48 protein-coding genes and 1 tRNA gene (1 of these 49 only partly in view) are annotated in these 56,736 nt (G+C 71.6%); 24 read left to right on the top strand and 25 right to left on the bottom strand.

The features are described from left to right. From rpsN to QQA02_RS07295, 4 genes are all read left to right on the top strand, one after another. A protein-coding gene (gene rpsN, locus QQA02_RS07310) for a 30S ribosomal protein S14 (RefSeq protein ID WP_075663478.1) crosses the window boundary here: on the top strand, positions 1–222 show its 3' portion. Its footprint begins 84 nt before the window's first position; only the last 222 of its 306 coding nucleotides appear in the window; the start codon falls outside the window, past its left edge; its stop codon occupies positions 220–222. Between the two features lie 19 nt (positions 223–241). After that, positions 242–490 (top strand): 30S ribosomal protein S18, encoded by a 249-nt coding sequence (rpsR, locus tag QQA02_RS07305; protein ID WP_284774923.1) that lies wholly within the window; start codon positions 242–244, stop codon positions 488–490. 183 nt (positions 491–673) lie between these two features. Next, positions 674–1,627 carry a putative nucleotidyltransferase substrate binding domain-containing protein gene (locus QQA02_RS07300; protein WP_284863884.1) on the top strand — a complete coding sequence of 318 codons (954 nt, stop codon included), beginning with the start codon at positions 674–676 and terminating at the stop codon, positions 1,625–1,627. 62 nt (positions 1,628–1,689) lie between these two features. Further along, complete coding sequence (locus QQA02_RS07295) at positions 1,690–2,361, top strand: TetR/AcrR family transcriptional regulator (RefSeq protein ID WP_284863882.1); 672 nt, start codon at positions 1,690–1,692, stop codon at positions 2,359–2,361. 17 nt (positions 2,362–2,378) lie between these two features. Here the strand turns inward: QQA02_RS07295 and purH are convergent, their stop codons facing one another. Genes purH through QQA02_RS07280 form a run of 3 tightly spaced genes read right to left on the bottom strand, consistent with a single transcriptional unit; the run spans position 2,379 to position 6,419 of the window. Then, positions 2,379–3,956 carry a bifunctional phosphoribosylaminoimidazolecarboxamide formyltransferase/IMP cyclohydrolase gene (gene purH / locus QQA02_RS07290; RefSeq protein WP_284774926.1) on the bottom strand — a complete coding sequence of 526 codons (1,578 nt, stop codon included), beginning with the start codon at positions 3,954–3,956 and terminating at the stop codon, positions 2,379–2,381. 53 nt (positions 3,957–4,009) lie between these two features. After that, positions 4,010–4,588, bottom strand: coding sequence for a phosphoribosylglycinamide formyltransferase (gene purN / locus QQA02_RS07285; RefSeq protein WP_284863880.1), 579 nt, complete (start codon positions 4,586–4,588; stop codon positions 4,010–4,012). A 52-nt stretch (positions 4,589–4,640) separates the two neighbouring features. After that, the gene (locus QQA02_RS07280; RefSeq protein ID WP_284863878.1) at positions 4,641–6,419 is read right to left on the bottom strand and encodes a cell division protein PerM; all 1,779 of its coding nucleotides are present in this window, start codon (positions 6,417–6,419) and stop codon (positions 4,641–4,643) included. Positions 6,420–6,771: 352 nt separating this feature from the next. On the opposite strand from QQA02_RS07280, the gene QQA02_RS07275 reads away from it, so the two are divergent. Continuing rightward, positions 6,772–7,479 (top strand): M23 family metallopeptidase, encoded by a 708-nt coding sequence (locus QQA02_RS07275; RefSeq protein WP_284863876.1) that lies wholly within the window; start codon positions 6,772–6,774, stop codon positions 7,477–7,479. A 104-nt stretch (positions 7,480–7,583) separates the two neighbouring features. On the opposite strand, the gene pcrA is transcribed toward QQA02_RS07275, so the two are convergent. Continuing rightward, entirely contained in the window at positions 7,584–10,124 is a 2,541-nt protein-coding gene (gene pcrA, locus QQA02_RS07270) for a DNA helicase PcrA (protein WP_284863875.1), read from the bottom strand. A 77-nt stretch (positions 10,125–10,201) separates the two neighbouring features. On the opposite strand from pcrA, the gene QQA02_RS07265 reads away from it, so the two are divergent. Next, complete coding sequence (locus QQA02_RS07265; protein WP_284863873.1) at positions 10,202–10,501, top strand: chorismate mutase; 300 nt, start codon at positions 10,202–10,204, stop codon at positions 10,499–10,501. Between the two features lie 60 nt (positions 10,502–10,561). Here QQA02_RS07265 and QQA02_RS07260 read toward each other — a convergent pair whose 3' ends face one another. Next, positions 10,562–12,085: an NAD-dependent succinate-semialdehyde dehydrogenase gene (locus QQA02_RS07260; RefSeq protein ID WP_284863871.1), complete on the bottom strand. Its 1,524-nt coding sequence runs from the start codon at positions 12,083–12,085 to the stop codon at positions 10,562–10,564. Positions 12,086–12,267: 182 nt separating this feature from the next. Between QQA02_RS07260 and pgi the strand changes: the two genes are divergently transcribed. Then, complete coding sequence (pgi, locus tag QQA02_RS07255) at positions 12,268–13,911, top strand: glucose-6-phosphate isomerase (protein ID WP_284863869.1); 1,644 nt, start codon at positions 12,268–12,270, stop codon at positions 13,909–13,911. Between the two features lie 146 nt (positions 13,912–14,057). Continuing rightward, the gene (locus QQA02_RS07250; RefSeq protein ID WP_284863867.1) at positions 14,058–15,545 is read left to right on the top strand and encodes a glutamate-cysteine ligase family protein; all 1,488 of its coding nucleotides are present in this window, start codon (positions 14,058–14,060) and stop codon (positions 15,543–15,545) included. 43 nt (positions 15,546–15,588) lie between these two features. Here the strand turns inward: QQA02_RS07250 and QQA02_RS07245 are convergent, their stop codons facing one another. The 3 genes from QQA02_RS07245 to QQA02_RS07235 form a co-directional block, all read right to left on the bottom strand. Beyond that, entirely contained in the window at positions 15,589–16,002 is a 414-nt protein-coding gene (locus QQA02_RS07245) for a YccF domain-containing protein (RefSeq protein ID WP_284774942.1), read from the bottom strand. After that, positions 15,999–16,907, bottom strand: a complete 909-nt coding sequence (locus tag QQA02_RS07240) for a DNA-formamidopyrimidine glycosylase family protein (RefSeq protein WP_284863865.1) — start codon at positions 16,905–16,907, stop codon at positions 15,999–16,001. Before QQA02_RS07240 ends, QQA02_RS07245 begins: the two co-directional genes overlap by 4 nt. Before the next feature lie 350 nt (positions 16,908–17,257). Next, positions 17,258–22,333 carry an ATP-dependent helicase gene (locus tag QQA02_RS07235; protein ID WP_284863863.1) on the bottom strand — a complete coding sequence of 1,692 codons (5,076 nt, stop codon included), beginning with the start codon at positions 22,331–22,333 and terminating at the stop codon, positions 17,258–17,260. A gap of 34 nt (positions 22,334–22,367) precedes the next feature. Here QQA02_RS07235 and QQA02_RS07230 point away from each other — a divergent pair, with 34 nt between their 5' ends. From QQA02_RS07230 to QQA02_RS07210, 5 genes are all read left to right on the top strand, one after another. Next, on the top strand, positions 22,368–23,129 hold the full coding sequence (locus QQA02_RS07230) for a 3'(2'),5'-bisphosphate nucleotidase CysQ (RefSeq protein WP_284774946.1): 762 nt from the start codon (positions 22,368–22,370) through the stop codon (positions 23,127–23,129). A 53-nt stretch (positions 23,130–23,182) separates the two neighbouring features. Beyond that, on the top strand, positions 23,183–23,992 hold the full coding sequence (locus QQA02_RS07225) for a thymidylate synthase (protein ID WP_284863861.1): 810 nt from the start codon (positions 23,183–23,185) through the stop codon (positions 23,990–23,992). Further along, positions 23,992–24,582, top strand: a complete 591-nt coding sequence (locus tag QQA02_RS07220) for a dihydrofolate reductase (RefSeq protein WP_284863860.1) — start codon at positions 23,992–23,994, stop codon at positions 24,580–24,582. The genes QQA02_RS07225 and QQA02_RS07220 overlap by 1 nt, the downstream gene beginning before the upstream one ends. Positions 24,583–24,685: 103 nt before the next feature. Then, positions 24,686–24,758: transfer RNA gene (locus tag QQA02_RS07215), tRNA-Arg, on the top strand. Between the two features lie 232 nt (positions 24,759–24,990). Next, positions 24,991–26,016 carry a DUF1906 domain-containing protein gene (locus QQA02_RS07210; protein WP_284863858.1) on the top strand — a complete coding sequence of 342 codons (1,026 nt, stop codon included), beginning with the start codon at positions 24,991–24,993 and terminating at the stop codon, positions 26,014–26,016. 33 nt (positions 26,017–26,049) lie between these two features. Here QQA02_RS07210 and QQA02_RS07205 read toward each other — a convergent pair whose 3' ends face one another. From QQA02_RS07205 to QQA02_RS07155, 11 genes are all read right to left on the bottom strand, one after another. Then, positions 26,050–27,159 carry a hypothetical protein gene (locus QQA02_RS07205; RefSeq protein ID WP_284774953.1) on the bottom strand — a complete coding sequence of 370 codons (1,110 nt, stop codon included), beginning with the start codon at positions 27,157–27,159 and terminating at the stop codon, positions 26,050–26,052. Between the two features lie 122 nt (positions 27,160–27,281). Continuing rightward, positions 27,282–28,943 carry a monocarboxylic acid transporter gene (locus tag QQA02_RS07200; RefSeq protein WP_284863856.1) on the bottom strand — a complete coding sequence of 554 codons (1,662 nt, stop codon included), beginning with the start codon at positions 28,941–28,943 and terminating at the stop codon, positions 27,282–27,284. Between the two features lie 10 nt (positions 28,944–28,953). Further along, the gene (locus QQA02_RS07195) at positions 28,954–29,310 is read right to left on the bottom strand and encodes a DUF485 domain-containing protein (RefSeq protein ID WP_284774956.1); all 357 of its coding nucleotides are present in this window, start codon (positions 29,308–29,310) and stop codon (positions 28,954–28,956) included. Between the two features lie 268 nt (positions 29,311–29,578). Next, the gene (locus QQA02_RS07190; RefSeq protein WP_284774959.1) at positions 29,579–30,193 is read right to left on the bottom strand and encodes a MusI family membrane protein; all 615 of its coding nucleotides are present in this window, start codon (positions 30,191–30,193) and stop codon (positions 29,579–29,581) included. 10 nt (positions 30,194–30,203) lie between these two features. Continuing rightward, positions 30,204–31,151: a carbohydrate ABC transporter permease gene (locus tag QQA02_RS07185; RefSeq protein WP_502870983.1), complete on the bottom strand. Its 948-nt coding sequence runs from the start codon at positions 31,149–31,151 to the stop codon at positions 30,204–30,206. 3 nt (positions 31,152–31,154) lie between these two features. After that, positions 31,155–32,000 (bottom strand): carbohydrate ABC transporter permease, encoded by an 846-nt coding sequence (locus QQA02_RS07180; RefSeq protein WP_284774961.1) that lies wholly within the window; start codon positions 31,998–32,000, stop codon positions 31,155–31,157. Between the two features lie 15 nt (positions 32,001–32,015). After that, positions 32,016–33,374, bottom strand: a complete 1,359-nt coding sequence (locus QQA02_RS07175; RefSeq protein ID WP_284863853.1) for an ABC transporter substrate-binding protein — start codon at positions 33,372–33,374, stop codon at positions 32,016–32,018. A gap of 60 nt (positions 33,375–33,434) precedes the next feature. Then, positions 33,435–34,709 carry a DUF4032 domain-containing protein gene (locus tag QQA02_RS07170; RefSeq protein ID WP_284774966.1) on the bottom strand — a complete coding sequence of 425 codons (1,275 nt, stop codon included), beginning with the start codon at positions 34,707–34,709 and terminating at the stop codon, positions 33,435–33,437. Positions 34,710–34,733: 24 nt separating this feature from the next. Continuing rightward, a complete protein-coding gene (locus QQA02_RS07165; protein ID WP_284774967.1) occupies positions 34,734–35,864 on the bottom strand; it encodes an ABC transporter ATP-binding protein in 1,131 nt (376 codons plus the stop codon). Between the two features lie 251 nt (positions 35,865–36,115). After that, positions 36,116–36,478 (bottom strand): FKBP-type peptidyl-prolyl cis-trans isomerase, encoded by a 363-nt coding sequence (locus QQA02_RS07160; protein ID WP_284774968.1) that lies wholly within the window; start codon positions 36,476–36,478, stop codon positions 36,116–36,118. 276 nt (positions 36,479–36,754) lie between these two features. Continuing rightward, the gene (locus QQA02_RS07155) at positions 36,755–38,047 is read right to left on the bottom strand and encodes a citrate synthase (protein WP_284774969.1); all 1,293 of its coding nucleotides are present in this window, start codon (positions 38,045–38,047) and stop codon (positions 36,755–36,757) included. A 567-nt stretch (positions 38,048–38,614) separates the two neighbouring features. Between QQA02_RS07155 and serC the strand changes: the two genes are divergently transcribed. The 3 genes from serC to QQA02_RS07140 all read left to right on the top strand — a co-directional run bounded on the left by serC (position 38,615) and on the right by QQA02_RS07140 (position 41,967). Beyond that, positions 38,615–39,751 carry a phosphoserine transaminase gene (serC, locus tag QQA02_RS07150; RefSeq protein ID WP_284863850.1) on the top strand — a complete coding sequence of 379 codons (1,137 nt, stop codon included), beginning with the start codon at positions 38,615–38,617 and terminating at the stop codon, positions 39,749–39,751. Positions 39,752–39,875: 124 nt separating this feature from the next. After that, on the top strand, positions 39,876–40,952 hold the full coding sequence (sepH, locus tag QQA02_RS07145; RefSeq protein WP_284863848.1) for a septation protein SepH: 1,077 nt from the start codon (positions 39,876–39,878) through the stop codon (positions 40,950–40,952). A gap of 49 nt (positions 40,953–41,001) precedes the next feature. Further along, on the top strand, positions 41,002–41,967 hold the full coding sequence (locus QQA02_RS07140) for a DUF6928 family protein (protein ID WP_284863846.1): 966 nt from the start codon (positions 41,002–41,004) through the stop codon (positions 41,965–41,967). Between the two features lie 410 nt (positions 41,968–42,377). Here the strand turns inward: QQA02_RS07140 and QQA02_RS07135 are convergent, their stop codons facing one another. Next, complete coding sequence (locus QQA02_RS07135) at positions 42,378–43,424, bottom strand: putative endonuclease domain-containing protein (protein WP_284863844.1); 1,047 nt, start codon at positions 43,422–43,424, stop codon at positions 42,378–42,380. A 443-nt stretch (positions 43,425–43,867) separates the two neighbouring features. Next, positions 43,868–44,737 (bottom strand): TrmH family RNA methyltransferase, encoded by an 870-nt coding sequence (locus QQA02_RS07130; RefSeq protein ID WP_284774977.1) that lies wholly within the window; start codon positions 44,735–44,737, stop codon positions 43,868–43,870. A 101-nt stretch (positions 44,738–44,838) separates the two neighbouring features. Here QQA02_RS07130 and QQA02_RS07125 point away from each other — a divergent pair, with 101 nt between their 5' ends. The 4 genes from QQA02_RS07125 to QQA02_RS07110 all read left to right on the top strand — a co-directional run bounded on the left by QQA02_RS07125 (position 44,839) and on the right by QQA02_RS07110 (position 48,030). Further along, positions 44,839–45,096, top strand: coding sequence for a helix-turn-helix transcriptional regulator (locus QQA02_RS07125; RefSeq protein ID WP_284863842.1), 258 nt, complete (start codon positions 44,839–44,841; stop codon positions 45,094–45,096). 5 nt (positions 45,097–45,101) lie between these two features. Then, positions 45,102–45,770, top strand: a complete 669-nt coding sequence (locus QQA02_RS07120) for a hypothetical protein (RefSeq protein ID WP_284863840.1) — start codon at positions 45,102–45,104, stop codon at positions 45,768–45,770. Between the two features lie 112 nt (positions 45,771–45,882). Next, positions 45,883–46,848: an ABC transporter ATP-binding protein gene (locus QQA02_RS07115; RefSeq protein ID WP_284863838.1), complete on the top strand. Its 966-nt coding sequence runs from the start codon at positions 45,883–45,885 to the stop codon at positions 46,846–46,848. Between the two features lie 3 nt (positions 46,849–46,851). Beyond that, positions 46,852–48,030 (top strand): ABC transporter permease, encoded by a 1,179-nt coding sequence (locus QQA02_RS07110; protein WP_284863836.1) that lies wholly within the window; start codon positions 46,852–46,854, stop codon positions 48,028–48,030. A gap of 144 nt (positions 48,031–48,174) precedes the next feature. Here the strand turns inward: QQA02_RS07110 and QQA02_RS07105 are convergent, their stop codons facing one another. Both QQA02_RS07105 and QQA02_RS07100 read right to left on the bottom strand, forming a co-directional pair. Continuing rightward, positions 48,175–49,653, bottom strand: coding sequence for an NCS2 family permease (locus QQA02_RS07105; RefSeq protein ID WP_284863834.1), 1,479 nt, complete (start codon positions 49,651–49,653; stop codon positions 48,175–48,177). Positions 49,654–49,826: 173 nt separating this feature from the next. Continuing rightward, a complete protein-coding gene (locus tag QQA02_RS07100) occupies positions 49,827–50,531 on the bottom strand; it encodes a DUF3027 domain-containing protein (RefSeq protein ID WP_284774989.1) in 705 nt (234 codons plus the stop codon). A 116-nt stretch (positions 50,532–50,647) separates the two neighbouring features. On the opposite strand from QQA02_RS07100, the gene QQA02_RS07095 reads away from it, so the two are divergent. Beyond that, entirely contained in the window at positions 50,648–51,472 is an 825-nt protein-coding gene (locus tag QQA02_RS07095) for a glutaminyl-peptide cyclotransferase (protein ID WP_284774990.1), read from the top strand. A gap of 423 nt (positions 51,473–51,895) precedes the next feature. Then, entirely contained in the window at positions 51,896–52,435 is a 540-nt protein-coding gene (locus QQA02_RS07090; RefSeq protein WP_284774991.1) for a DUF2771 domain-containing protein, read from the top strand. A gap of 125 nt (positions 52,436–52,560) precedes the next feature. Here QQA02_RS07090 and QQA02_RS07085 read toward each other — a convergent pair whose 3' ends face one another. Beyond that, positions 52,561–52,938, bottom strand: coding sequence for a cold-shock protein (locus QQA02_RS07085; protein WP_284774994.1), 378 nt, complete (start codon positions 52,936–52,938; stop codon positions 52,561–52,563). A 526-nt stretch (positions 52,939–53,464) separates the two neighbouring features. Between QQA02_RS07085 and QQA02_RS07080 the strand changes: the two genes are divergently transcribed. Beyond that, positions 53,465–54,076 (top strand): resuscitation-promoting factor Rpf1 domain-containing protein, encoded by a 612-nt coding sequence (locus QQA02_RS07080; protein ID WP_284863831.1) that lies wholly within the window; start codon positions 53,465–53,467, stop codon positions 54,074–54,076. A gap of 193 nt (positions 54,077–54,269) precedes the next feature. On the opposite strand, the gene QQA02_RS07075 is transcribed toward QQA02_RS07080, so the two are convergent. Then, positions 54,270–54,461: a hypothetical protein gene (locus QQA02_RS07075; RefSeq protein WP_284774999.1), complete on the bottom strand. Its 192-nt coding sequence runs from the start codon at positions 54,459–54,461 to the stop codon at positions 54,270–54,272. 67 nt (positions 54,462–54,528) lie between these two features. Between QQA02_RS07075 and QQA02_RS07070 the strand changes: the two genes are divergently transcribed. After that, a partial coding sequence (locus QQA02_RS07070; RefSeq protein ID WP_284863829.1) for a helicase-associated domain-containing protein occupies positions 54,529–56,736 on the top strand: 2,208 nt, incomplete at its 3' end.

Here is a 56,736-nt window from a genome sequence, read left to right as displayed (position 1 = left end):
AAGATCATCAAGAACCCGAACACCCCCGACGAGGACCGTCTCGAGGCACAGTTCGAACTGAACCGCCAGCCGCGTGACGCCTCCCCGGTGCGCGTGCGCAACCGCGACTCCCACGACGGCCGTCCGCGCGGCTACCTCCGCCGCTTCGGTCTGTCGCGTGTCCGCATGCGCAACATGGCCCACCGTGGCGAGCTGCCCGGTGTCCGTAAGTCGAGCTGGTGAGAGGGAGTTCTGAGAAAGCATGAAGCGTAACAACGCCAAGCGCGGCCGCATCGAGCACAGCCGCCGCAACAAGAAGAACCCGCTCAAGGCAGCGGGCATCGAGAAGGTCGACTACAAGGACACGACGACTCTTCGTCAGTTCATCTCCGACCGTCACAAGATCCGTTCGCGCCGCGTCACGGGCCTGACCCCGAAGCAGCAGCGCGAGGTCGCCGCCGCCGTGAAGAACGCGCGCGAGATGGCGCTCCTGCCGTTCACCAGCCGCTAAACCAGCACTGAGGACGTCTGACGCTTAGGACGCAACAGCGGCCTGATCCCGCTGGTTTCACCCCGCGTCGGTGACGGCCATGACCGCCCGCCCGGTTTCCCACGAGGAACCGGGCGGGCGGTTTTTCGTCTAGGCTCCGTGGGGTACCGAAACCGCCTCTTCAGGATGGTGAGAGAGACACTCATGCTGCACGCTTCCCTGCGGGCCCTCGAGGAGGCCGCGCCCGACTGCCGATCGGCCGCCCAGGCCCGCGGCGTCCTCGCCGAGTCCCACGAGCTTCTGCGCAACGCCCTGGCCCACTCCGACGACGAGTCCGAGCTGGTGCACTGGTACTCACGGGTGCTCGCGGCGGTGCTGGCCTCCCCCGCCGTGGCTGAGATCGCCGGCGCCGTGCGGCTGGTTCCGCTGGGCGCGCTCGCGCGCCGTGAGGTGCTGCCCGACAGCCCGCTGCGCTTCGCCGCCGTGCTTGACGACGCCGCGTCGGCCGGCGCGGGCGCGAAGGAAGCGGTGGGGCGCGTGGTGGCGCTCTTCGCCGACGCCGAGGTGCCGGCCGAGGCCGGCGGGGAGCCAGTGACGGAGGCCAAGCGTGCCGCCCGTCTCGAGGCCGCGCTGGAGCAGGCGGACATGGCCACGGTGGCCGACGCCGCCGACTCCGCGCTCGCGGAGGGTGAGACGCTCGACGAGCGCTCCTGGGCGCCGCTGGCGGCCTGCTTCGAGGCCGCCCGCCCGGTGGGCCTGCGCGTGCGCGACGGACTGCCGGACCGCTCCGTGACCGTGGACGTGGAGCGGGACCTGGTCGAGCCGGTGGCCGCTGTGGCCCGCTGGGCCGCCAACAGCGCGGGCACACCCTCGATGACGACCTCGGGTCGGCTGGCCGTGGCCGCCGACCGTGGCGTGCTCTCCCCCGCCGAGGCCGAGGAGCTCGAGCTGGCCTGGCGCACGGGCGTACGCATCCGGCTGCGTCGCTGGGACGAGCGCGTGAGCACCCGCCCGGTGCCCGCCGAGGACCTCTCCGCGGTGCAGCGCAGCGCCTACGGCGCCTCCGCGCGCGGGCTGGCGACCGTCATCGACGCCGTGGCCGCCCGCGTGGAGGGCAAGGCCGGCGACCCGGCGGGCGACCCCGCGGCGCCCGCGTGACCCCGCCGCCCGGGTGGGTAGCATGGACGACGTCCGAAAAGACGATCAGGAGGTAGAAGAGCGTGGCAGGACAGGTGGGACGCCCCCGCAAGCAGAGCCCGCGGCGCCGGGGAGCGACGGCGCGCGAGGAGATCCTCGACGCGGCCAGTGAGCTGTTCACCCGCCAGGGCTTCGCCACCACCTCGACCCACCAGATCGCCGACGCCGTCGGCATCCGGCAGGCCTCGCTGTACTACCACTTCCCGTCGAAGACCGAGATCTTCCTGACACTCTTGAAGTCCACGATCGAGCCCTCGGTGAAGCTGGCCGAGCAGCTGGCCGCCACCGACGAGCCCGCGCCGCTGCGGCTGTGGGCGATGGTGGCCGCCGAGGCGCGGCTGCTCCTGGTCACCCGGTGGAACGTCGGGCGGCTCTACCAGCTGCCCGTGGCCGCCTCCGAGGAGTTCGCCGAGTACCACGCCCAGCGCGCGGAGCTGGCGGAGTCCTTCCGGACGCTGGCCGCCGAGCTGGTCGGCGAGGACGACCCCCGCCTGACGCTCCCCTTCCACCTGGCGATGAGCGCGATCGAGATGCGCGACAACACGGGCACCCCCGCCGCCGACGCCGGGGCCGACGAGCTTCCGCAGATCGCGGTCACGCTCGCCGACGCGGCGCTCGACGTGCTGCACACCGAGCTGCCGGAGGGCCGCGGTCCCCGCACCGTGGCCCTCCTGAAGGGGTTCGCCGGCGACTAGCGCCGGCGGCTGGCGCGCTAGTGCGCGAAGTGGCGCGCGCCGGTCAGGTACATCGTCACGCCGGCCTTCTCGGCCGCGGCGATGACCTCATCGTCACGGATCGAGCCGCCCGGCTGGACGACGGCCTTCACACCGGCGTTGGCCAGCACCTCGAAGCCGTCCGCGAACGGGAAGAAGGCGTCCGAGGCGCCGACGGAGCCGCGGGCGCGCTCGTTGCCCTCGCCGCCGAGGGTGTTGGCGCGCTCGACGGCAAGCTTGGCCGAGTCGACGCGGTTGACCTGGCCCATGCCGGCGCCGACGGTCGCACCGTCGTGGGCCAGCAGGATGGCGTTGGACTTCACCGCGCGCACGGCGTGCCAGGCGAAGGCGAGGTCCTTCAGGGTCGCCTCGTCGGCGGGCTCGCCTGCGGCCAGGGTCCAGTTGGCCGGGTCGTCGCCGTCGGCGTGCAGGATGTCGCGCTCCTGGACGAGCGCGCCGCCGGAGATCTGCTTGACCTCGAAGCCGGCGCGCTCGGGCGCCTCGGCCTCGATGATGCGCAGGTTCTTCTTGGTCTCGAGCAGCTCGCGGGCCTCCGGCTCGTAGCCGGGGGCGACGATGACCTCGGTGAAGACTGGCTTGACCTGCTCGGCCATTTCGAGGGTGACCGTGCGGTTGGCGGCGATGACTCCGCCGTAGGCGCTCATCGGGTCGCAGGCGTGGGCCTTCTTGTGGGCGTCTGCGATGGAGACGTCCGAGATGGCGATGCCGCACGGGTTGGCGTGCTTGATCACCGCCACGCAGGCGTCCTCGTGGTCCCAGGCCGCGCGCCACGCGGCGTCGGCGTCCTGGTAGTTGTTGTAGCTCATCTCCTTGCCGTGGTACTGCTTCGCGCCGGCCAGCCCGCCGCCGGCCGGGTCGCGGTAGAGCGCGGCGGCCTGGTGCGGGTTCTCGCCGTAGCGCAGCTCGCGGACCAGCTCGTGGGCCTGGCCGCGCCAGCCCGGGAAGGCCTGGTCCTCGCCGCGGGTCTGCTCGGACAGCCAGCCGGCGACGGCGACGTCGTACTCGGCGGTGTGGCGGAAGGCCGCGGCGGCCAGCTCCGTGCGCTCGGCGAGGGTGAAGCCGCCGGCCTTGGCGGCCTCGACGGCGTCGCCGTAGCGGGCCGGATCGACGACCACGGCCACCGACGGGTGGTTCTTCGCGGCGGCGCGCACCATGGACGGGCCTCCGATGTCGATCTTCTCGACGCAGTCGTCGAAGCCGGCGCCCGAGGCGACGGTCTCGGCGAACGGGTAGAGGTTGACCACCACGAGCTGGAAGGCCTCGACGCCGAGCTCCTCGAGCTGGGCGAGGTGCTCCGGCTTGCGGGTGTCGGCGAGGATGCCGGCGTGCACCTTCGGGTGCAGGGTCTTCACGCGGCCCTCGAGGCACTCGGGGAAGCCGGTGAGCTCCTCGACGCGGGTGACGTCCACACCGGCGTCGGCGATGCGGGCGGCGGTCGAGCCGGTCGAGACGATCTCGACGCCGGCCTCGGCCAAGCCGCGGGCGAGGTCCTCCAGGCCGGTCTTCTCGTAGACGCTGATCAGTGCGCGCTTGATGGGCTTGCGGTCTTCGGTCATGGGGCAGACACTTCCTTGGGTCGTTCGGGTGGGGGTCGTCTCGCTCACGCGGGTCAGTCGGGGCTGGCCCCGGCGCGGTGGAAGCCCTCGAGGACGGAGACGATGAGGCGGCGCTCGACCTTCTTGATGCGCTCGTGCAGCTCGGCCTCGTCCTCCCCGTCGACGACTTCGACGGGCTTCTGGGCGATGATCGGGCCGGTGTCCACACCGGCGTCGACGAAGTGCACGGTCGATCCGGTCACCTTCACCCCGTAGGCCAGCGCGTCGCGCACGGCGTGGGCGCCCGGGAAGGAGGGCAGCAGCGCGGGGTGGGTGTTGACGGTGCGCCCGCCGAAGCGGTCGAGGAAGGGCGCACCGAGGATCTTCATGAATCCGGCGGAGACCACGTAGTCGGGCGCGGCGGCCTCGACGGTGTCTGCGAGCCGGACGTTCCAGGCGTCCCGGTCCCCCTCGAGCGGGACGGTCAGGGCCTCGATCCCCGCACGCCCGGCGCGCTGAAGCGCGGGGCAGTCCTTGTCCGCGACGACGCGGACGATCCGGTAGGCGGCGCCCTGGTGGTCGATCAGCGACTGCAGCAGCGTGCCGGTTCCGGAGACGAGTACGACGATGTTCAGCGGATCCCTGAATGTCACGGCTCACAGCCTAGCGCGTCGGCCTGTCCCCTCCCCCGGCCGGGTCAGGCGCTCAGTCGCGCGGCTGCGGGGACTGCGGGTCCTCGCCCGCGTCCGCGCCGTCGGAGTCGACGGGAGTGTCCTCCTGGAAGTCCTCGTAGAAGCCCTCGAAATCGGGCTCGGCAGGTTCGGTGGGTTCGGCGGGCGCGGTGTCCGGGGTGGACTCGGCGTCGGCGCCGGTTTCGGAGTCGGCGTCGGCGTCGGAGTCGAGGAGCTCACTGACCGGGACGGCCTCGCCGCGCGGGGCGGCGTCGGTGTCGGTGGCGGTGTCCCCGTCCGGGTCGGCGTCGTCCGCGTCGGTGTCGGCCTCGACGTCCTCGAGCTCATCGGCCTCGGCGTCGGTGTCATCATCGGCCTCGTCGACGACCTCACCGTCGACCGGCTCCGCGTCCTCGTCCCCGTCCTCTTCATCCTGCGCCGCGCGCCCGTCGGCGGCGAGAGCGTCCGCGGAGAGCGTGTCGGCCAGGCCGCGGCGCCGGATCTCGGCCAGGCCCGCGGCCACGAGCCCGACCACGCCGAGCCACACGGCGGCGAGCAGACCTGCCAGCCAGGCCATCGGGCCCGTGGGACCGTAGACGCCCATCTCGCCGCCGGCGAGGTAGCAGGCCGCCCACGCGAAGACCCCGGCGAAGGCGGCCCCGGCGAGCGCCTCACGCCAGTCGGGCAGACGCCGGTAGGCCAGCCACGCACCGGCCAGGGCCGGCAGCAGCAGGAAGACCATCGCCCAGGCGGGCATCTCGGCGGGCACCGCGGAGAAGACCGGCAGCGGCGGCAGCGGCACCAGGTGCACCGAGAACAGCGAGACCGAGGCCGCGCCCGCGTGCACCTCGGAGCCGAGCAGCACCGCGCCGGCGGAGATGACCGCGTTGGGCAGGTACAGCAGGGTGATCAGCACGATCAGCAGCGCCTCGCCGACGCCGTGCGCGGAGGCGAAGATCTCGGCGACCTCGCCGCCGTGCAGGGCCAGGCCCAGCAGCCAGGCCACGAGCCCCGCGCCCGCGGTGAGGCCGAGGAACTGCGCCGCGGTGCGCGCGGCGTCGACAAGCCAGTCCGGGGAGCCGAAGCGGTGCGCCAGCGCCCGCCACAGGCGGGCGCGCATGCCGGTGACCAGAGCGCCGAGGTGGACGAGCACCGTGGCGAGCACGGCGTGGCCCACCGGGGGCAGGTCGACCGGGTAGACGGAGGCGGCGTCGTAGACCATGAACAGCGCGATCAGGGTGAGCCCGAGCGGCAGCCCGACCACCCCGGCGGTGAGCACGCCCAGGTCCGCCAGGCTCACGCGGTCTTTCACCGCGCGGTGCACCCTGCGCGAGATCACCCACGCGAAGAGGATCGCCGGCACCAGCGGCACCACGCCGAGGGCCACCCCGTCAAGCGAGATCGGCGCGGCGTTGAGCACCAGCCAGGCGCTGCCCACGCTCGCCGGCAGGGCCGAGAGCGGCGTCGAGGTCACCAGCAGGGTGACCGCGGCGATCACGACGATCAGCAGCACCGCCACGATGTGCGGCAGGATCGCCGTCGGCAGCTTGCGACGCAGGCGCACCGGCAGGCGCCAGGAGCGCTCGCTGACGGTGCGGGCGGTGTCCGTCGCGACGTCGGCACGCGTGCCCACCCGTTCCGCCGAGCGCGGCGGGCGCCCCTCCTGCACGGGTTGGGTGCGCGGACGGCGCCGGGGCCGCTGGCGACCCCGGCCGGTGCGGCCGGAACGGGCTGTGGCGCGCACGTCGCGGCCGCCCCGGGCACCCCAGGGGCCGGCGGCGGTGCGCGGCGTGCGGTTGGACTGACGATTCATCTCCTTTACTGTGCCACGCCCGGGCGCCCCCGTGGCGGCGGCGCGCGCCCGCGCGAGGCGTTCGCGGTCCCGCAGTTGCCGCCAAGCCGGCGCACACGGCGGCGCGCGCCCGCGCGAGGCGTTCACCACGGTTTCTCCGGTGGTCCGGGACAGTTCCGGTCACCGTCCTGTAACATTCCCCGAAGTGCGTGCGATAGGTCTTCTCCGCACACGCCCCCGAGCGGGCTTGCCCCCCTCAAATCGAGACGCTATTGTTATCCGGCGTAGATAACGAGAAGGTCACGACGCGGTCACGGAATGTGATACATTCCAGGCCTGCAGTCGGAAAGAACGTGAGACGGAAGTAGGAACGTTGGGTAGGCACCGCAAGATCACCTCGGCCCAGACGACCAGGGGTCGTATCGCGCTCGTCGCCGCCACCGCCGGCACGGTCTCCACCGCCGGCATCGGCGGTGCGGCCGCCGCGACGATGCAGAACCCGGCCGAGCAGGACGCGCACTCCTATGAGCTGGCCGCCGACGCGGCCACCATCGACGACGCGACCGCCGCCGAGGCTGCCCCGCAGATCCTCAACATCTCCGAGTTCAAGCCGGCCTCCGACATCCAGGACCAGCTGGGCAAGGCCGTCGCCTTCAACGACGAGCGCATGGCCGCCGACGCCGCCGCGCGCATGCCGCAGATCATCAAGCCCGCCGTGGGCTCCTTCACCTCCGGCTTCGGCGCGCGCTGGGGCACCGTCCACAACGGCGTGGACATCGCCAACGCCCTGGGCACCCCGATCGTGGCCGCCATGGACGGCGTCGTCATCGACGCGGGCCCGGCCTCCGGCTTCGGCAACTGGGTGCGCATCAAGCACGAGGACGGCACCATCACCGTCTACGGCCACATGTCCACCATCGACGTGACCGTCGGCCAGCAGGTCACCGCCGGCACCAAGATCGCCGGCATGGGCTCCGAGGGCTTCTCCACTGGCTCCCACCTCCACTTCGAGGTGCACCCCGCCGGCGGCGGCCCGATCGACCCGCTGCCCTGGCTCGCCGAGCGCGGCATCACGCTCTAAGCAGGTCTCACCGCCGGGCCCCGCTCCCGGCCTCTCCCCCGCCCCTTTTCGGGACGGGGGCCTTCTCGTATCTGGGGGCCGATCCCCGGCCCCGCCTCCTCTGCCTACAGCTTCTCCATCGGCACGCCGCCGATGAGCATCAGGCGCACCGTGCCGGCCGAGCCGAAGTCGATGGTCACCGTCGCGCGCGGACCGCTGCCGTCGGCCGCGGTGACCGTGCCCAGCCCGTACTTGGCGTGGTTGACCCGGTCGCCCACCGCCAGGGTGAGGTGGTTGTTCTTCATCGACTGCTGGCGCTCGCGGTTGCGCCGCGCGCGCCCGCCGGAACCCGAGCCCGAACCGGAGCCGGAACCCGACCCGGACCGCGGGCCCGGGCCGCCGCCGGAACCGGAGCGCGAACCGCCGTAGTAGCCGAGCCCCGAGGAACCCCAGGACGGCTCGGTCCAGCCGCCGCCGGAGGGCTCCTCGCGCACCCAGTCGATTAGCTCGTCGGGGATCTCGCCGAGGAATCGGCTCGGCGGGTTGGTCATCGGGTTGCCCCAGGAGCTGCGCACCAGCGCGCGGGTGATGTAGAGGCGGCGGCGGGCACGGGTGATGCCGACGTAGGCCAGGCGGCGCTCCTCGGCGAGCTCCTTCGGGTCGCCCAGGGCGCGCAGGTGCGGGAACTGCCCGTCCTCCCAGCCGGTCAGGAAGACCACGGGGAACTCCAGGCCCTTGGCGGTGTGCAGCGTCATCAGGGTGACCACGCCCTGCTCGTCGTCGGGGATCTGGTCGGCGTCGGCGACCAGGGAGACCCGTTCGAGGAAGGCCTGCAGGCTGCCCGGGGCGGGCTCGCCCTCCTCGAGCTCCGGGGCGGCCGAGCCGTCCATGGCCTGGTAGGCGGCCTCGTTGGCGGCCTGGGAGGAGAACTCGCGGGCCACGGAGACCAGCTCGTTGAGGTTGTCCAGGCGCGCGCCGTCCTGCGGGTCGTTGGAGGCCTCCAGCTCCGCCTTGTATCCGGTGGCGTCGAGGATGCGGGCGACCAGGTCGCCGATGGCCGGCAGCCCGGTGTCCGGGTCGACCAGCTGCTCGGCCTCGGCGCGCAGGCCGTCCATCAGCTCGACGAAGCGGCCGATGGCGTTGCGCCCGCGCGAGCCGAGCATGGAGATCTTGCCCTCGGCGGCGTCGCGCAGCGCCTCGCCGAAGGAGATCTCGGCGTTCTCGGCGTGCAGGGCGACGAAGGACTGCGCCCGGTCGCCCACGCCGCGCTTGGGGGTGTTGACGATGCGCCGCAGGCTGACCGTGTCGTCCGGGTTGTCCAGCACGCGCAGGTAGGCGACGAGGTCGCGGATCTCGCGGCGCTCGTAGAACCGGGTGCCGCCGACGACCTTGTAGGGGATGCCGGAGCGGATGAAGATGTCCTCGAGCGCGCGCGAGGCGTTGTTGGTCCGGTACATCACGGCGATGTCGGAGTAGGCGGTGCCGCGCTCGGCCAGCGAGTCGATCTCGGCGGCGATGTAGCGCGCCTCGTCGTGCTCGTTGTCGGCGACGTAGCCGGTGATCCGCTCGCCCTCGCCGAGCGCGGTCCACAGCTTCTTCTCGCGGCGGTGCTCGTTGCGCGAGATCACGGAATTCGCCGCGTCCAGGATCGTCTGCGTGGAGCGGTAGTTCTGCTCGAGCAGGATCGTCTCGGCCTGCGGGAAGTCGCGCTCGAACTCCTCGATGTTGCGGATGGTCGCCCCGCGGAAGGCGTAGATGGACTGGTCGGAGTCGCCGACCACGCACAGCTCGCCGGCGTCCTCGCCGCGGCCGACGAGGGTGGAGACGAGCTCGTACTGGGCGTGGTTGGTGTCCTGGTACTCGTCGATGAGCACGTGGCGGAAGCGGCGCCGGTAGTACTCGGTGACCTCGGGGTGCTCGCGGAAGACGCGCACGACCTCGCCGATCAGGTCGTCGAAGTCGACGGCGTTGGCCCGGTGCAGGCGCGCCTGGTACTCGGCGTAGACGGCGGCGACGGTGGACTCGAAGGGGTTGCGGGTGTTGCCCGCGTCCTCGATGGCCTGGGCGGGGTCGACCAGCTCGTTCTTCAGGTTCGAGATCTGGTTGGCCAGGGTGCGCGCGGTGAACTTCTTCAGGTCCAGCTGCATGTCCTTGGCGATCATGGTCAACAGCCGGCGAGAGTCGTCCGAGTCGTAGATGGTGAAGTTCGAGTTCAGCCCCTCGACCAGCTGCGCCTGGGCGCGCAGGATGCGCACGCACACCGAGTGGAAGGTGGCCACCCACATCCGCTCGGCGACGGGGCCGACCAGGTCGGCCACGCGCTCGCGCATCTCGGCGGCCGCCTTGTTGGTGAAGGTGATGGCCAGCACCTGCCAGGGGTTCACCCCGCGCACGCGCATCAGGTAGGCGATGCGCCGGGTGAGCACGGCGGTCTTGCCGGAGCCCGCGCCCGCCACGATGAGCAGCGGCCCGCCGGCGTGCTCCACGGCGGCGCGCTGGGCGGGGTTGAGCCCCTCGACCAGGTCCGCCCCGCTTACCGACGTCGCGTCCGTGCGCGTCGGCGCGGACGTGCGGGTCGGCGCGGGGGCGTCGGCGCGCCCGCGGGCGCGGGCGAAGGGGTTGTCGGCGGCGTGGGCTCGGGGCTGCTGCGGCTGCGGGTTGTCCATGATGGATCCCAACCTACCCGGTGGCCGGGGCGGGACCGGAGGGGCCGCTCACCTGCGGGCGTGGCATGATGATGGACATGTCTGACTCCCCGGCACCCGACCTCTCCCCCACCGGCACCGACGATCCGCTCTCGGACGCTCAGATCCAGGAGTACCGCGCGGAGATCAACCGGCTCGACGAGGAGATCCTCGCCGCCGTCAAGCGGCGCACGCAGATTTCCCGGGCGGTGGGCAAGGCTCGCATGGGCTCGGGCGGCACCCGCCTGGTGCACACCCGCGAGGTGGCCATCATCAACCAGTTCCGCGAGGAGCTCGGCGAGGAGGGCCCGGAGCTCGCCGCCATCCTGCTGCGCCTCGGGCGCGGCCGCCTCGGCTAGGTTCCGCGGCCTACGCCGCGGAACCGGGGCAGGCGGAACCGGATCAGCGGAGGGGCTGATCTAGCGGGGCACCGAGATGAACTTCTCCTCGAGGTACTCGTGAATGCCCTGGAAGCCGCCCTCGCGGCCCAGGCCGGATTCCTTGACCCCGCCGAAGGGGGCGGCCGGGTCGGAGAGCCCGCCCTTGTTCAGGGCGACCATGCCGGCCTCGACGCGCTCGGCCAGCGCCAGGGCGTGGGTGAGGTTCTCCGAGAAGACGTAGGCGGCCAGCCCGAAGGGCGTGGAGTTGGCCTTCTCGACGGCCTCGTCGTCGGTGGCGAAGGTGTCCACCGCGACCACGGGGCCGAAGATCTCATTGTGCAGGATCTCCGCGTCCGCCGGCAGGTCGGTCAGCACGGTGGCCGGGTAGTAGTAGCCGCCCTCGGGAAGCCCCTCGGGAAGCTCCCCGCCGACGATGCGGCGCGCGCCCTTGTCCAGGGCGTCGTCGACGAGCCCGGAGACGGTCTCGACCTGGTCGGTGCCCGAGAGCGGGCCGTAGTCCACGCCCGCGCCGTTGCCCGGGCCGATCGTCAGCGAGCCCATCAGCTCGGCGACCTTCGCGGTGAACTCCTCGGCCACGGACTCGTGGACCAGGAAGCGGTTGGCGGCGATGCAGACCTGGCCGGCGCCGCGCATCTTGGCCACGGCGACGGCCTGGGCGGCGGTGTCGAGGTCCGCGTCGGCGGCGACGATGTAGGGCGCGTTGCCGCCCAGCTCCAGCGAGACCTTCATGGAGTGGCCCGCGGCCTCCGCGGCGAGCTGCTGGCCCACGGCGGTGGAACCCGTGAACGTGAACTTGCGCACGCGCGCGTCGTCAAGCAACGCGGAGACGTTCGACGCCTTCTTGGCCGGGACCACGGCCAGCACGCCGTCGGGAAGCCCGGCCTCCTTGAGCACCTGGGCGAGGTAGAGCATCGTCAACGGAGTCTTGGACGCCGGCTTGACCAGCATGGTGCAGCCGGCCGCCAGCGCCGGGGCGATCTTGCGCGCGCCCATGGCCAGCGGGAAGTTCCACGGCGTGATCGCCAGGCAGGGGCCCACGGGCTGCTCGGCGACGAGAATGCGGGACTTGCCGTCGGGGCTGACGCGGTACTCGCCGCGCGGGCGCACGGCCTCCTCGGCGAACCAGCGGAAGAACTCGGCGCCGTAACCGACCTCGGCCGCGGAGTCCTTCAGCGCGCGGCCCAGCTCGAGGGTCTGCAGCAGGGCCAGCTCCTCGGAGCGCTCGCCGAGCAGCTCGAAGGCGCGGCGCAGGATCTCGGAGCGCTCGCGCGGGGCGGTCGCGGCCCAGGAGTCCTGGGCGGCGCAGATCGAGTCGAGCGCGCGGCGGGCGTCGGCCTCGGAGCCGGCGGCGACCTCGGTGAGCACGGAGCCGTCGGCCGGGTTGAAGACCTCGAAGGTCTCCCCGCCCTCGGCGGCGACGAACCCGCCGTCGATGAACAGCCCCTTCGGGGTCCTCTCGATCAGCTCCCGCGGGTCCACGGAGGACGCCTGCGCGGTGCCGGCGGAGGTGTTTTCGGTGTTCTTCTCGGTGTTATCGGCCATGACCCCACTATGCCCCCGGCGACGTGGCCTCCGCCACTGTCCAGGGCGGGTGCCGGGGACGCCACGCCGCCGTGTGGCGGGGCAGGCAGGCCGGCCGTGCGCCCGCTCACGTGCGCGGCGCCGGGCGCCGGGCCGAACTATCGTGGTGGAGTACCACCGAACCTCCCAGATAAGGAGCGCAGATGACCGCCGACATCACGGCCACCACCGCCTGGAAGAACCTCGAGGACCGCTACGAGGCGACCCGGGAGGTGACGCTGCGCGAGCTGTTCGCCGCCGATCCCGACCGGGCCGGGAACTTCTCCTTCGACGCCGCCGGGCTGCACGTCGACCTGTCGAAGAACCTCCTCGACGAGGAGACCCGCGACGCCCTGGTCGCCCTGGCCGAGGAGATCGGGCTGAAGGACCGCGTCGAGGCGATGTTCTCCGGCGAGCACATCAACAACACCGAGGACCGCGCGGTGCTGCACACCGCCCTGCGCCTGCCCGCCGAGGAGCAGCTGAAGGTCGACGGCCAGGACGTCGCCGCCGACGTGCACGAGGTGCTCGGCCGCATGCGCGACTTCGCCTCGAAGCTGCGCTCCGGCGAGTGGCTCGGCCACACCGGCCACACCATCAAGAAGGTCGTCAACATCGGCATCGGCGGCTCGGACCTGGGCCCGAAGATGGCCACCCTAGCGCTGCGCGCCTACGCCACCGCGGGCATCAGCGGCGAGTTCGTCTCCAACGTCGACCCAGCCGACATGGCCGCCACCCTGGACCGCCTCGACCCCGAGTCGACGCTGTTCATCATCTCCTCGAAGACCTTCACCACCCAGGAGACCCTGGCCAACGCGCACGCCGCCAAGCGCTGGCTGCTCGAGCACTTCGACGGCGAGGAGGCCGCGATCGCCAAGCACTTCGTCGCGGTGTCCACCAACGCCGAGAAGGTCGCCGAGTTCGGCATCGACACGGACAACATGTTCGGCTTCTGGGACTGGGTCGGCGGCCGCTACTCCGTCGACTCCGCCATCGGGCTTTCCCTGATGTGCGTGATCGGGCCGATGGACTTCATGCGCTTCCTCGAGGGCTTCCACGCGATGGACGTCCACTTCCGCACCGCCAAGTTCGCGGAGAACATCCCGGTGCTCATGGGCCTGCTCAACGTCTGGTACTCCAACTTCCACGGCGCCCAGACCCACGCGGTGCTGCCCTACTCGCAGGACCTCTCCCGCTTCCCGGCCTACCTGCAGCAGCTGACCATGGAGTCCAACGGCAAATCGACCCGCCGCGACGGCGAGCGCGTCAACTACTCCACCGGCGAGATTTTCTGGGGCGAGCCCGGCACCAACGGCCAGCACGCCTTCTACCAGATGATTCACCAGGGCACCCGCCTGATCCCGGCGGACTTCATCGGCTTCGCCCGTCCCAAGGAGGACCTGCCCACCGCCACCGGCGAGGGCTCGATGCACGATCTGCTGATGGGCAACTTCTTCGCCCAGACCAAGGTGCTCGCCTTCGGCAAGACCGCCGAGGAGATCGCCGCCGAGGGCGTCGACCCGGCGATCGTGCCGCACAAGGTCATGCCGGGCAACCGCCCGACCACCACGATCCTGGCCGAGGAGCTAACCCCGGCCGTCCTCGGCGCGCTTATCGCCCTCTACGAGCACATCACCTTCGTCGAGGGTGCCGTCTGGGACATCAACTCCTTCGACCAGTGGGGCGTGGAGCTGGGCAAGCAGCAGGCCAACGACCTGGCCCCGGCCGTCAGCGGCGAGGTCGAGCCGGACACCGGCGACGCCTCCACCGACTCCCTGATCGGCTGGTACCGCACCCACCGCGGTTAGGCCGCTGAGGCTGAGCCGGTCTTGCTGAGCCGGTGAACCCGTCGGCCCGACGGGCCCGGCCGGCGCTCCGTCTGATCCGCGAAGCGTGATCTGCGCCGCGCGCGAATCCCCCGCCCCGGGGATCGCGCGCGGCTAATCTTTTCCCCATGGGCGAAGCCGTCTCCACAGACACCTACACTCCCCGCCAGCGCACCGAGTACCGCCGGGCCCTGGCACACGACCTCGAGATCTTCGACCGGCACCTCCAGCACGCGGAGTTCGAGGACGCCGGCACCGTCGGCCTCGAGCTCGAGCTCAACCTCGTCGACGAGGACATGGACCCGGTCACCTGCAACCGCGAGGTGCTGGCCCACCTCGACGACGAGTACCAGCCGGAGCTCGGCGCCTACAACGTCGAGCTGAACAACCCGCCGGTCGACCTGACCGGCCAGGGCCTGCGCGACCTCGAGCGCAGCGTGCTGGGCCGTCTGGACCGGGTGCGCGACGCCGCGGCCGAGGCCGGGGCGAAGGTCGCGATGATCGGCACGCTGCCGACGCTGACCACCGAGTTCCTCGAGTCGCCGGGCTGGATGACCCCGGAGAACCGCTTCCGCGGCCTCAACAACGCGATCATGTCCAGCCGCGGCGAGATGGTTCGCATCGATCTCACCGGCCGGGAGCACTACGGCCACGACTTCGCGGACATCGCCCCGGAGTCGACGTGCACGTCGGTCCAGCTGCACCTGCAGGTCCCGCCGAACCGCTTCGCCGACGCCTGGAACGCCTCGCAGGCCATCGCCGGCGTCCAGGTCGCCCTGGGCGCGAACTCCCCGCTGTTCTGCGGGCGCAAGGTCTGGCCCGAGTCCCGCATCCCGGTCTTCCGCCAGGCCATCGACACCCGCACCCCGGAGCTCGAGGCGCAGGGGGTGCGCCCGCGGGTCTGGTTCGGCGAGCGCTGGATCACCAGCGTCTTCGACCTCTTCGAGGAGAACGTGCGCTACTTCTCACCGCTGCTGCCCGAGGACCGCCAGGCCTCCGGCACCCCGATGATGCAGGGCGACACCCCGGCCGTGCACTACCTCAACCTGCACAACGGCACCGTGTGGCGCTGGAACCGGCCCATCTACGCGCCCGGGTCACCACGCGCCCACCTGCGCGTCGAAAATCGGCTCCTGCCCGCCGGGCCGACCGTGGCGGACACGATCGCCGACGCCGCGTTCTACTACGGCATGGTCAACCACCTCACCGAGGAGAACCGGCCGGTCTGGTCGCGGCTGACCTTCCCGCAGGCGGAGGAGAACTTCATGAACGCCGCGCGCAACGGGCTGACCGCGCGGATGCACTGGCCCACGCTGGGCACCGTCGACGTCGCCCACCTGGTGCGCGAGCACCTGCTCCCGGAGGCCCGCGCCGGCCTGGAGCGCCTGGGCGCGGACCGCGACGTCATCGACCACTACCTCGGCATCATCGAGGGCCGGGCGCGCACCCGGCAGAACGGGGCGCACTGGCAGGTACGCACCCTCGACGCGCTCAGCCCGCGCGGTGCCAAGCCGGACACCCCCGAGCGCGCCGCGGCGATCCGGGAGATGCTCCGGCTCTACCTGGAGCACCAGGCCACCGAGGAGCCGGTGCACACCTGGTCCATGGGCCGCTGAGCGGGCACCCGGGACGTTCGCCCGGCGCGCCCGGCCCGCCGGCTCACATCCGGACCATCGGCTCCCAGCCGAACGGGACGTGGTCGCTGTCGACGACGCGCTTGCCGAAGGGGAAGCAGGTCACCGGGATCATCTTGACGTTGGCGATGGCCAGCGGGATGCCGACGACGGTGATCGCCTGCGCGGCTGCGGTGGTCAGATGCCCGATCGCCAGCCACAGCCCGGCGATGAGGAACCAGATGACGTTGGTGACCCCGGACAGGGCACGCACGCGCCCGGTCTCGCGCACCACGGTGCGACCGAAGGGCCACAGGGCGTAGTTGGCCATGCGGAAGCTGGCCACGCCGGCAGGGATGGTGATGATGAAGATGCAGGCGATGACGCCGAAGACGAAGTAGCCGATCGCCAACCACAGCCCGCCGAGGAAGAACCAGATCAGGTTGAGCAGAAGCTTCATGACCCCAGGCTAGCGGGGCCGGCGCCGCCGAGCATCAGCTGGCAGTGCGGACACCACCAGATCACGCGCTCGAGCTCCGTGGCGTCGCCCGGGGTGCGCGTGCGCCCCCGCTCGTCGCGGCGCCCGCCGCCCGGGGCGCCCGCGGGTGCCGGCGGCCCGCCGAGCCAGCCGGAGCGGATCGGGGTGCCGCAGCGCCGGCAGGGCTTTCCCGCCCGACCGAAGACGTAGGAGCTCTCCCCCGCCCGGCGCACGCCGGTGGTCACCCGGATCGGCGAGTCTCGGTTGGCGCGCATGAGCCGGTGGGTCAGCGCGAGCAGTCTGTCCACGTCCACCGCGCGCACGGGCGTGGCCGGGTGCACGCCGAGCAGGAAACAGATCTCGGCGCGGTACTCATTTCCCACCCCGGCGAGGTTCCTCTGGTCCAGGATCGCGGTGCCCACGGGCCTCTCGGGCCGGGCGAGCAGGCGGTGGCGCGCCTCCTGTGCTCCGCCGCGCGACCAGTCCGCGCCGAGCACGTCGGGGCCCAAGTGCCCCATGCGCGCGGACCACTCGCGGGCCGGGAAGACCTCAACCAGCCCGAGCGAGTGGCCGACGACCTCGATGTCCGGGTTGCCCGGGGTGTCGACAAGCCGCAGCACCACGCGCGCGGTGTGGCCGGGTTTGCGCCAGCGCTCGCCGGCGCGGTGCACGGACCAGGTGCCCTCCATCTTCAGGTGGGTGTGCAGCACGTCGTCGTCGAAGAGCATGAACAGGTGCTTGCCGTAGGGCCACACGCGCCGGCAGGTGGTGCCGGTGAAGTCCGCCAGGGCGTGCCGAGGCACCCGCAGCGAGGATTCGGTGACCGTGCGTCCGGTCATGAACTGCAGGCGGCGGGCCAGCTGGAATACGGAGTCTCCCTCGGGCATGACCCCTTCATGCTACGCGGCGCCGCGGCGCCCTCCTGCGGTGCCGGCGTCCCTTGCCGGGCCTCCTGAACCCTCCCACCGGTGGGGTCCACGCCGTCGCCGTGAGGTCGTGAGACCGCCGCGCCCGCGCCCCCGCCGCCTCCCCGTTCTCCCCCGGAGGCGGCCGCGGACGCTCCCCCTGGCGACCCGTCCCGCGGTGCGCGGTCCGAGTCGACTCGCGGTGGTTCGACTCCCGTCGGCGACGGAGCTGGATCCCCTGGTGGCGCATCCTCGCCCCGCTGCACCACGGACTATAAGTGCCGCCGAATCAGTTTCCCGTCCACCTGCGACCACCACAGTGGGCAACTGTGTCAGCGGCCACGTCGTCCGCCACGTGGGCCCCATCCGCCCCTGCTGTCACGGTGCTGGCGGCCGAAGCCACCCCCACGCGGGGGTTCTTCCTGTCCGCCCTCCCAGACGGTGGGGTCGGGCTCGCCGCCCCAGGGCAGTTCGTCGTCGTCGAAGCTGAGCTCCTCGAGCGCCTCGCCGAGGCTGCGCCCGCCGTGCGCGGGGCGTTCCGTGCGGGGCTCACTCCCCCTCGATTGACGACGTCCCGTCCCTCCCGCGTGCGCGGTCACGCGCAGCCCCCGCGGGGTGACGCGCGCGCCTGCGGCGCGCATGGCGCCGGCGAGCGGGTGGGTCAGCGCCGGCTCGCCGTCGACGTGCTCGATGACGAAGCCGCGGGCCCGCCCGGAAGCGACGAGCTCGGCCAGGGCGCGCACGACGAGTCCGGCGAGCTCCTCCTCGCCGACGCCGAGGCCGACCGGGAGGCTGCCGGTGAACAGGCTCAGCCGGCGCCCGCCGCGGGTGACGTGCGCCAGCAGCAGGCCGTCGACGAGGACGACGAGCGCGCCGGCCGAGCGGGTCGGTCCCTTGCGCGGCCAGGGAAGGGCCGCGCCGTAGGGGTTGGCCGGGTCGCAGGCGGCCAGCACGTGGACCTTCGGCTCGCGGGTCCCCGAGGGCCAGCCCTCCAGGTCCGGGGTGTCGGCGTAGCCGCGCAGGCGGTCGATGATCGCCGGGGCGGAGAACTGCGCGGCGCCCAGGCCCTCGACGAGGTAGCCGCGCAGGGCCCGGCCGTTCTCCTCGAATCTGGAGAGCACCTTGTAGGCCAGCGCGAAGCCGCCGGCCACCCCCTCGTCGACGACGCTGCCGCGGGTGAGCACGCCGTAGCGGTCCAGCCAGGCCTCGCCGAGGGCCACCGAGCGGGTGGTCGCGTCCTCGGTCGGGGCGACCGCGAGCGCCCAGCGCCCGCGCATGTCCGGCGGGACGCGGCTGCCGCCGGAGTTGCCGAAGGCCCCGGCGCGCTGGGACTGCGCGAAGCTGGTGCGCCCCATGCGCAGGCGGGTGCGCCCCGGGGTGCGCTTGGCGCGGTGCGCCGAACCGGAGGCCGGCCCGGAGGCGGCCAACCGGGCGCGCAGCGGGGCGAAGCTCTCGGGGGCGACCCGGCCAGCCTCGACCAGGCCCCAGATCGCCTCGCGCAGCTCCTCCGGGGTGACCTGGCCGGTGACCAGGCCGAGGTCCTCGCCGGTGACCTCGGCGAGCAGGTCGGTGAACAGGAACGCCCCTCCCCTGCCGAGCACGCCGAGCACGGACTCCTGCAGCCCGCTGAACGTGGCGACGGCTTCGCCGTCGTCACCCTCCTTCTGCCTCGTGGCACCGACGAAGTCGGTGCCATCGGCCAGTTGCGCGGCGTAGTCGGCGGGCAGCAGCGTAATCCACGGGTCGCGGGCCCCGGCGGTGCCGGCGCCCCGGATGAGCACCTCGCCGGAGGTGGTCAGCTCGTCGAGCCAGCGCGGCTCGTAGCCGTCGACGCGCGCCGGCAGCACCAGCGACTCCCACGCCGAGGCCGGCAGCCGCACCCCGGCGAGCTGCTCAACGACGGCGAAGACCCCGTCGACGCCGTGCAGGCCCGGCCGCTCGCCGACGGCGGCGACCTGCTGCCACTCGGGCAGGAAGCGGCCGAAGGCGGACTGGCTGACCGGGCGGGACTCCCGGCGCGCGGCGGCCAGGCAGCGCCGCCGGATCACGCCGAGGACCTCGGCGTCGCAGTACTCGGCGGTCTCCACGCCCTGACGGAAGCGGCCCTCGACGACCTTGCCGGCCCGCGCGGCGGTATCGAGCACGGAGTGCGCCGCCGAGACCGACAGCCCGAAGGCGCCGGCCAGGTCGCGCAGGGTGAAGGGCCCGCGGGTGCGCGCCCAGCGGGCCACCAGCTGATCGAGGGCGTCGACGACGGTGTCCACCTGGGCCGGCACGCCCGGCGGGACGGGCACGCCCAGGCCGTCGCGCAGCAACGCGGCGTCGGGAATCTGGGCGAGGTGCTCGCGCCCGGCGAACCGCACGGACATCACGCGCCCGGAAAGCTCGGCGCGCGCGACGCCGGCCGGGTCGGCGAAGTCGCAGTGGTCCCCCAGCTCCTCGACGGGGACGGGGCCGAGCAGGCGCAGCACGTCGGCGAGCTCCTCGGGCCCGCGCGCGTGGCGACCGTCGGCGGTACGCTGCAGCTGGGCGTGGGTCTCGGCGATGATCTCGGGGTCGAGCAGCTCGCGCAGCTCGACGGTGCCCAGCAGCTTGGCCAGCAGCGCCGGGTCCAGGGCGAGGGCGGCGGCGCGCTTCTCGGCGGCCGGGGTGTCGCCCTCGTACATGAAGGCGCCGGTGTAGTTGAACAGCAGCGAGGAGGCGAAGGGGCTGGGCTGCTCGGTGGTGACCTCGGCGATGCGCACGCGGCGCAGCGCGACCGCCCGCAGCACCTCCTCTAAGGCGGGCAGGTCGTAGACGTCCTGGAGGCACTCGCGGACGGTCTCCAGGATGATCGGGAAGGACGGGTAGCGCCGCGCGACGTCGAGAAGCTGCTCGGCGCGCTGGCGCTGCTGCCACAGCGGGGCGCGCCGACCGGGGTTGCGCCGCGGCAGCAGCAGGGCTCGGGCGGCGCACTCGCGGAAGCGGGAGGCGAAGAGCGCGGAGTCGCCGACGCGGGCAGCCACGGTCTCGCCGACCTCGTCGGGGTCGAGGGCGAACAGGGCACCGGAGGGCTCGGCGTCGGCGTCCGGCAGGCGCAGCACGATGCCGTCGTCGCCGGCGACGGCCTGGGCGTCCATGCCGAGGTTCTCTTCGACGGCCGCGCCGACGGCCAGGGCCCAGGCGGCGTTGACTCCCCTGCCGAAGGGCGAGTGCAGCACCACGCGCCAGTCGCCGAGCTCGTCGCGGAAGCGCTCGAGGACCAGAGTGCGCTCGTCGGGCACCACGCCGGTCGCGTCGCGCTGGTCGCGCAGGTACGCGACCAGGTTGGCCCGCGCGTCGTCGTCAAGCCCGGCGGTGCGCAGACGCTCCTCGGCGCCGCTCGCGCCGACGCCGGCGCCCGCGCCCGCACCGGGGTCCGCGGAGTCGGCCTCGGCGAGGATCTCGCGGCGGAAGGCGCCGAGCGCGCGGCCCAGCTCGGCGGGACGGCCCACCGCGCCGCCGTTCCAGAAGGGCAGCCGGCCGGTGTGGCCGGGCGCCGGAGTGACCAGGACCTGGTCACGGGTGATGTCCTCGATGCGCCAGCTCGTCGCACCCAGGGTGAACACGTCGCCCACGCGCGACTCGTAGACCATCTCCTCGTCGAGCTCGCCGACGCGCCGCGGGGCCCCGTTCTCGCCGCCGCCCTCCAGGAAGACGCCGAACATGCCGCGGTCCGGGATGGTCCCGCCGCTGGTGACGGCCACCCGGCGCGCCCCGGGGCGGGCGGAGAGCACGCCGGTGGTGCGGTCGTAGACCACCCGCGGCTTCAGCTCGGCGAAGTCGGCCGAGGGGTAGACGCCGCTGACCAGGTCGAGCACGGCGTCGAAGACCTCCCGCGGCAGCTCGCGGTAGGGGTGGGCGCGGCGCACGGTGGCGAACCAGTCCTCGACGTCGAGGTCGGCGGCCGCCACGGCGGCCACGGTCTGCTGGGTGAGCACGTCCAGCGGGTTCTTCGGCGGGTGGATCTCCTCGATCGAGCCGGTGCGCATCCGCTCGACCGTCACGGCCGTCTGCACCAGGTCCGCGCGGTGCTTCGGGTAGAAGGAGCCGTGGGAGACCGCGCCGACGGTGTGCCCGGCGCGGCCCACGCGCTGCAGGCCGGAGGCGACCGAGGGCGGCGACTCGACCTGGACGACGAGCTCGATGGCGCCCATGTCGATGCCCAGCTCCAGCGAGGAGGTGGCCACCACGGCCTTGAGCGTGCCCTCCTTGAGCATCCGCTCGGTGACGGCGCGCTCATCCTTGGACACCGAGCCGTGGTGGGCACGGGCGATGACGGGCGCGGCGGAGCCGGCGGTGTCGACCGACTTCATCAGCTGCGCGGGGTCGCGCCGGGTGGGCGCGGCCAGGGACTCCGGGGCGTGCTCGGCGGCCCACAGCTCGTTGAGCCTGCTGGTCAGCCGCTCGGCGGTGCGCCGGGAGTTGACGAAGACGAGCGTGGAGCGCGCGGCGGTGATCTCGGCGTAGAGCTCGCGCTCGATGAACGGCCAGATGGACTTCTGCGCCGGCAGGGCGGACTCCTCGGGCACCCCGCCGGTCACACCCACGGTGTCGTCGACGACGGCCGCGCCGATGGTCGAGCCCTCCTCGGGCACCGGCAGGTCCGCCATGTCCTCCACCGGCACGTGGACCTTGAGGTCCCAGCGCTTCGGGGCGACCGGGGCGATGATCTCCACCGGGCGGTCGCCGCCGAGGAAGTCGGCGACGGCGTCCAGCGGTCGCACGGTCGCCGACAGCCCGATGCGCTGCGGGTCGCGGCCGGTCAGCCGGGAGAGCCGCTCCAGCGAGAGCGCGAGGTGCGCGCCGCGCTTGGTGCCGGCCAGGGCGTGGATCTCGTCGACGATGACGGTGTCGACGTCCCTGAGGATCCCGGCGGCCTTCGAGGTGAGCATCAGGTAGGCCGACTCGGGCGTGGTGATCAGGATGTCCGGCGGGCGGCGCAGCTGACGGGCACGCTCCACCTGTGGCGTATCTCCCGAGCGCACGCCGACGGTGATGTTCGGCACCGCCTGCCCGGTGTGCTCGGCGACGCGGGCAATGCCGGTCAGCGGGGCGCGCAGGTTGCGCTCCACGTCCACGCCCAGGGCCTTCAGCGGTGAGATGTAGAGCACCTTGACCCCGTGGCCCTTCTCCGCCGCGCTCATCTCGCGCGCGCCCTCGCCCGGGGCCGTGAGCACCCCCTGACCTGCCGGTTCGACCAGCGAGTCGAGCGCCCAGAGGAAGGCCGCGAGCGTCTTGCCGGAGCCCGTGGGCGCGACGACCAGGGCGTTTTCGCCCTTCGAGATGGTCGCCCAGGCCTCTTCCTGCACTTTCGTCGGCTTCTCGTAGACCTCCCGGAACCACTGCGCCACTTGCGGGCGGAAGTCGTCGACGATGCGGGAGGCCATGCCTCGATCTAACCAAACGGATAGAGTGGTCACCATGACAGCTGAGCTTTCCGACGCCCGCCTCACCAAGAGGCTGGCACAGGGCACCGGTGAAATTCTCAAGGGCGTGCGCAACGTCGGCCTGCTGCGCGGACGAAACCTCGGCGACGCCGGCGACGAGCTCGCGCAGAGCTGGATCGCCCGCGTGCTCGAGCAGCACCGCCCCGACGACGGCTTCCTCTCCGAGGAGGCCGCGGACAACCCGGAGCGCCTGGGCAAGGACCGGGTCTGGATCATCGACCCGCTCGACGGCACCAAGGAGTTCGCCACGGGCCGCCAGGACTGGGCCGTGCACATCGCGCTGGTCGAGAACGGCCGCCCGACCCACGCCGCCGTCGGCCTGCCCGACCTCGGCGTGGTCTTCCACACCGGCGACGTCCGCGCGGTCACCGGCCCCTACTCGATGAAGATCGCCATCTCGCACAACCGCCCGCCGGCCGTGACCGAGTACATCGCCGAGAAGATGGGCCGCACCACCGTGCCGCTGGGCTCGGCCGGCGCGAAGGCCATGAACGTGCTGCTCGGCGACTCGGACGCCTACATACACGCCGGCGGCCAGTACGAGTGGGACTCCGCCGCCCCGATCGGTGTCTGCCGCGCGGCCGGGCTACACTGCTCGCGTCTCGACGGCAGCGAGCCGACCTACAACCACAAGGACACCTACCTGCCGGACATCCTGATCTGCCGCCCCGAGCTGGCCGACGAGATCATGGAACACGCCGCGACCTTCCTCGAGGAGAACGGCAGCTACCTGTGACGTCCGGCCACCTGTGACGCCCGGTGGCCCGGCCCCGCGGTAGGGTGACGCCCATGAGTGCAGCACCGGTTGAGACCCCCTACGAGGACCTGCTGCGCCGGATCATCGAGACCGGCGCGCACAAGGACGACCGCACCGGAACGGGCACGACCAGCCTGTTCGGCGCACAGATGCGCTTCGACCTCGCCGAGTCCTTCCCCCTGTTGACCACCAAGAAGGTCTACTTCCGCGGGGTGGTCGGCGAGCTGCTGTGGTTCCTGCGCGGCGACTCCAACGTGCACTGGCTGCAGGACAACCGGATCAGGATCTGGAACGAGTGGGCCGGCGAGGACGGCGAGCTCGGGCCCATCTACGGGGTGCAGTGGCGCAGCTGGCCCACCCCGGACGGGCGTCACATCGACCAGATGCAGCGCGCCCTCGACCTGCTGCGCGAGGACCCCGACTCCCGGCGCAACATCGTCAGCGCCTGGAACGTCGGCGAGCTGGAGAACATGGCGCTGCCGCCGTGCCACCTGCTCTTCCAGTTCTACGTCGCCGACGGCAAACTCAGCCTGCAGCTCTACCAGCGCAGCGCGGACATGTTCCTCGGCGTGCCGTTCAACATCGCCTCCTACTCGCTGCTTGCCCACATGGTCGCCCAGCAGGTCGGGCTGAAGGTCGGCGAGTTCATCTGGACCGGCGGCGACTGCCACGTCTACGACAACCACCGCGAGCAGGTCGCCGAGCAGCTCTCGCGCACCCCGCGGCCGTACCCGCAGCTGAAGCTGCACAAGGCCGCCTCGCTCTTCGACTACGGCTTCGACGACGTCGAGCTGGTCGGCTACGACCCGCACCCGACGATCAAGGCCCCGGTGGCGGTCTGATGCTCGGCGCGATCTGGGCGCAGTCGGTCGACGGGGTCATCGGCGACGGCGAGACGATGCCCTGGCACCTGCCCGAGGACCTGGCCCACTTCAAGGAGACCACCCTGCGCTACCCCGTGATCATGGGGCGGCGCACCTGGGAGTCGCTGCCGGCGAAGAACCGCCCGCTGCCGGGCCGGGAGAACATCGTCGTCTCCTCGCGCGAGCCCGGTGAGTGGTCCGCCGGCGCGGAGGTGGTCAGCTCCCTGCCGGATCTCACCGGCTTCACCGGCCTGCCGGGCCGCGTCGGCCGCCAGGGCCTGGTCGACCACGAGCAGCGCGAGGGTCACGACGGCTGGATCATCGGCGGCGCGCGCCTCTACGCGCGTGCGGTCGAGGTGGTCGACCGCATCGAGGTGACGCTTGTCGACGCCGTGCTGCTCCCCGTGCTGCGCGAACGTGCGGTCTCCGCGCCGGACGTGCCCGACGACTTCTCGCAGGTCTCCGACAGCGGCTGGCTGGCCTCCGAGCGCGGGCGGCTGACCGTGGGGGTCAGCGAGATGCCGCTGCGCTACCGGTTCCTCAGCTACGAGCGCAAGCGCCTGGCCTGAGGGCCGGCGGCTGCGGGGCGGGGTCCCGGCCCCGGAGGCCGGGAGGGTTTACGGGCGCCCGCGCCGGTGCGGTACCCTGGTCGGGTGCCCGCGGAGGGCACCCGCCCCAGTAGCTCAGGGGATAGAGCACCGCTCTCCTAAAGCGGGTGTCGAAGGTTCGAATCCTTTCTGGGGCACCCGGTGAAAACCCGGGCCACCGACTCTCCGGTGGCCCGGGTTTTCCGTGTCTCTGAGGCTCGGCGGACCTGCGCCGGTGGACGGAGCTGTTATAGTTACCGATGTTGCCAATGTGACTGAAGTTAGTATTGCTACGCCGCGGTGGCACCCGCGCCGCAGTTCCGCGCCACGACCGCCACGACGGCGTCGGCAAGCGGAGACCAGACGCACCCACCTTCCCTAGGAGCGCACATGAACCTGAACTCCCCGCTCAGCCGCCGGTCCCTCTTCCGCGTCGCCGGCGCGGCCCTCGCCCTCGGCGCCGGCGCGACCGTGCTGCCGCAGGCCAACGCGCAGGGCCGCTCGCTCGGCACCGTCCTCGACTACTCCGGCGGCGTGCCGAGCGCCCAGGCGATCAAGAGCGCCGGCCACCTCGGCGCCGTGCGCTACGTCTCCGAGCCGCGCGCGTCCTGGATGAAGGGCAAGCCGGTCAAGATCGAGGAGACGAAGGCCATGGCCGCCGCGGGCCTGGCGACCGCCTCCGTCTACCAGTACGGCAAGGACCGCACCGCCGACTGGCGCGAGGGTGCCGCCGGTGCCGCCAAGCACGCACCGAAGGCCATCTCCCTGCACGCCGCCGCGGGTGGGCCTACCGGCAAGCCGATCTACGTCGCCATCGACGACAACCCCACCCGCAACGAGTACGAGACGCTGATAAAGCCGTACCTCAAGGGCTTCTCGGCCGCGCTGGCCGCCGCTGGGCTCAAGACCGGCGTCTACGCCAACTACCCGACCATGGACTGGTTGATCGCCGACGGCATGGGCGAGTACTTCTGGCAGCACGGCTGGGGCTCCAACGGCAAGATCCACCCGCGCGCCAACGTCTACCAGCGTCCCGGCGTCACCGCCCGCGTCGGCGGCGTCGAGGTCGACATCAACGACGTCTACACCCGCGACTGGGGCCAGTGGACCCCGGGCACCACCTCCCTGCCGGCACTGCAGCCGAGCGGCACGAACACCGAGCCGAGCGGCGGTAACGGGAACGGCGGCACCGGTAACGGCGGCGGCGCCGGTAACGGCGGAAACGGTGGTAACGGCGGTGGCCAGAACGGCACCCGCGGCAACGGTGGTCAGGGCGGCGGGCTGCCGCTGGGCAGCTCCGGGAACTTCACCCTGCCGAGCCTGGACAAGGTGACCATCAACCTGCCCGGTGGCATCTCCGTCAACGGCGGGCAGCTGCGCTCGATCGCCGAGCAGGCCGCCCGGCTGTCCAGCTAACGGCTGACGCCGGCGGCCGCTTCCCGCCGGCGGCTACTTCCCGTCCTTCTTCGCCGAGGGCTCGGCGGAGGACTTCTCCGGGGACTTCTTCTCCCCGGACCGGCCGGAGGACCTGTCATTCGACTTCTCCTCCGGCTTCTTGTCGTCCCCGGACTTCTTCGAGTCGGACTTCTTTTCGTCGGTCATCTTGTCGTCCGACTTGTCGCCGGACTTCTTCCCGGACTCCCCGGAGGACCTGTCACCGGACTTCTCCGTCGACTCCTCCCCGGACTTATCTTCGGATTTGTCCTCCGAGCCGTCCTCCGACGTGTCCGCGTCGATGCGGTCGACCGCGTCGTCGCCGATCCAGGCACCCATGCCCTTGATCCGGTCCTCGACGAGCTCGGTGAGGTCCTCGCTCGAGCCGGTCACCGCGGCGGCGACGACGAAGTCCCCGCTGAAGGAGACCGAGGAGTGCAGGTCCCTGTCATTCGACCAGCCCCACTTCGTGCCGATCGTGCCCGGCAGCAGCGCCGTGCCCCAGTCCTGCTCGTAGCCGTCGGCGGCCACGTCGGCCGCCCGGGCCATCGCGACGAGGATCGGCGAGGTCGGGGCGTCGTCGAGCACCCGCGCGACGAAGGTCGCCACGTCATAGGTCGAGGTCAGCGCGTAGCCCCAGTCCTCCCCCGAGCGGGTCGACTCGAGGCCGTACTTCTCCGCCGTCGCGTCGATCGAGTCCGGGTAGGCGGTGTAGAGGTCCTCGGCCGCGGCGTCCGAGGAGTCCGAGATCATGTTGATCGCCTCCCACCGCTGCGAGACGGTGCCGTGGTCGAGCACGTAGTCCGCGATGTAGAGCTTCGCCAGGCTCAGCGCCGGGCGCGCGTAGCGCTCCGAGGCCGTGCCGCGGCGTTTGCCGTCGCTCAACCGGATCACGCTGACCTGCGCGGCCGTGGCGTTCTCCACCGGCCCGCCGTGCAACCCGTCCTGAACCACTCCCCCGTCGCCGACCACGCCCTCGCCCGTGGCGTGCTCCCCGCCACCGGAGCGGGAGAGGCTGACGAAGGCGATGACGAGCACGAGCACCGCCACGCCGAGCACCGCGCAGATTCCGACGAGGACCCGGTTGACCGTGGCCAGCCCGTCACGGCCGGAGGATTCAGACATGCGCAAGATCCTAGTACCGGCGCCGCGCACGCGGCGCCGCAGGACGGCGAGGGGTCACCCGACGGGCGACGCCCGCCCCGGGTGATGGGGCGGGCCTCGGAAATCTCGGTGCACAGCGCGGGTCAGTGGCTGACCGGGGCCTCCACGCCGACGCCGGTCAGGGAGCGGACCTCCATTTCGTCGGCGAGGTCGTCGAGGTTGTCCGGCTTGCCCAGGTAGGTGCCGATGATCGCGGCCAGGAAGCCCAGCGGGATCGAGACCAGGCCGGGGCTGGTCAGCGGGAACCAGGAGAAGTCGACGCCCGAGAACATCGAGGTCTCGGTGCCCGAGACCGCCGGCGAGAAGAAGATCAGCAGCAGGGCGCTGCCCAGGCCGGTGTACATCGAGGCGACCGCGCCGGTGGTGTTGAAGCGGCGCCAGTACAGCGAGAACAGGATCGTCGGCAGGTTCGCGCTCGCCGCGATGGCGAAGGCCAGCGAGACCAGGAACGCGACGTTCTGCTGCATCGCCAGGATGCCCAGGACGATCGCGACGATGCCGAGCACCACCACCGTGATGCGCGAGACGCGGACCTGCTCCTCCTCGGTGGCCTGACCGTCGCGGATGACCGCATGGTAGATGTCGTGCGCGATCGAGGCCGAGGCCGTGATCGCCAGGCCCGCGACCACCGCGAGCACCGTGGCAAAGGCGACCGCGGAGACGACGGCCATGAACAGCGGGCCGGCCAGCTCCAGGGCCAGCAGCGGCGCGGCGGAGTTCGCCCCGCCCGGCGCGGCGAGCACCTTGTCCGGGCCGACGAGCGCGGCAGCGCCGTAGCCCAGGATCAAGGTGATCAGGTAGAAGGAGCCGATCAGCACGATCGCCCAGGTCACGGACTTGCGCGCCTCGGTGGCGGTGGGCACGGTGTAGAAGCGCATCAGCACGTGCGGCAGGCCGCCGACACCCAGGACCAGCGAGAGGCCCAGGGAGAGGAAGTCGAGTTGGCTGACGACGTCGGCGCCGTACTTCAGGCCCGGCTTCATCACGTCCTCGGCGGCGTAGCCGGCCTCGGCGCGCGCCTCGGAGCCGCGGTGCATCTCGACGGCGCGGTCGAAGAGCTCGGAGGCCCCGCCGCGCACGGCGACGAAGACCAGCACGGTCATGATGACCACCGCGCCGATGAGCAGCACGGCCTTGATCATCTGCACGTATGTGGTGCCCTTCATGCCGCCGATGAGAACGTAGGCGATCATGACCAGGCCGACCACGCCGACGACGCCGGCCTGGACGGTGGTGTCGTGGATGTTCAGCAGCACCGAGACCAGCGAGCCGGCGCCGGCCATCTGGGCGATGAGGTAGAACAGCGAGACGAACAGCGTGCCGAAGGCGGCCGCGGTACGCACCGGCTTCTGGCGCAGGCGGAAGGAGAGCACGTCCGCCATGGTGAAACGGCCGACGTTACGCATCGGTTCGGCGACCAGCAGCAGCGCCACCAGCCAGGCGACGAAGAAGCCGATCGAGTAGAGGAAGCCGTCGTAGCCGCTCAGCGCGATGGCGCCGACGATGCCGAGGAACGACGCGGCCGACAGGTAGTCGCCCGAGATGGCCAGGCCGTTCTGGGCGCCGGAGAAGGAGGCGCCGCCGGTGTAGAAGTCCGAGGCCTCCTTGGTGGTCTTGCCGGCGCGCATGACGATCGCCATGGTCACGACGATGAAGGCGACGAAGACCGAGATGTTCAGGATCGGGTTGCCCACGTCAGCTCCCGACTCCTGGGCCAGGACACGGGTGGTGTTCAACGGGTCCATGAGGTGGGGCCTACCCTTCCATCTTGGTGCGGATCGCGGCCGCGCGCGGCTCGATGTTCTTGTTGGCGTAGCGCACGTACACCCAGGTGATGATGAACGTCGTGACGAACTGGAGCACGCCGAGCACGATGCCCAGGTTGACGCTGCCGAAGACGTTGAGGGCCATCAGCTCGGGGAAGAACGTCGCCGCGACGACGTAGGCGACGTACCAGAGGAAGAAGGCGACGGACATCGGGAAGTTGAAGGAGCGGTACCGGCTGCGCAGCTCCTGGAACTGGGCTCCGGCGCGTACCTCTCGGAAGTCTTCGGCCGTCGGTTCCCGGCGTACCGGGCGCTCCGCGACGGCCGTGGGCTCTGCGGTGCTCATGGCGGGTGTCCTCTCTGTGTCGCGCCGCGGGCTCGCGTCGGAGGGGACCCGGTCCCACGGCGTGGTCAGCTCAGCGCGTGGACGTCAGGTGGGGCACCAGGACCCGGATCGCCGGGCCGCACGCCACGCTTGCCCGCTAGAAGTTACCCGGTTCACAGCCGTTATGAATAGTGAATGGACAGACAGCTTCACAGCCAATACGAACGCCACCCCCGAGGCCCCGCTGACCTGCGCCACCGCCCAGCCCGCGGCACCCCCGACGAAGCGGTCAATCGGCGGCGAGGCGCTCCCCGAGCGCTCCGGCGAGCACCAGGCGCACCAGATAGACGGTGAAGGCCGGCAGGAGGAAGAACACCAGCGGCACCGACCAGGCCACCGGCAGGTACACCACGCAGGCGACGGCCCCCAGGCACAGCGCCAGCGCCGCCACCGTGCACGGCAGGTGCGCCACGGCGAGCACGACGGCGTCGGCGAGCGCGCGCCGCGAGGCGGCGCCGAGGGCGAAAAACCACACGGCGACGCCGGCGATCAGAAGCGCGCCGGACAGGGCGAGGACCTGGAGGGCCGTCAACGCGGGCCCCTCGACGCCGGCGCGGAAGAGCACCCACTGCTGGTAGACCAGCACCGCGGCCAACAGGAGCGCGAGCAGCCAGTACCCCGTCACGGCGGCGAAGCGCCGCGGCAGCTCGCGCACGAAGCGCACGCCGTAACCGGAGCCGACACCGCGGACCATCTGGCCGATCACGACGTTGCCGGCGCGCAGCGCCGCACCGGCGGTGAGCACCGGCAACGCGCTGAGCACCATCAGCATGTTGACCACGACGAGGTCGGCGAACAGGCTGAAGACGGCCATGAACCGCGAGTCCGGGTTGAACAGTCGCACGGCGCGCCGCTCAGCCCTTCACGGCGCCGGCGGCGACGCCCTCGACGATGTGCTTCTGGGTGGCCGCGTAGAAGATGACGATCGGGATGATCGCGAGCACCAGCATCGCCATCATCGCCCCGAGGTCGCGGTCGCCCTGGGAACCGATGAACTGCTGGATGACCACCGGGATGGTGCGGTACGGCGTGGACAGGCCCACCACCAGGTACGGCAGCAGGTAGTCGTTCCACACCCACATCGCGTTCAGGATGGCCACCGTGATTGCCGTGGGCTTGAGCATCGGCATGACCACGCGGAAGAACGTGCCCAGCGGGGAGCAGCCGTCCATCGTCGCGGCCTCCTCGATCTCCAGCGGGATGGCCTTGATGAACCCGGAGAACATGAACACCGACAGGCCGGAGCCGAAGCCGACGTAGAGCACCACCATGCCCAGCGGGTTGGCCAGGCCCAGCCGGTCGGCGATGACGACGGTGGGGAACATGACCATCTGGAACGGGATGACCATGGAGAAGACGAACAGGTAGTACAGCGTCGAGGTCCACCACGTCTTGACCCGGGTGATGTAGTAGGCCGTCATGGAGCTGAAGAAGACGATGGCGGCGACCGAGGAGATCGTGATCACGAAGGACCAGACGATCGCCCAGCCGAAGCCCTCGCCCTGGATGCCGGTGACGTAGTTGGTCAGCCCGGCCCACATCTCGCCGACGGGCAGCGCGAACGGGTTGTTCGAGATCGCGAAGCGCTCCTTGAAGGAGTTGAGCAGGATGAAGGCGATCGGGGTGAGAAAGACCAGGGTCAGAAAGACCAGCACCGCGTAGATGAGGACCTTGGCGGGGCCGCCGACGCGGGCGGCCGAGCCCGCCGTACCGGCGCCGGCCCCGGCGGGCCCGGTGTCGACGGCCGTCGCAGCGTCGTCGGGCCGCACCGGCCCGGAGGAAGGATTGACTTGGGTGGTCACGGTTTATGCCTCCACTTCCCTGCGCCGGGTGGCGCGCAGCTGGAACATCGCGATGACGACGACCACGACGACGAAGATGACGGCCTTGGCCTGGCCGACGCCCTCGGCGCCAACCCGGTTGAACATCGTCTTGACGATGTTGAGGGCGACCATCTCGGTCTCGCCGCCCGGCGCGCCGTCGGTCAGCGCGAGGTTCTGGTCGAAGATCTTGAAGGTGTTGGACAAGGTGAGAAACAGGCAGATGGTGATCGAGGGCATGATCATCGGGATGGTCACGTGCCGCAGCATCTCCCAGCGGGAGACGCCGTCGATCTCGGCGGCCTCGATCAGCTCCGGCGGCACGTTCTGCAGCCCGGCGATGTAGATGATCATCATGTAGCCGATCAGCTGCCAGTTGATCAGCATGACCAGGCCGGCGTAGCCGAACCGGGAGTCCGCGACGATCGTCTGGTCGTAGTTGGCCAGCACCGCGTTGATCATGGACTGCCAGGTGTAGCCGAGCACGATGCCGCCGATGAGGTTCGGCAGGAAGAACACCGTGCGGAAGAAGTTCGTGCCGCGCAGCTTGCGGGTCAGGGTCCAGGCCACCGCGAAGGCGACGACGTTGACCGTGATGATCGAGACGACGGCGACGAGCACCGTGAACACGAACGCGGAGACGAACCCCTCGCGGGCCTCGAAGGCGCGGGCGTAGTTGTCCAGGCCCACCCAGGAGGCGTCCGTGATCGTGGTGAACTCCGTGAAGGACAGCGCGAAACCGATGACGAAGGGCACCAGGAAGGCGACCAGGAACGCCAGCAGCGTCGGCAGGACGAAGACCGGGAAGTACTTTTTCAGTGCGGTTTGCATTCGAGCGTCAGCCTCCTAGCTCTGCAGGGCGATCTGGTTGGCCATCTCGTACTCCCAGTCGTCCCGGAACCGGTCCACCACGTCCTGCCAGGTCAGGTTGCCCATCGCGTACTGCGCCAGGTTCTGTCCGTAGCGGTCGCGGAAGTTCTGGTTCGGGCTGAACTGGAAGTCCCACGGCAGCGAGTTCGATTTCGGGTCCTGGATCGCAGCCTGGACCTGCTGGGCCAGCGGATCGGCGGGCACCTCGTCGGGCGCGTAGTCGGCGAAGGGGGCGATGAAGCCGAGCTCGTCGACCACCAGCTCCTTGCCACGCTCGGAGAGGAAGAGCCATTCGACGAAGTCCCGGGTGGCCTGCTGGTCCTCGGCGCTGGCGCGGGAGTTGACCGCCAGATAGTTCTCGGTGCCGACGTTGAGGCCGTTGCGCTCCTCGTCGGGCATGCCCATGTACATGGGCATGAACTTGATCTTGTCCTCCTTGATCACGTTGCCGCCCACGCCCGCGATCTGCGACCAGGCCCAGTTGCCGTTCTGCACCATCGCGGCCTTGCCGGTGGCGAACTCCGCCATCGCGTCCGAGGTGGCCCGGCCGGTGGCCAGCGCCGGCGGCACCGTGGAGTTTTCCAGGTACAGGTCGAACAGCTGGCGGAACTGCCTCTCGTAGGTGAACTCCGCCTGCGCCATGTCCGAGAAATCGGAGATGTCGCGGTCGACGATCTCGTAGTGCAGCGGGCCGTTCATCAGGTGGTTGGTCCACCGCCACTCCTCGCCCGGCAGCAGGGAGGTCGAGGCGAAGGCGCCGTCGAGGCCGAACTCGTCCTTGCGGGCCTGCAGGTCCTCGGCGACGGCCTTGAGGTCGTCGAAGCCGTCGATCTCCTCGACCGAGCCCACCGCCGGGTTCGGCGCAGCGAAGTAGCGGTCGAAGATCTCCTCGTTGTAGAGCAGACCGAAGCCCTCGACGGCGAAGGGGAACGCGCGGGCGACCCCTGCGGCGTCGGTGATCGGCTCGACGTCGTCGTTGAGCCCGGTGACCACGCCATAATCGGAGATGTCGGCCAGGTAGTCCTGCCAGATGCCGAAGCCCTCCTGGCCGTTGATCTGGAACAGCGTCGGGGCGTTGGACTTGGCCATCTCGGCCTTGAGGGTCTGCATGTAGGACCCGGAGGCGGCCGTGACCACCTTGACCGGCACGCCGGTCAGTTCCGTGTATTCCTCGGCGATGTCCTCGAACTGCTGGGCCTGCTCGGGCTTGAAGTTCATGTAGTACACGCTCGGGCCGCGGTCTGAGCCGCAGCCCACCAGGGCGGAGGCGGCCAGCGCCGCGACGGCGCAGACGGCCGTCGCGCGCCGGATGCCGCGCGCCAGTGTCGTTCTCATGAAAGGTTCTCGTCCTTTCCGCGGATCGGCTGCTTGCGCAGCATGCATTCGGTTTTCATTCTAGGTCTCATCGCGTGCGCCCCCGTCGGGTTTCAGCCCGCCCGCGTCCCTTCGGCGGGGCAGGTAGACGACCTCCTCGTCGGGGCGCCCGGGAAGCACCGCCCGGAAGTAGGACTCCGCCGCCCGGGCCAGCGGCACGAACCCGCCCTTCTGCTCAGTCAGGAACCAGCGATGGTCGAGGATCTCGTGGAAGATCTGGGCCGGCTCGAGCTTGCCCCACAGCGGCTCCGGGACCAGGCTGACCACCGGCTCGTACTCCTTGACCATCCAGCGGTGCGCGACGTCGGCCAGGGGCAGCCGGCCGCCGTAGCGCACCGCCCGGTAGGCCTCCATCTCCCCCAGCAGCCGCTGCGCCTGCCGGTCCTGGACGTCCAGCCCCGTCAGCGCCTTGAGCTTCCTGCGGTGGAAACCGGTGGAGAACACCGCCGGCTCGAAACGCACGTGGGTGACGTCGCCCTCCTGCTCGATCTCGGCCTCCCCGACGTCGAAGCCCAGTTCGTTGATGCGCCCGACCCGCTCGGCCACCGCGTCGAAGGCGTCGCCCTCGACCTCCAGCTCGCCGACGACGAGCTCCCACAGGTCCGCGTAGATCCCCTCGACGGTGGTGCCCAGGGCGATGACGTCGACGCCCGGGTCGAGCAGTCCGCCGGCCTGCAGGTCCATCAGCTCGCCGATGATGTTGACCCGGGCCAGTTCGACGTCTTGGAGCCTGCGCCCGCGCGAGAGCGGCTCGTGGAACTCACCGGTCTCGGCGTCGACGAGGTACGCGGAGAACTGGTCCGCGTCGCGCCGGAACAGGGTGTTCGACAGCGAGACGTCACCCCAGTAGAAGTTGAGCAGGTGCAGGCGCACCAGCAGCACCGCCAGGGCCCGCACCAGCTTGCTGACGGTGTCCGCGTCGAGCTCTCGGGAGAAGACGTCGCGGTACGGCAGCGAGTAGCGCAGATGCTCGGTGACCAGACACGGGGTCAGCTCCTCGCCGTCGGCGTCGCGCCGCTGCGCGATCACGGCGACCGGTTCCACGCACGGCACGTCCAACCGCCGCAGGCGACGCAGGGTGCGGTACTCGTGCCAGGCGGCGTGCGCGCCGATCTCCTTGACCGCGAGCACCAGTCCCTCGGAGCGCACCAGGCGCACGGTGTGCCGGGAGATGCCGCGGGGCAGGGCGGCCAAGAGGTCCGCACCCCACTGCGCCAGCGGCCGGGACCAGGGCAGCCGCAGCAGCGCCGACGCGTAGACCGGGGACTGGACGTTCAGTTTCTCCCGCTGCGGCACCCGCTCTCGCCTCCTCTCCGGCCCTCAGAGGCGCCGGCCGGTCGCCCGGGAGAAGGCGTGCAACCCGCCGTCCTTGATCCGGGCGTGGATCACGTCGCCCTCGCGGACGCCGGACATCGGCGGCGTGCGCACGACGATCTGGCCCGGGTTCGAGTCCTCGTCGCCGCGGCCCGCGTCGCGCCAGCCGCCGCCGGCCAGGTGGCCGTAGACGTAGGAGTCGGAGCCGAGCTCCTCGACGAAGTCGACCTCCACCGGGATGGTGTGCTCCGCCTCCCCGTCGACCAGCTCGAGGGCCTCGGGCCGGAAGCCGAGGATGATCTGGCCGCCGTCCTCCGCGGTCACCCCGTCGAGCACCGCGGGGTCGAGCGGGATGCTCGCCCGGCCCATGCGCGCGGCGCCGGCGGCGGCGTCGACGTCGAAGGTCGCCAGATTCATCGCCGGGGAGCCGATGAACCCGGCGACGAAGACGTTGACCGGCGCCTGGTAGAGCTCGCGCGGGGTGCCCACCTGCTGGAGGACGCCGAAGTTCAGCACCGCGATACGGTCGCCCATGGTCAGCGCCTCGGTCTGGTCGTGGGTGACGTAGAGCGTGGTGACCCCCATGCGACGCTGCAGGTTCGCGATCTGGGTGCGCGTCTGCACGCGCAGCTTCGCGTCGAGGTTGCTCAGCGGCTCGTCCATGAGGAAGACCTGGGGCTCGCGCACGATCGCCCGACCCATCGCCACGCGCTGGCGCTGCCCGCCGGACAGGGCCTTGGGCTTGCGGTCGAGGTACTCGGTCAGGTCGAGGGTGGTGGCGGCCTCCTCGACGCGGCGGTTGATCTCGTCCTTGGCCACGCCGGCGATCTTCAGGGCGAAGCCCATGTTCTCGCGCACCGTCATGTGCGGGTAGAGGGCGTAGTTCTGGAAGACCATCGCGATGTCGCGTTCCTTGGGCGAGGCGTCGGTGACGTCCCTCTCGCCGATGAGGATGCGCCCCTCGTCGGTGTCCTCCAGGCCCGCGAGCATGCGCAGGGCGGTGGACTTGCCCGAGCCCGAGGGGCCGACTAGCACGAGGAACTCCCCGTCGGCGATGTCCAGGTTCAGCTTGTCGACGCTCGGTTTCTTCGCGCCGGGATAGATCCGGGTTGCCCGGTCAAACGTCACAGACGCCATTGTTCGCTCCTCCATCGGCAGGTACGTGCCGAACGATCCGTTGTGGGGGTGGAATGCGGCGGATGCGCCACACCTCCATTAAACACGCTTGCGGCCCACCGGCGGCCCGCTCCCGCCCCAGGCGCCCAGGCGGGGGAGGGACGCCCGCCGCGGGCCCGCACGGCGAGAAGCCCGCCGTCCCCGGGAGACCGGGGCCGGCGGGCAGGCGACCGCGCGAGTGGTGTGGCGCGATGGAGTGGCAGCCGCGGCCGCTACTGCACGACGTCCAGCAGGTCGATGACGAAGACCAGCGTGCGCCCGGAGAGCGGGTGCCCGCCGCCCGCCGGACCGTAGGCCTTCTCGGGCGGGCAGATCAGGCGGCGGCGACCGCCGGCGCGCATGCCGGGGATGCCCTCCTTCCAGCCGTCGATCAGCCGGTCGAGAGGGAACTCGATGCTCTGCTTGCGGTCCCAGGAGGAGTCGAACTCCTCACCGGTCTCGAAGTCGACCCCCACGTAGTGCACCTCCACGGTGTCGCCGGCCTGGGCCTGCGCGCCGTCACCGACCGTGACGTCCTCGATGACCAGGTCCTCCGGTGCCGGACCCTCGGGCACGTTCACGTCGGGCTTCTCCATGGGTGATGCATTCTCCTTCATCGGGGGCAGTGTCCGGCCGCTGCACGCCGCCTGGGAGGCGGCGGAGGGCCATCGGCGTGCATTATATGCGAAACGATAGATCATACGCCTGTCTGGCGAGCCTAACCCGCACCCCGCCCCGGCGCGAAAACGGCGGCGCCGGCCCCACGGCGAAACGGCCCCCACGCCGCCACCCCACCCACGCAAAAGCCGCGCCACCCGGGCGGGTGGCGCGGCCGTCGGAAATCGAAGGGCGGTGTCAGCCGCCCGCCGCAACTAGCGCTGGTCGCGCGGGGTGACCTTGCGCAGGGTGTGGCCCGTGTAGATCTGACGCGGGCGGTTGATCTTGGAGTTCATCTGCAGCTGCTCGCGGTAGTGGGCGATCCAGCCGGGCAGACGACCGATGGCGAACAGGACGGTGAAGAAGTCCGTCGGGAAGCCCATGGCGCGGTAGATCAGGCCGGTGTAGAAGTCCACGTTCGGGTAGAGCTTGCGGGAGATGAAGTAGTCGTCCTTGAGGGCGATCTCCTCGAGCTCCATGGCCAGGTCCAGCAGGTCGTCGCCGCCGAGGTGCTCGAGCACCTCGTGGGCGGTCTCCTTGACGATCGCGGCGCGCGGGTCGTAGTTCTTGTACACCCGGTGGCCGAAGCCCATCAGGCGGACGCCCTTCTCCTTGTTCTTCACGCGGTTCATGAAGTCGGTCGCGTCGCCGCCGTTGTTGTTCTTGATATCCTCGAGCATCTCGAGGACGGCCTGGTTGGCGCCGCCGTGCAGCGGCCCGGACAGGGCGTTGATGCCGCCGGCGATGGCGACGAAGAGGTTGGCCTGGGCGGAGCCGACCATGCGCACGGTCGAGGTGGAGCAGTTCTGCTCGTGGTCGGCGTGCAGGATGAGCAGCTTGTCGAGGGCCTTGACCATGACTGGGTCGACCTCGTAGGGCTCGGTCGGGTAGCCGAACATCATGCGCAGGAAGTTCTCGCGGGCGTTCAGCGAGTTGTCCGGGTACATGTACGGCGCACCCTTGGAGGCGCGGTAGGCGTAGGCCGCCAGCATCGGGACCTTGGCCATCAGGCGTACGGTCGCCTTGTCCAGCTGCGCCTCGTCGAGCGGGTCGAGCTGGTCCTGGTAGTAGGTCGACAGGATGTTGACCGAGGAGGCCAGCACGGCCATCGGGTGGGCGTTGCGCGGGAACACGTTGAACTGGGCCTTGAAGTCCTCGTCCAGCAGCGTGTGGTGGCGGATCTCGTTGGAGAAGTTGCGCAGCTGCTCCTCGTTCGGCAGCTCACCCTTGATCAGGAGGTAGGAGACCTCGTTGAAGGTGGCGTTCTCGGCGAGATCGGCGATGTCGTAGCCGCGGTAGCGCAGGATGCCGTTGGCGCCGTCGATGTAGGTGATCTTCGACTCGGTGGAGCCAGTGGAGACGTAGCCGGGGTCAAAGGTGGTGAAGCCGGTCTCGCTGAGCATCTTGCCCAGCTCGATGCCCGAGTTACCCTCGGTGGCCTGCTTGATGCTCATCTCGTACTCCCCGCCGGGGTAGTGGAGCACGGCCTTGTCGTTTTCAGTAGCCACTGTGAACCTTTCTCGGTTTTGTCGTTGACCTTCACGGACCCTTCTCCGGGCCTCATGGCGGAACTTCAGCGGTGTCCGCCACGGCGCCCCGGCCGGGGGGTTGAACCCGACCGTGAGGCACCGTCACCGTCACGCCCCACCTTAAAGGCGGGGTGTCGCGTGGACCACCGTCGCGGCCCCGCTGAGGGCTGGGCGACTGTAACGGCCTCACCCGAAACAGTACACGCGTACCGCGGCGCACACCCGGGGTCGGGGGCGTCCCGGGCCACGGTGGTCGACCGTTGCTCCGGCACACCCGGAGGCACCCCGGAGATCGGGGTGCGGACCTGTGATGAGCGCACCCACAGTGTACGTCCAGTTGTGACAGACACAACATTTCCGACGCCGCCGGGGGTGGCGCATTGCCCCCGTTTTCGGGGCCCTCCCCGTCGCCGGCCACTCCCCCGCCGCCGCTCAGACCCACCACAGTCCCCCTCGCACGGCCGGGGCGATACAGTGAGATCTCCGGGAGACTCCCCGGCCGAGAAGGAAAAGCCCCAGAGCACACCCAGAGAAAAGGTGACCTCAATGTCCGAGACCCCGTTCACGCTCGCCCCCGAGCTCATCCCCTCCGACGGCCGCTTCGGCTGCGGCCCGTCGAAGGTCCGCCCCGAACAGATCCAGGCGATCGTCGACGGCGCGAGCACCGTGATCGGCACCTCCCACCGCAAGCCCGGCGTCAAGGACGTCGTAGGCTCCGTCCGCTCCGGGCTGGCCGACCTGTTCTCCCTGCCCGAGGGCTACGAGATCGTGCTCTCGCTGGGCGGCGCCACGGCGTTCTGGGACGCCGCGACCTTCGGGCTGATCGAGAAGAAGTCCGGTCACCTCTCCTTCGGCGAGTTCTCCGGCAAGTTCGCCAAGGCCTCCGCCCAGGCGCCGTGGCTCGACGAGCCCGAGATCCTCGAGGCCGAGCCGGGCACCGCCCCGACCCCGCAGGCCTTCGAGGGCGCCGACGTCATCGCCTGGGCCCACAACGAGACCTCCACCGGCGCGATGGTGCCGGTCACCCGCCCCGAAGGTTCCGAGGGCTCGCTGGTCGTCGTCGACGCCACCTCCGGCGCCGGCGGCCTGCCGGCCGAGATGGACCAGGTCGACGTCTACTACTTCTCGCCGCAGAAGTGCTTCGCCTCCGACGGCGGGCTGTGGCTGGCCGCGATGAGCCCGGCCGCCCTGGAGCGCATCGAGCGCATCGACGCCTCGGACCGCTTCATCCCGGCCTTCCTGAACCTGCAGACCGCGGTGAACAACTCGCGCAAGAACCAGACCTACAACACCCCGGCCGTGGCCACCCTGCTGATGCTGGACAACCAGATCCAGTGGATGAACGCCAACGGCGGCCTGGCCGGCATGGTCGAGCGCACCACCGCCAACTCCTCGGTCATCTACGACTGGGCCGAGTCCCGCCCGGAGGCCACCCCGTTCGTGTCCGACCCGGCCGCCCGCTCGCTGGTCGTGTGCACCGTCGACTTCGACGAGTCCGTCGACGCCGCCGAGGTGGCCAAGGTGCTGCGCGCCAACGGCATCCTGGACACCGAGTCGTACCGCAAGCTCGGCCGCAACCAGCTGCGCATCGGCGCCTTCCCGACCATCGAGAAGGACGACATGGTCACCCTGACCCGCGCCCTGGACGCCGTGCTCGACGCGGGCGTGGCCGCCGCGAAGTAGCCGCCGCCCCACCCGCCGCGGGGACCTCCCCGCTAACACACCGGCGCGCCGTGACCTCCCAGGTTGCGGCGCGCCGCTGCGTTACAGTGGAAAAGGACATTCTGGCCCCGTCAAAGGAGAGCGCATGCGCGAGCTGTACCTCGTTCCCGGTGAGTCCTCGGACACCTCCCTGGTGCTGTCCGACGCGCCGGAGCAGTCGGAGGAGGCCGCCCGCTTCCGGGTGACCGTCACCGACGAGCTGCGCGCGCTCCTGCACCCCGGCGCCGAGGCTTCGATTGACGACGCCGCGCCGGCCGACGCCGGCGGGTCCGACACAGCGGGTGCGTCCCCCGCCACCCCGCTCTTCGCCGCCGCCGGAGAGCCCGGCGACGACTCCGACGGCTCCGCCACGGAGGCGGCGGAGCCCGCCCACAGTGCGGGACACGCGACGGGGGCCGACGGGGCGTCGGCAAGCAACCGCGGCAAGGAGCCGGACCCGCGCCTGTCCGCGCCGCTGACCATGCGCCCGCGCGAGATCCAGGACCGCGTGCGCGGCGGCGCGACGATCACGGAGCTGGCCGACGAGATGGGCGTGGCCGAGTCCCGCATCGAGCCCTTCGCCCACCCGGTGCTCCTCGAGCGCGCCCGCATCGCGGAGCTCGCCCGCGGCTCGCACCCGGTGCGCGACGACGGCCCGGCCAAGCTGCCGCTCTCCGAGGTGCTGGCCACCGCCTTCGCCGCCCGCGACATCGACCCCGCGGGTGCGGAGTGGGACGCCTTCCGCGACCACGACGGCCAGTGGGTCGTGGCCGTGTCCTGGCAGACCGGCATGACCGACCACCGCGCCGAGTGGACCCTGCAGGACCACATGACCAGCTCCTCGACGACGGTCGCGCGCAACGCCACCGCCGCCGAGCTGACCGACCCCGAGTCCGCCCGCCCGGTGCGCACGCTCACCCCGCTCGACGGTGGGGCCGGCGACCAGGGCTTCGACGACCACGAGGAGGCCGTCGGCGCCCCGGAGGACCGCGATGGGCACGACGCCGGCCCAGCCGACGCCGAGGCGGAGGACCGCCCGGAGGGGGCCGACGAGGAGGACTCCTTCCTGCGCCACCCCGACTCCGAGGACAAGCCGAGCAAGCGCCGCCGCCGGGCCGTGACCCCGCACTGGGAGGACGTGCTGCTCGGGGTGCGCGCCAACACCAAGCGACCCCGGAAGTAGACCGGGCCGGGACCACGGGATAACCACCACGGGATAGGCGGAAACCACGATGACGATGTTCGGAATCACCCCCGGGGATCCCGGGGACGGCTACGCCGCGGCCGGCGGCGACCGCTACGCCGGCTTCTTCGACCAGAAGCCCATCAGCGCGGCCGTGACCCTGTGGTTCGTCACCGACGGGGAGCCCGGGCACGTCGCCCGCGTGCTCGCCCCCGAGCCGAAGGCCGACCGCGGCTTCGGGCGCAAGTACCTCGCCCAGCTGCGGCCCTCCTGGCCGGTGACCTCGATCGGGCGCTTCCCTCTGCACCGCTCGGCGCCCGCCGGCCGCGGCGAGTTCTACATCGCCGCCTTCCCCGGAGTCACCGTGGTGCAGACGCTTCTCGACGGCGTGCAGAAGATCTCCGCCGTCGACCCCGAACTGCGCGCCAGCCGGCCCGCCCGCGACATCTACGCCTTCGCGCGCAACACGGACGCCGACTTCGGCGGCTTCGCCCACTGGCGCGACGGGGAGATTGTGCGCGCCTTCTCCGCGCTGCGCGAGGGCGTCATCGAGGACATCGGACTGCCCGAGCCCTTCGAGGGGCCCTTCTGGGCCGGCGAGCACGGCGAGCAGCTCGGCGGCATCGCGCTGCCCTTCGACCCGGTCGAGCTGGCCGCTGCCGCCGAGAGCGCCTGGCTGGGCGTCGACTTCGGGCCCGGCGGTCCGGACGTCAACGTCGCGGCCTTCGCCGTGGACGGGCGCAAGGAGCCCCGCGTCGACGAGGAGCCCGCGCCCCGGCGGCGTACCCACGGCGAGCTGGCCCACGAGGCCGCGACCGCGCTGAACCTGGGGCCCGAGGTCTCCTACGACGACTACGAGGACCACTCCGAGGAGCCCAGCCAGGGCGAGGAGTTCGCGCGGCTCGCGGAGGCCGCGGCCGCCGCCGGTCGGCGGGTGGGCCGGAGCATCCGCCGCACGGCGCGGAGCTGGGGCTCGCGGATCAACGAGGCGATCCGCCACTCCGACCGCGGATAGAGACGGGGCGGGCCGCGTGTGGGGTCCGGGGGCCGGGCGGGGTCCGGGTGGGGCAGGGCGGAGCCGGGCGGGGTCCGGGTGGGGGGCCGGGTGGGGTCCGGGTGGGGACCTCAGCATTGATGCTGGTCAGCGACCTCGTTCGTGCTGGTCAGCGGCTCCCCAACCTCGGGCTCGACCCGCTTGCCCCGCTGATGTCGCCGATTCCCCGGCCGATGTCAGAGTGTGCGACCGCGGCGTCGCACACTCTGACAGCACGATTTTGACCGAGCCTCTGACCTGCGGCTTTTCGCGTAACGGTCGTGTGACCGTCACGGTGTGCGACTCTCCCGTCGCACAATCTGACACCACCCCGACGCCCGCACCGCTCCAGCACCATCCCGGCACCAGAGCCGCCGGGCAGCCATCCCGCCTCACCCGGCCCGCGGGCGCCCCGCCGCCGACTCGCACAGCGCCGTGAACCGCCTCACCAGGTCACCGGTGTCCCGGACCATGCCCGCGGAGACCCGCAGCACCATCCGCCCGGCGGCCAGCAGACTCGCGGTGATCTTCGCGTCCCGGTCGCGCCGCCGCCGCTCCAGGTGATTCCCGCCGTCGTAGTAGACGGCCACGCGGAACTCGACCGATCCCAGGTCGAGCACGGTCATGCAAGGCTCGTCGGGCCCCACCGGCGAACCGTCCTCACCCAGCCGGATCTGCGAGCGCAACGCGATGCCGTGGCCCCGCACGATCGGATCCACGATGAGCGGGGTCAGGGTCTCCCACCCGGAGTCGGCACTCGGGTCGCTGAGCTTGAGCGCCTTGGCGAGCTCCCTGTTGTGCACCAGCCCGGCACACCCCTCCCGCACGTCCGCGGCACTCAGCACGAAGACCCGCCGGAACCGGTCAATGACCTGCACCGCACGCACCCGCTCCCCGGCGAGACCGGGGATGGCCGGCACGTCCCAGGCATGCCGGCCGGATAGCGCCTCCCGCACACAGGTACCGAGCGCGTACATCGGCGGCACGACCGCCACGGCAAGCCCCCGGTGCCGGGCCTGCCAGGCCTCGACCGGGTTGCGCGGCCGGATCAGCCGCGGTTCCTGAGGATCATCCGGACCGCGGCTCCGACTCCGCGTCAGCAGCTGGGTGTCCGCCCCGTCGCTGAACTCCGGGATGCCGAGCAGCGCGGCGGCCGCCCACCCGGTGACCACCGCACCCGGGTTCTCCCGCGCGTGAGCCAGCGCCCGGGTGGCCGCCCCGGCGGGATACCGCCAGCCGCGCGGGTGCCGGGCGGGCTCGCTGTCGACCAGCCAGTCCGGCTTCATGTCCCCGCGGGTGATCGCGTGTTCCCGGGAGACCCGGTGGTAGCGGGCGAGGAGCTCGGCGGTGACGGTGTCCTCGGAAAGCGACACCCGGAGCAGCTCCGCGGTGTGCCGCCGCACCGGCGACAACCCGATCGGCTCCGGGAAACTCTCCACGCGCAGGACTCCCCCGGCGGCGAAGGCGACCGCGCTCTCCGTGTTGAACCTCCCGGTCCGCCTCACCTCCGCCGCGATGGTCCACCGCAGGCGTCGGTCAATCTCCGCTCCCCCGTACATCTCTCCCCTTCCCCGCCGAGACCTTCCCCGCCGGCTCCTTCCCCGCCGAGTCTTTCCCCGCCGGTCACGCCCGGCCACCCCGCGCGGTCCGCGGACGACAGTCGCCTCACTCTCTTAGACCGCGCGGGGCACCGTCCCGCTCCCGACACCGCAGAATTGACGGCGCCCCGCCCCCCCCCAAAAAAAAGAGGCGCAGGCCACCGCCCGCCGACGCCCCCGCGCGCCCCGTCCCCGGCGCGCTCCCGTCGGCACACCACGGGCCCAGCGTGCCTCACCCCCCCCAGTGCGCCCCGGCAGCAGAGGCGACTCAGGCCCCGGGCCGCTCAGCTCCGCCGCACGCCGGGGAAGCCGAGCGAGCGGTCGCGCTCGTAGAAGGCGACGGCCGCCGAAGTCGCCACGTTCAGCGAGTCGGTGCCCGGCGCCATCGGGATGCGGGCGCGCACGTCCGTGGCACGCATGGCGTGCTCGGTGAGCCCGGGTCCTTCCGCACCGACCAGGAGGGCCACGCGCTCGTAGGCGTCGCCCGCGGCGTCGGCAAGCGCCTCCGGCAGGACCACCGCGCCCGGGTCCGGGGTCAGCGAGACCAGGCGGAAGCCGGCCGCGCGCAGCTCCTCGAGGCGGCGCTGCCAGGTGGTGTGGGTGCCGCCGAGGTGCACGAACGAGGTGCGCAGCACGTGTCCCATGCTCACGCGCACGCTACGCCGGTAGAGCGGGTCGGCGCAGCCGTTGCCGAAGATGACGGCGTCGACGCCCATGCCGGCGGCGTTGCGGAAGATCGCGCCGATGTTCTCGTGGTCACCCACGCCCTCGAGCACGACGACGGTGCGCGCGCCGGCGAGCGTCTCCTCGAGGCCGGGCTCGGGCGCGCGGTCGGCGGCGGCGAGCAGCCCGCGGTGCATGTCGAAGCCGGCGACTTCGCGCAGCGTCTCGCGGGTGACCTCGTAGACGGGCAGGTCTTCCGGCAGATCGGGGTGGTCGGTGAGGAAGCCTGCGAGCCGGTCGGGGAAGCCGACGAGGCAGCGGGCCGGGAAGCGGCTTTCCAGCAGGCGCTCGCAGACCAGGGGCCCCTCGGCGATAACCAGGCCCTTGCCGCCGGGCAGGTCGGGGCGGGAGTCGGAGTGGTTGAGGTCACGGACGTCGTCGAGACGCGGATCCGCGGGGTCGTCGATGCGCACGGGGGTGGGGCCAGTCATGGCGCCCAAGATACCCCGGGAGATTTCCGACGCCGCGCGTTCCCCGACGAATTTGTTGCCACCCGTTGACAGGCTGTTGGGTTTATGCAACACTTTGAGTCATGTCCCCAAGAAAAAGGGCCGAACGGCCAATCTACAACCGGATGCGGGTGCTGCGCGCAGAACGGGACATGACGCGCGCCCAGCTCGCGGAACTGATCGAGGTCAACCCCCAGACCGTCGGCGCGCTCGAGCGCGGGGACCACTACCCCAGCCTCGATCTCGCCTTCCGGATCTGCGAGGTTTTCGACCTGCCCGTCGAGGCGGTCTTCTCCCGCAAGGAATTCAGCTACCTGTCCCACGACGTCTACGGAAGGTGAGAGGCATGTCCCACCCCACGAAACCGTCCCAGTTCCAGCAAAAGTCCCCGTACCAGCAACCGTCCACCGGGGCGACCACCACCGCAACCGCCCCGGACCCGCGCGCGGCCCACCACGCCGAGCGCGAGCGCCGCCGCGTCGAGAGCTGGCGCCGCCGGGTCGAGCGGCAGCCCCGCTTCGAGAAGCTGCGCAAGCCGCGTGCGACCCGTACGCTGATCGCGATCTACCTCGGCGGCATGGCCGTCGCCTTCGCCGCTTTGCCGCTGTCCCTCTCCTTTACCCGCGACAGCGGGCCCGACAACTTGAACTTCAGCTTTCTGGGGCTCTACCTCGTCGGCTGGCTCGTGAGCTGCATCGCCTGGACCGTCCTGCGCTGCACGATCGACATCAAGGACACCGCACCGGACTCCGCCCTCGACGAATACGAGGCCGAGGTGCTCGCGCGCTGGCGCCGGACCGGCTTCCAGGCCCTCCAGTGGACCACTCTGGTGGTCGCCTTCGCGATCATGTTCATCGGCAGTTGGGTGCCCCAGATCTCCCCCGCAGACAGCGTCCTGATCATCGGCGGCCTGACGCTCCTCTTCGTCGTCACCGCCTGTTCGACACTGCCGGCCGTCGGCTACGCGCTGACCTTCAACGCCTCCGAGGACGCGGCGCCGGAGCCGGTGGACTAGCACACGGCGCGCGCCACGCGGCCCCACGACGTAACGTCAACACCACAGAACCCGACCGCCCCACCCACCACAGCCCCAACCCCCGTCCACCCACGAGACGACCGGAAAGACCGTGAGCACCCTAGAGATAGACAGCCTTACCAAGCGCTACGGCGGCAACCTCGCCCTGGACAACCTCAGCTTCACCGTGCCCGCCGGCAGCCTCTACGGCTTCGTCGGCTCCAACGGCGCCGGCAAGTCGACCTGCATGCGCATCGCCCTCGGCGTGCTCGAGGCTGACTCCGGCGAGGTCCGCGTCGACGGCCGCCCCGTCGACGACGCCGTGCGCCGCACCATCGGCTACATGCCCGAGGAGCGCGGCCTCTACGACAAGGAACCCATCGGCGAGCAACTCGCCTACCTCGCGCGCCTGCACGGCGTCGGAAAGCAGGCCGCACAGGCCAACACCGAGGCTCTCCTCGAGCGTCTCGGCCTGGCCGAGCGCGCCGGCGACAAGCTCAACACGCTCTCGCTGGGCAACCAGCAGCGCGTGCAGCTGGCCGCCGCGCTCGTGCACGACCCGGAGATCCTCGTGCTCGACGAGCCGTTCTCCGGCCTCGACCCCGTCGCCGTCGACGTGATGGCCGAGCTGCTGCGCGAGTACGCCGAGCGCGGCGCCCCCGTCGTGTTCTCCTCGCACCAGCTCGACCTGGTCCAGCGCCTGTGCGACCGGATCGTCATCATCACCGACGGCCGCCGCCGCGCCGAGGGCACCGTCGCCGAGCTGCGCGACGCCGGCCCCGTGCTCTTCGAGGTCACCGTGGGTGCGCCCCCGATTGACGACGCCGCGCCCGCCCCCGCGGGCGGTTCCGTCCCGGTGGGTGCCGCGCCCGACGCCGCGCCCGGGGCCGCGAAGCCTGCGTGGCTGCCGGAGGGCTGCCGCCTGGTCGAGCGCCACGGCGACACGCTGCTGGTGGAGGTGGACTCCGCCGCGCGCGACCAGGAGCTCCTGCGCGCCGCGCTGGGCGCCGGGCCCGTGCACTCGTTCACCCGGCACCGTCCCGACCTGACCGAACTGTTCCGAGAGGTGGTGGCGTAGGCCATGAGCTACTCCCCCATGAACGCGGTGACCACCGTCGCCGCCCGAGAAGTACGCACCACCATGCGCAGCAAGGCGATCCTGATCTCGCTGGCGGTGATCCTCGTGGTCACCGTCGCGGGCATCGGCCTCGGCGCCTGGTTCATGGACCGCTCCGACGGGGGCACCGTCGACGTCGCCGTGGCCGGCGAGGTGGAGCCGGACGCCTTCGCGGCGGCCGGCGAGGACGTCAACGCCTCGGCCGCGGCCGACCGCGACGCCGCGGCCGCCGCCGTGGAGGACGGCGACGTCGACGCCGCCTTTGTGCTCAACCCCGACGGTTCCGGCGAGCTGATCGCCGAGGGCACCCCGCCGGCCGAGCTGAGCCAGACCGCGAGCGCCTTCCTCGAGCAACACGCGCTGGGCCAGGCACTCGAGGCCTCCGGGGCGGACCCGCAGGCCTTCGCCCAGGCCTTCCAGCCCGGCGCGCTCGAGGTCACCGACGTCGACGCCGACGCCCTCGGCACGAACCCCTCGATGCTGGTGACCGTGATGCTCGGCGTCGTGGTGATCATCTTCCTGGTCTTCCTCTTCGCCGGCATCCTCGGCGGGCGTGTGACCGAGGAGAAAGCCTCGCGCATCGTCGAGATCATGCTGGCCACCGTCCGCCCGATCGAGCTGCTGGCTGGAAAGCTGCTGGGCAACCTCATCGTGGGGGTCATCGGCGCGGCGCTCTTCCTCGCCGCCGGCGGCGTCGCCCTGGCGGTGACGGGCCTGGCCGAGGACTTCGACTTCGACTGGTCGGTGCTGCCGATGCTGATCGTCTGCTTCATCCTCGGCATGCTCTTCTTCGGCAGCCTCTACGCCGCGGCTGGATCGCTCGTCGCGCGCAGCGAGGACATCCAGAGCACGCAGATGCCGATCATGATGCTGATGTACGTCGCGATCTTCGCGCCGACCTTCGGGCTGAACAACCTGGACTCGACGCTGATGCAGGTGCTCTCCTGGATCCCGCCGTCCTCGCTGACGGTCGCGCCGCTGCAGCTGGCCGCGGGCAACTGGTCCGGCTGGCAGGTCGCGGCCTCGCTGGCGGTCTCCGCGGTCATCACCGCGGGCATCCTGGCGCTGGTCGCGCGCATCTACCGCAACGCGATCCTGCGCAACGGCCAGAAGGTCTCCTGGATGGCCGCCATCAGGGGTTAACACCCCCGAAGTGGGGCCTCACCGGTCCCCGCGCATGCGAAGAGGGCCCCGGCGACAAGCCGGGGCCCTCCTCTCGTGTCCGGTGCGTCCCGGGGTGCGGGGTGAGTCCCGCACCGCTCGGTCCGCGCCGGAGACACGCGCCGATCAGGCGATGGCGTTCATGATCGGGTCGATGCCGAAGTAGGCGACGAAGAGCACGGAGACCAGCCACATGATCCAGTGGACCTCGCGGGCTTTGCCGCGGGCGACGGCCATGAGGGTGAACATGATGAAGCCCACGCCGATGCCGTTGGCGATCGAGTAGGTGTAGGGCATCACGACGATGGTCAGGAAGGCCGGCAGCGCGATGTCGAAGCGCGACCACGGGATGTCGGTGACCTGGGCCATCATCATCGCGCCGACGATGACGAGCACCGGTGCGGCCGCCTCGATCGGCACGACCTCGTAGAGCGGGGTCAAAAACATCGCGGCCAGGAAGACCAGGCCGGTGACCACGTTGGCCAGGCCGGTGCGCGCGCCGTCGCCCACGCCGGCGGCCGAGTCCGCGAAGACGGTGTTCGAGCTCGCCGAGCACGCGCCGCCGACGATGGCGCCGGTGCCCTCGACGACCAGGGCCTTCTTCAGGTCCGGCAGGTTGCCGTGCTCGTCGACCAGGTCGCCCTGCTTGCCCAGGGCGGTCATGGTCCCCATGGCGTCGAAGAAGTTGGCCAGCACCAGGGTGAAGACCAGCAGCGTGGCAGCCAGGGCGCCCACGCGGGTGAAGGCACCGACCGGGTCGACGTCACCGACGATCGACAGGTCGGGCAGCCCGCCCAGCGAGTCCGGGATGCCTGGCACGGCCAGCGACCAGCCGCCCTCGTTCTCCGCAGAGGAGCCCGCGCCGACGACCGCCTCGACGACCATGGCCAGCACGGTCGTGGCGACGATGCCGATGAACAACCCGCCGCGGACGTTGCGCACCACCAGCGCGCCGCAGATGATCACGCCGATGACGAAGACGAGCGTCGGGAAGGTGCCCACGGAACCGCCGTCGCCGAGTGAGACCGGCACCGTCGTGTGCGCCGCGTCGGGAACCCGGGTGACGAAGCCGGCGTCGACCAGGCCGATCATCGCGATGAACGCGCCGATGCCCACGCCGATGGCGGCCTTCATCGGCGCCGGGATGGCGTTGAAGACGGCCTCGCGGAAACCGGAGATGGCCAGCAGGACGATGACGATGCCGTCGACGACGACCAGGCCCATCGCCTCGGGCCAGGTCAGGCCCTCGCCGGCGACGAGGGTGACGGCGACCATCGTGTTGATGCCCAGGCCCGCGGCGATGCCGAAGGGGTAGCGGGCGATCAGGCCGAAGGCGATGGTCATCACGCCGGCGGCCAGCGCGGTGGCGGCGGCGACCTGCGGCACGCCCAGGGTCGTGCCCTCGATGTCCTCGGTGGTGCCAAGGATCAGCGGGTTGAGCACGATGATGTAGGCCATCGCGAAGAAGGTGACCACGCCGGCGCGGACCTCGGTGCCGATGGTCGAGCCGCGCTCGGAGATGTGGAAGTACCGGTCGAGGAAGCCTGCGGCCCCGCCGGTGTTCGGCGGGGCCGTCTCGCCGGCGGGGGATGCCGTGGAGCTCATGGAGAAGCCATCCGTTTCTCAAGAATTCAGCGTTTTGACAGAGTCAGGGTGGCACTGAGATCGGTCCCGGCGCAAATGAGCGCGCCCCAGGCCACGCGGCCGCGGCGCGCGCGTCGCCGGCGAGGTGTGCGGGCGGGAACCGCACACCGCGAGGGGCGCGGCGTCGGCAAGCGTCAGTAGACGGGACGCTCGTCGTCGAAGGCGGGCATGCCCGCGGTGTGGTCGCCGCCGGCCGGCGGGGTCTCGGAGTGGGCGCCGCAGCCCGCGGCGGCATGCACGAGCCGGCCGTCGGCGGCGAACTCGTTGGTGCAGGCGCCGAAGTTCTCCAGCGGCTCGCCGCAGGGCACGTAGAAGGCACAGGTGCGGCAGTGCAGGTGCGCCTCGCGGGCGAAGTCTCCGTCCGGGCCGAAGTCCCCGGCGCGCCAGCGGGCGGTCGCACCCGCCAGGCCCTCGCGGGAGAGCCAGTACCGGCGGCCCCTGGCCGCGCGGCCGCGGGAGGCGTCGGAGGCCCGGGTCGCCGAGCGCGAGGGGTCCTCGGTCAGGCGGGGATCCCCCGGCTCCGGCGGCATGACCGTGCCGGGCTCGAGATCGCCGGGGCGCACGCGCTCGGCCCACGGCACCCACTCCGGGGCCTGCAGGGCGTCGCCGGACTGCGAGGGCACCAGGGAGACCTCGTTGACGGTCACGTAGGTCGAACCGGCCGCGCAGGCCACCACGGCCTGCCACTCCCAGCCGGAGTAGCCGGGGACGTCCGCGGCGAACCGGTGCACGGCCACGTGCCCGTCGCCCGCCTCGGCCAGCCGGTGGGCGCCCAGGTGCGCCCCGACGCGGCCGGCCTCCATCTCCTCGACGGCGTCCCGGGCCACGTCACGGGCCACCCGACTCAGGGTCGGGTCCGCGCCGGCGCCCCTTCCGCCGCCGCGACCGTTCTTCTGTCCGTTCCTGTAGTGACCCACCTGTCCCATTATCCCCGGGCTGGTGCATGATGGACAACATGGCTCACCGCTTCCCCCGCCGCCTCGTGCGGACCGCAGCCGTCCTGACCAGCCTGACCGCCCTGGCAGCGGGCACCGCCGCCTGCTCGGACGACGTCGAGACCCCGCTGGCGGCCAACACCGGCCCCGAGCACCTGCGCGCCGAGGTCGTCGACATGCTGCCCTTCGACGAGGATTCATTCACCCAGGGCCTCGAGGTCGACTCGCGTGGCCACCTGCTGGTGAGCACCGGGCTGCAGGGCCAGTCGCGGATCTACCGCCGCGAGCTCGACGGCGACGAGGTGCAGTCGGTGGACCTCGACCCGGAGTTCTTCGGCGAGGGCATCACCCAGTCCGGCTCGAACCTGTGGCAGCTGACCTGGCACGACGGCGTGGCCATCCGGCGCGACGCGCAGACCCTCGAGGAGACCGGGCGCTTCGACTGGCCCGGCGAGGGCTGGGGCATCTGCTCGCTCGACGACCAGACCCTGGTCGCCTCCGACGGCAGCTCCCGGGTCCGCCTGCTGGACTCGCGCGACCTGACCGAGGTGGGCCACGCCACCGTCGGCGGCGACGACCCGGTCGAGGGCCTCAACGAGCTCGAGTGCGTCGAGGGCGAGGTCTACGCCAACGTCTTCCAGACCGACCGGATCGTCGGCTTCGACCCGCACACCGGCAGCCTGACCGCGGACATCGACGCCTCGGGGCTTCCCAACAACGCCGAGCCGAACGTCGACAACGTGCTCAACGGCATCGCGCACAAGCCGGCCTCGGATCACTTCTACCTGGCTGGCAAGCGGTGGCCGGACCTGTACGAGGTGCGTTTCGTGCCGCAGGATTCCTAGCGGGCCCGGGTTTCGGGGGCTCGGGGTTTGGGTTTCGGGGTTTGGGTTTCGGGGCTTGGGGGCCGGGTTTCGGGGGCTCGGGGGCTGGATCCGGGGCGGGCTCGGGCCGGGTTTTCCGGCGCTCCCGGGCGTTCCGGCGCTCCCGGGCGTTCCGGGCTCTGCGGCGCACGGTTTTACCGACCCGGGGTCGGTAGCCAAATTTCGTCACTCCGCTGACCTGCAATGACGCGGTGACGATTTCGGGTTTACCGACCCGCACCCGGTAAAACCCGATGCCGAGGCGCCCCGGCACCCGCCCAGGCCGACCCAGACACAGGCCGCGACGGCCCCGACACCCGTCCAGGCCGACCCAGGCACAGGCCGACCCCGCTCCGCCACAGCCTCCCCCGGCCGGCCACGACTCCGCCGGTAGGATGAGACCTCATGGCCCCCCGCAAAGAAGCGAAACGTCGCAGCCTCCTACAGTTCCTGGCGCTGATCATCGCCGTGGTGATCGTGCTCGTCGGCGTCTACCTGGGCCAGCGCTGGTGGAGCTCGCGTCCCGGCCCCGAGCCGCAGGACGTCACGGTGACCGCGACCGTCGGCGACACGGAGACCGAGGTCTCCCCCTACGCCGTCTGCGAGCTCGACCAGGAGGACTGCCCCGAGGGCGAGATCGCGCGCGTGCCGGTCCCCGCCGACGGCGAGGTGCGCCTGAAGATCCCGAACGCGATCCACGACCACAACTGGCAGCTGCTGCAGATTTACGACGACCCCGCGGCCAACGAGGAGCGCAGCTTCGGCGCCTACGACGAGGACTCCGTGACCGTGCAGGGCTCGGTGGACCCGGTCGAGGAGGGCGAGAACGCCCCGCGGCCGAAGCTGACGGTCCTCGAGATCCACTCGGTGATGATCGGTACCGACGACGCCGGTGAGGAGACCCCGAAGGCGACCGTCTGGTCGCTGGACACCACCGCCGAGTAGGCGGCGCCCCGGAGCCCCGGCCCCGACTCCCCCGAGCCACGGTCGCCGAACCCCTGAACCCCGCGCCGCGAGGCCCGAGCCATGTGGCCCGGGCCCCGCGGCGTCTTTTTTATCTGTCCCCTTGGTTAACCGTCGAGTTCGTCTGCGACCGCGCGCAGGATGCCCGCGACCTGCCGGCCGGTCCTGCGCTCCGGGTAGCGCCCCGAGCGCAGCCCCGGCTGAACCCCCTCCAGCAGCGTGATCAGGTCGGAGACCATGCTGCCCAGCTCCTCGGCGGAGCGGCGGTGGCGGCGGACCTTCGGCGGGTCGAGCAGCGCCACGCGCAGCGCCTGCGGGCCACGGCGGCCCGAGGCGACGTCGAACTCGATGCGCTGGCCCTTGTGCAGCTCCTCGACGCCCTCGGGCAGGACGTGACTGCTCAGGTAGACGTCCTCGTAGCCCGGATTCGACGCGAAGCCGAATCCCTTGTCCGCGTCATACCACTTGACCTTGCCCACGGGCATGTCGTTGACCTTCCTGTCTCCTCCGGTCGCGGCGACGGTCTCCCCTGCCGCGGCACCGGCGCCCCGTCCGTGGGGCCTGTCTGAACCGCCCGATTTTACACCTCCCGGGACCCATGGCCCAGTCCGAGCGGGGGCGCGGTTCCAGGCACACCACCCCACGAGTGACATAGCTCATAGCTAGTAACCGTCACGCCTCTGACCTGGCCCTGTGACAGATGTTGTCGCCTCATCGGCCCCAGAAGAGTCACGGATCGGCCAATAACGTGACACAAACGTTACAAACCGTTACTCTCTTGAGTCATGCACCGCACGACGCGGTTCCCCCGTTCCATCTGAACCCTGTCCGGACGGGAAACCCCACTCGTGCCCGGCCCGACGCCCACAGGAGCGTCGCGGTCAGCGTGCACCACGAACTTGGACCCGATTCACCGAGGACAATCTCATCGACGGACAGGGACCGCCCACGGGCGACCGGGCAACCGGGCGCGGGGCGGGACGATGGACGACGAGAGGATACATCGAATTCATGGGACGCCACTCCAAGAACTCCACCTCCCTGTTCACCAAGCTCGCCGCCGGCACCGTCGCTGTGGGCGCCGCCAGCGCGATCCTCGCGCCGAGCGCCTCCGCCGCCCCGGACTCCGACTGGGACCGTCTGGCCCAGTGCGAGTCCGGTGGTAACTGGTCGATCAACACCGGCAACGGCTACCACGGGGGTCTGCAGTTCAACCCGGGCACCTGGGCCGCCCACGGTGGCACCCAGTACGCCGCGACTGCCGACCAGGCCTCCCGCGAGCAGCAGATCGTCGTCGCCGAGCGCGTGCTGGCCTCCCAGGGCTGGGGCGCCTGGCCCGCCTGCTCCGCCAAGCTCGGCCTGAACTCCGCGCCGACCGACCGCACCGCCCCGGCCCCGCAGCCGGCCGCCGCCGCTGCCCCGGCCGCCAACTCCTCCTCCGACGAGCTGGCCGTCGACGCCCTGTACAACCAGATCGTGTCGACCCTGTCCTCCTACGGCATCGCCGTCCCGGAGCAGGTCCACGCCTTCTATCAGGCCAACCGCCACGACTTCCAGGCCTTCTACGCCGCCAACGCGGAGACGATCGCCCAGGTCAACGCCGTCGCCGGCACCAACCTCTAAGAGGTTTTCCGGCCTCGATTTCCGACGGGCCCCGCACCATCACCGGTGCGGGGCCCGTCGCCGTATGCGCGCCGCCGCGCCCTGGCGGGCGCTCCACACACAGCGAAACGCCGCGGCCCGTGCGATGCGGGCCGCGGCGTCGCAGCACAAAGTCGCCGCACGAGTTCTCACCCGCGCGGCGGACGCGGAGGTGTCAGCGGTTGATCCGCGTGTAGGGGTGCACGTAGCCGATCTCCTCGGCCGGGCGCGGGAGCACGAGGTCGTCGCCAAAGGGGCTGGACGCGCCCGCGACCTGGGAGACGAGCTCGGTGACCGGGTGGTCGTCCTCGTGGGCGAGCTCGGGCCAGGAGGGGTTGACGTGCGCCTTCTTCTCAACGTTAGCCATGCGCCCCATTCTGCCACGTCAGATGCGTACGGGGTTAGCCCGAGCGGCGATTATGATGGTCAGGACGATGAATCCATCCGAAAGTTCGCCCACGTCCGCCACACCCGCCGAACGCTTCGGTGACTGGTTGGCCGGTCTCGACGACGCCGCGCTCACCCGCCTGCTCGAGCTCCGCCCCGACGCCGCGGTGCCGCCCCCGCCGAACACCCAGGCGCTGGCCACCCGGCTGCGCATCACCGGCTCGGTCGCGCGCGCCGTCGCCGAGCGCACCGCCCTCGAGCTCGCCGTCTGCGAGTCGGCGGCTGCCCTGGGCGCCGCGACCGCGCCCGTGGCCGCCGCGGACGTTCTCGCCCCGCTTCCCGACGCCGCGGTCGCCGCCCGTGCGCTCGAGACGTTGCGCTCCGCCGGGCTGATGTGGGGCCCCGACGACGGCGTGCGGCTGCTGTCCGAGGTGCCGGCCGCGCTGCCGGACGGGCTGAGCCTGCTCGAGGAGGCCCACTCTCCCGCCGACCCGCAGGCCGTGCACGAGGCGCTGGAGACACTGCCCGACTCCGCGCGCGCCGTGCTGGACACGCTGGCGCGCACCGGCGGGGTGGGGCTGACCCGCGACGCCGCCCCGGACGCGGACCCGACCCGCCCGGTGCCCCGGCTGCTGGCCGAGGGCCTTCTCTCCCGCGTCGACGCGCGCACCGTGCGCATGCCGCGGGTGGTGCGCGACGCGCTGCGCGAACGCCCGCACACCGCGGTACCGCTGACCGACCCGCTGGCCGGGCTGCGCGCCACCGACGCCGCCACCGACGCCGCCACCGAAGCCGACACCGACGCCGACATCGACACCGACGCCGCCACCGAAGCCACAGCCTCCGACGACCGCGCCGACCGCGAGGCCACCGGCCAGGGGCTGGAGGCCGTGCGCCTGATGGACCGCCTCATCGAGGTCCTCGGCGCCGAACCCGGCGAGCTGATCCGCTCCGGCGGGCTGGCCGTGCGCGAGCTGCGCCGTCTGTGCGCCGCCCTCGACTGCGAGCAGGACGCCCTGATCCGCCTGGCCGGCACCGGCGTCAGCGCAGGCCTGCTCGCCTGCGCGCGCCCCGACCGCGACGACGCCGCGGACCCCGCCGAGCCCGCGGGCCCGGTCTTCGCGCCGACGCCGCTGGCCGAGGAGTGGGCCGAGGAGGGCCTGGCCGCCCGCTGGGCCCGCCTGGTCACCGGCTGGCGCGGCGCCACCCTGGCCCCCTGGGCGGTCACCGGCTCGGTGCACCTCTTCGAGGAGGCCTCGCACGCGCCGGGCCTGCCCGCCGCGCGCCGCCTCGTGCTCGCCCCGTACGCCGAGGTCGCAGGCAACACCGCGCTGAGCCCGCGGACCGCGTGGGCGGCCGCCGTCTTCGACGCCCCGCTGGCCGCCCTGCGCGTGCCCGCCGCCGCCCGCGACGAGGTGCTCGCCGGCGCCCGCTTCTTCGGCCTGCTCGCCCGAACCACCGGGACCGAGCGAGCCGACGAGGCCGACCGCGCCGCCGGCCTCGGCCGCGTGGCGCTGACCGGCGCCGACGCCGGGGAGCTCACCGAGGCCGCCGCCGGACTGGTCCCCGACACCGTCGAGGCCGTCATCGTGCAGGCCGACATGACCGTGCTGGCCCCGGGCCCGCTGCCGGCGAAACTGGCCAACCGGCTGACCCGCTTCGCCGACCTCGAGTCGCCGGGGCTCGCCGCCGTCTACCGGCTCAGCGCCGACAGCATCCGCCGCGCGCTCGACGCCGGCGACTCCGCCCAGGACATCGCCGCCTTCTTCACCGACCACGCCCTCGGCGAGGTGCCCCAGGGCGTGCGCGTGCTAGTCGAGGACGTCGCCCGCGCCCACGGGCACCTGCGCGGCGGCCCGGCCGGCTGCTACCTGCGCTGCGATGACCCCGACCAGCTCGCCGCGGCCGCCGGCACCGACGCCGCCCGTTCGGTCGGCCTGCGTCTCATCGCGCCGACGGTCGCGGTCTCGCCGCGCCCGCTCATCGAGGTCATCGGCGCCCTCCAGGCGGCCGGCGTGCACGCCGTGGCCGAGGACGCCGCCGGCCGCTCCGTCGACATCCGCCCCGACCCGGTGCGCGTCACCCCACCGCGCAAGCGCCGCACGCGCCGCCGCTCCCCCGCGCCCGCAGCCTCCGGCGTGGACCGCGCCGAACGGGCCCGGACCGCCGTCGCCGCCCTGCGTCGCGCGGAGGTCACCGCCCCTGGTTCGCTTGACGACGCCGCGCGTGCCGACGCCGCGCGCACCGGCGCCGCA

Source organism: Corynebacterium sp. MSK006, assembly GCF_030232385.1.
Lineage (GTDB): Bacteria > Actinomycetota > Actinomycetes > Mycobacteriales > Mycobacteriaceae > Corynebacterium > Corynebacterium frankenforstense_A.
Note: the sequence above shows the minus strand (reverse complement) of the source record. Positions and strands in the feature narration are given on the sequence as shown.

Excerpts from the sequence above, each read along its gene's own strand:
- QQA02_RS07075 (WP_284774999.1), bottom strand. The coding sequence starts at position 54,461 with ATGGCTAACGTTGAGAAGAAGGCGCACGTCAACCCCTCCTGGCCCGAG.
- QQA02_RS07095 (WP_284774990.1), top strand. The coding sequence starts at position 50,648 with ATGGCTCACCGCTTCCCCCGCCGCCTCGTGCGGACCGCAGCCGTCCTG.
- QQA02_RS07160 (WP_284774968.1), bottom strand. The coding sequence starts at position 36,478 with ATGGAGAAGCCCGACGTGAACGTGCCCGAGGGTCCGGCACCGGAGGAC.
- QQA02_RS07205 (WP_284774953.1), bottom strand. The coding sequence starts at position 27,159 with ATGTCTGAATCCTCCGGCCGTGACGGGCTGGCCACGGTCAACCGGGTC.
- QQA02_RS07110 (WP_284863836.1), top strand. The coding sequence starts at position 46,852 with ATGAGCTACTCCCCCATGAACGCGGTGACCACCGTCGCCGCCCGAGAA.
- QQA02_RS07265 (WP_284863873.1), top strand. The coding sequence starts at position 10,202 with ATGTCTGACTCCCCGGCACCCGACCTCTCCCCCACCGGCACCGACGAT.
- QQA02_RS07125 (WP_284863842.1), top strand. The coding sequence starts at position 44,839 with ATGTCCCCAAGAAAAAGGGCCGAACGGCCAATCTACAACCGGATGCGG.
- QQA02_RS07120 (WP_284863840.1), top strand. The coding sequence starts at position 45,102 with ATGTCCCACCCCACGAAACCGTCCCAGTTCCAGCAAAAGTCCCCGTAC.
- QQA02_RS07250 (WP_284863867.1), top strand. The coding sequence starts at position 14,058 with ATGGGCGAAGCCGTCTCCACAGACACCTACACTCCCCGCCAGCGCACC.
- rpsR (WP_284774923.1), top strand. The coding sequence starts at position 242 with ATGAAGCGTAACAACGCCAAGCGCGGCCGCATCGAGCACAGCCGCCGC.
- QQA02_RS07195 (WP_284774956.1), bottom strand. The coding sequence starts at position 29,310 with ATGAGCACCGCAGAGCCCACGGCCGTCGCGGAGCGCCCGGTACGCCGG.
- QQA02_RS07105 (WP_284863834.1), bottom strand. The coding sequence starts at position 49,653 with ATGAGCTCCACGGCATCCCCCGCCGGCGAGACGGCCCCGCCGAACACC.
- QQA02_RS07180 (WP_284774961.1), bottom strand. The coding sequence starts at position 32,000 with ATGCAAACCGCACTGAAAAAGTACTTCCCGGTCTTCGTCCTGCCGACG.
- QQA02_RS07175 (WP_284863853.1), bottom strand. The coding sequence starts at position 33,374 with ATGAGAACGACACTGGCGCGCGGCATCCGGCGCGCGACGGCCGTCTGC.
- QQA02_RS07300 (WP_284863884.1), top strand. The coding sequence starts at position 674 with ATGCTGCACGCTTCCCTGCGGGCCCTCGAGGAGGCCGCGCCCGACTGC.
- QQA02_RS07085 (WP_284774994.1), bottom strand. The coding sequence starts at position 52,938 with ATGCCCGTGGGCAAGGTCAAGTGGTATGACGCGGACAAGGGATTCGGC.
- QQA02_RS07280 (WP_284863878.1), bottom strand. The coding sequence starts at position 6,419 with ATGAATCGTCAGTCCAACCGCACGCCGCGCACCGCCGCCGGCCCCTGG.
- QQA02_RS07230 (WP_284774946.1), top strand. The coding sequence starts at position 22,368 with ATGACAGCTGAGCTTTCCGACGCCCGCCTCACCAAGAGGCTGGCACAG.
- QQA02_RS07080 (WP_284863831.1), top strand. The coding sequence starts at position 53,465 with ATGGGACGCCACTCCAAGAACTCCACCTCCCTGTTCACCAAGCTCGCC.
- QQA02_RS07240 (WP_284863865.1), bottom strand. The coding sequence starts at position 16,907 with ATGCCCGAGGGAGACTCCGTATTCCAGCTGGCCCGCCGCCTGCAGTTC.
- QQA02_RS07200 (WP_284863856.1), bottom strand. The coding sequence starts at position 28,943 with ATGGACCCGTTGAACACCACCCGTGTCCTGGCCCAGGAGTCGGGAGCT.
- QQA02_RS07225 (WP_284863861.1), top strand. The coding sequence starts at position 23,183 with ATGAGTGCAGCACCGGTTGAGACCCCCTACGAGGACCTGCTGCGCCGG.
- QQA02_RS07245 (WP_284774942.1), bottom strand. The coding sequence starts at position 16,002 with ATGAAGCTTCTGCTCAACCTGATCTGGTTCTTCCTCGGCGGGCTGTGG.
- sepH (WP_284863848.1), top strand. The coding sequence starts at position 39,876 with ATGCGCGAGCTGTACCTCGTTCCCGGTGAGTCCTCGGACACCTCCCTG.
- QQA02_RS07260 (WP_284863871.1), bottom strand. The coding sequence starts at position 12,085 with ATGGCCGATAACACCGAGAAGAACACCGAAAACACCTCCGCCGGCACC.
- pgi (WP_284863869.1), top strand. The coding sequence starts at position 12,268 with ATGACCGCCGACATCACGGCCACCACCGCCTGGAAGAACCTCGAGGAC.
- QQA02_RS07130 (WP_284774977.1), bottom strand. The coding sequence starts at position 44,737 with ATGACTGGCCCCACCCCCGTGCGCATCGACGACCCCGCGGATCCGCGT.
- QQA02_RS07235 (WP_284863863.1), bottom strand. The coding sequence starts at position 22,333 with ATGGCCTCCCGCATCGTCGACGACTTCCGCCCGCAAGTGGCGCAGTGG.
- QQA02_RS07210 (WP_284863858.1), top strand. The coding sequence starts at position 24,991 with ATGAACCTGAACTCCCCGCTCAGCCGCCGGTCCCTCTTCCGCGTCGCC.
- QQA02_RS07090 (WP_284774991.1), top strand. The coding sequence starts at position 51,896 with ATGGCCCCCCGCAAAGAAGCGAAACGTCGCAGCCTCCTACAGTTCCTG.
- QQA02_RS07220 (WP_284863860.1), top strand. The coding sequence starts at position 23,992 with ATGCTCGGCGCGATCTGGGCGCAGTCGGTCGACGGGGTCATCGGCGAC.
- serC (WP_284863850.1), top strand. The coding sequence starts at position 38,615 with ATGTCCGAGACCCCGTTCACGCTCGCCCCCGAGCTCATCCCCTCCGAC.
- QQA02_RS07140 (WP_284863846.1), top strand. The coding sequence starts at position 41,002 with ATGACGATGTTCGGAATCACCCCCGGGGATCCCGGGGACGGCTACGCC.
- purH (WP_284774926.1), bottom strand. The coding sequence starts at position 3,956 with ATGACCGAAGACCGCAAGCCCATCAAGCGCGCACTGATCAGCGTCTAC.
- pcrA (WP_284863875.1), bottom strand. The coding sequence starts at position 10,124 with ATGGACAACCCGCAGCCGCAGCAGCCCCGAGCCCACGCCGCCGACAAC.
- QQA02_RS07165 (WP_284774967.1), bottom strand. The coding sequence starts at position 35,864 with ATGGCGTCTGTGACGTTTGACCGGGCAACCCGGATCTATCCCGGCGCG.